64 protein-coding genes, 2 tRNA genes and 2 pseudogenes (1 of these 68 running past the window's edge) are annotated in these 56000 nt (G+C 40.5%); 52 read left to right on the top strand and 16 right to left on the bottom strand.

What is annotated here, in order from left to right:
- The 9 genes from dxs to RMB13_RS15020 form a co-directional block, all read left to right on the top strand.
- Window positions 1-1780 carry the 3' portion of a 1-deoxy-D-xylulose-5-phosphate synthase gene (dxs, locus tag RMB13_RS15060; protein ID WP_311085646.1) on the top strand. Its footprint begins 125 nt before the window's first position, so 1780 of the gene's 1905 nt are visible here — the last part of the coding sequence; the start codon falls outside the window, past its left edge; it ends in the stop codon at window positions 1778-1780.
- 118 nt (window positions 1781-1898) lie between these two features.
- A complete protein-coding gene (locus RMB13_RS15055) occupies window positions 1899-2729 on the top strand; it encodes an inositol monophosphatase family protein (RefSeq protein WP_005038449.1) in 831 nt (276 codons plus the stop codon).
- Window positions 2730-3134: 405 nt separating this feature from the next.
- A complete protein-coding gene (locus RMB13_RS15050) occupies window positions 3135-4961 on the top strand; it encodes a DEAD/DEAH box helicase (protein ID WP_080027839.1) in 1827 nt (608 codons plus the stop codon).
- 106 nt (window positions 4962-5067) lie between these two features.
- The gene (locus RMB13_RS15045; protein WP_026055540.1) at window positions 5068-5277 is read left to right on the top strand and encodes a hypothetical protein; all 210 of its coding nucleotides are present in this window, start codon (window positions 5068-5070) and stop codon (window positions 5275-5277) included.
- A 90-nt stretch (window positions 5278-5367) separates the two neighbouring features.
- Window positions 5368-6186, top strand: coding sequence for an ABC transporter ATP-binding protein (locus RMB13_RS15040; RefSeq protein ID WP_005043907.1), 819 nt, complete (start codon window positions 5368-5370; stop codon window positions 6184-6186).
- Window positions 6183-6962, top strand: a complete 780-nt coding sequence (gene mlaE, locus RMB13_RS15035) for a lipid asymmetry maintenance ABC transporter permease subunit MlaE (protein WP_017388296.1) — start codon at window positions 6183-6185, stop codon at window positions 6960-6962. Before RMB13_RS15040 ends, mlaE begins: the two co-directional genes overlap by 4 nt.
- A complete protein-coding gene (locus RMB13_RS15030; RefSeq protein ID WP_311085645.1) occupies window positions 6962-7645 on the top strand; it encodes an outer membrane lipid asymmetry maintenance protein MlaD in 684 nt (227 codons plus the stop codon). The genes mlaE and RMB13_RS15030 overlap by 1 nt, the downstream gene beginning before the upstream one ends.
- Before the next feature lie 26 nt (window positions 7646-7671).
- Window positions 7672-8313, top strand: coding sequence for a phospholipid-binding protein MlaC (locus RMB13_RS15025; protein WP_005038459.1), 642 nt, complete (start codon window positions 7672-7674; stop codon window positions 8311-8313).
- An 11-nt stretch (window positions 8314-8324) separates the two neighbouring features.
- On the top strand, window positions 8325-8612 hold the full coding sequence (locus RMB13_RS15020) for a lipid asymmetry maintenance protein MlaB (RefSeq protein WP_003653685.1): 288 nt from the start codon (window positions 8325-8327) through the stop codon (window positions 8610-8612).
- Between the two features lie 72 nt (window positions 8613-8684).
- Here the strand turns inward: RMB13_RS15020 and RMB13_RS15015 are convergent, their stop codons facing one another.
- Entirely contained in the window at window positions 8685-9698 is a 1014-nt protein-coding gene (locus tag RMB13_RS15015) for a magnesium and cobalt transport protein CorA (protein ID WP_004639553.1), read from the bottom strand.
- A gap of 158 nt (window positions 9699-9856) precedes the next feature.
- On the opposite strand from RMB13_RS15015, the gene RMB13_RS15010 reads away from it, so the two are divergent.
- Both RMB13_RS15010 and RMB13_RS15005 read left to right on the top strand, forming a co-directional pair.
- The gene (locus RMB13_RS15010) at window positions 9857-10438 is read left to right on the top strand and encodes a TIGR00730 family Rossman fold protein (protein WP_005043895.1); all 582 of its coding nucleotides are present in this window, start codon (window positions 9857-9859) and stop codon (window positions 10436-10438) included.
- 13 nt (window positions 10439-10451) lie between these two features.
- A complete protein-coding gene (locus tag RMB13_RS15005) occupies window positions 10452-10850 on the top strand; it encodes an NUDIX domain-containing protein (RefSeq protein WP_005038468.1) in 399 nt (132 codons plus the stop codon).
- Window positions 10851-10855: 5 nt separating this feature from the next.
- On the opposite strand, the gene RMB13_RS15000 is transcribed toward RMB13_RS15005, so the two are convergent.
- Window positions 10856-11485, bottom strand: coding sequence for a phosphoribosyltransferase family protein (locus RMB13_RS15000; RefSeq protein ID WP_311085726.1), 630 nt, complete (start codon window positions 11483-11485; stop codon window positions 10856-10858).
- Window positions 11478-13523, bottom strand: coding sequence for an ATP-dependent DNA helicase RecG (gene recG / locus RMB13_RS14995; protein WP_311085644.1), 2046 nt, complete (start codon window positions 13521-13523; stop codon window positions 11478-11480). The genes RMB13_RS15000 and recG overlap by 8 nt, the downstream gene beginning before the upstream one ends.
- A 20-nt stretch (window positions 13524-13543) precedes the next feature.
- Here recG and RMB13_RS14990 point away from each other — a divergent pair, with 20 nt between their 5' ends.
- Entirely contained in the window at window positions 13544-14359 is an 816-nt protein-coding gene (locus tag RMB13_RS14990; RefSeq protein ID WP_311085643.1) for an SDR family NAD(P)-dependent oxidoreductase, read from the top strand.
- A gap of 79 nt (window positions 14360-14438) precedes the next feature.
- Window positions 14439-15422: a putative solute-binding protein gene (locus RMB13_RS14985; RefSeq protein ID WP_311085642.1), complete on the top strand. Its 984-nt coding sequence runs from the start codon at window positions 14439-14441 to the stop codon at window positions 15420-15422.
- A 46-nt stretch (window positions 15423-15468) separates the two neighbouring features.
- Here RMB13_RS14985 and plsB read toward each other — a convergent pair whose 3' ends face one another.
- Window positions 15469-18033, bottom strand: coding sequence for a glycerol-3-phosphate 1-O-acyltransferase PlsB (gene plsB / locus RMB13_RS14980; protein ID WP_005043879.1), 2565 nt, complete (start codon window positions 18031-18033; stop codon window positions 15469-15471).
- 276 nt (window positions 18034-18309) lie between these two features.
- On the opposite strand from plsB, the gene RMB13_RS14975 reads away from it, so the two are divergent.
- Together RMB13_RS14975 and RMB13_RS14970 are read left to right on the top strand one after the other, a co-directional pair.
- On the top strand, window positions 18310-19182 hold the full coding sequence (locus tag RMB13_RS14975; RefSeq protein WP_281836184.1) for an acyl-CoA thioesterase II: 873 nt from the start codon (window positions 18310-18312) through the stop codon (window positions 19180-19182).
- Between the two features lie 109 nt (window positions 19183-19291).
- Window positions 19292-20557, top strand: coding sequence for a dicarboxylate/amino acid:cation symporter (locus tag RMB13_RS14970; protein WP_035359955.1), 1266 nt, complete (start codon window positions 19292-19294; stop codon window positions 20555-20557).
- A 49-nt stretch (window positions 20558-20606) separates the two neighbouring features.
- Here RMB13_RS14970 and RMB13_RS14965 read toward each other — a convergent pair whose 3' ends face one another.
- The 7 genes and pseudogenes from RMB13_RS14965 to RMB13_RS14940 form a co-directional block, all read right to left on the bottom strand.
- Entirely contained in the window at window positions 20607-21557 is a 951-nt protein-coding gene (locus RMB13_RS14965; RefSeq protein ID WP_080758463.1) for a metal-dependent hydrolase, read from the bottom strand.
- Between the two features lie 123 nt (window positions 21558-21680).
- On the bottom strand, window positions 21681-22457 hold the full coding sequence (gene yihA / locus RMB13_RS14960) for a ribosome biogenesis GTP-binding protein YihA/YsxC (RefSeq protein ID WP_311085641.1): 777 nt from the start codon (window positions 22455-22457) through the stop codon (window positions 21681-21683).
- A gap of 100 nt (window positions 22458-22557) precedes the next feature.
- Window positions 22558-22995, bottom strand: a complete 438-nt coding sequence (locus RMB13_RS14955) for an Rrf2 family transcriptional regulator (RefSeq protein ID WP_311085640.1) — start codon at window positions 22993-22995, stop codon at window positions 22558-22560.
- Between the two features lie 87 nt (window positions 22996-23082).
- The gene (locus RMB13_RS14950; protein ID WP_311085639.1) at window positions 23083-23847 is read right to left on the bottom strand and encodes a globin domain-containing protein; all 765 of its coding nucleotides are present in this window, start codon (window positions 23845-23847) and stop codon (window positions 23083-23085) included.
- Window positions 23848-23849: 2 nt separating this feature from the next.
- A pseudogene (locus RMB13_RS21865) lies at window positions 23850-24001 on the bottom strand (hypothetical protein).
- Window positions 23991-25538, bottom strand: a complete 1548-nt coding sequence (locus RMB13_RS14945) for a helicase HerA-like domain-containing protein (RefSeq protein WP_056482623.1) — start codon at window positions 25536-25538, stop codon at window positions 23991-23993. The pseudogene RMB13_RS21865 and the gene RMB13_RS14945 overlap by 11 nt, the downstream one beginning before the upstream one ends.
- A 43-nt stretch (window positions 25539-25581) precedes the next feature.
- On the bottom strand, window positions 25582-26772 hold the full coding sequence (locus tag RMB13_RS14940; protein WP_311085638.1) for a PLP-dependent transferase: 1191 nt from the start codon (window positions 26770-26772) through the stop codon (window positions 25582-25584).
- A 168-nt stretch (window positions 26773-26940) separates the two neighbouring features.
- Here RMB13_RS14940 and RMB13_RS14935 point away from each other — a divergent pair, with 168 nt between their 5' ends.
- The 30 genes and pseudogenes from RMB13_RS14935 to RMB13_RS14790 all read left to right on the top strand — a co-directional run bounded on the left by RMB13_RS14935 (window position 26941) and on the right by RMB13_RS14790 (window position 43152).
- On the top strand, window positions 26941-27669 hold the full coding sequence (locus RMB13_RS14935; RefSeq protein ID WP_005038489.1) for a type 1 glutamine amidotransferase: 729 nt from the start codon (window positions 26941-26943) through the stop codon (window positions 27667-27669).
- Window positions 27670-27921: 252 nt separating this feature from the next.
- A complete protein-coding gene (gene rpsJ, locus RMB13_RS14930; RefSeq protein ID WP_000070912.1) occupies window positions 27922-28233 on the top strand; it encodes a 30S ribosomal protein S10 in 312 nt (103 codons plus the stop codon).
- A 58-nt stretch (window positions 28234-28291) separates the two neighbouring features.
- On the top strand, window positions 28292-28930 hold the full coding sequence (rplC, locus tag RMB13_RS14925) for a 50S ribosomal protein L3 (protein WP_004639526.1): 639 nt from the start codon (window positions 28292-28294) through the stop codon (window positions 28928-28930).
- A gap of 11 nt (window positions 28931-28941) precedes the next feature.
- Window positions 28942-29544, top strand: a complete 603-nt coding sequence (gene rplD, locus RMB13_RS14920; RefSeq protein WP_003653663.1) for a 50S ribosomal protein L4 — start codon at window positions 28942-28944, stop codon at window positions 29542-29544.
- On the top strand, window positions 29541-29861 hold the full coding sequence (rplW, locus tag RMB13_RS14915) for a 50S ribosomal protein L23 (RefSeq protein ID WP_003653662.1): 321 nt from the start codon (window positions 29541-29543) through the stop codon (window positions 29859-29861). The genes rplD and rplW overlap by 4 nt, the downstream gene beginning before the upstream one ends.
- A gap of 11 nt (window positions 29862-29872) precedes the next feature.
- Window positions 29873-30697 carry a 50S ribosomal protein L2 gene (gene rplB, locus RMB13_RS14910; protein ID WP_004789629.1) on the top strand — a complete coding sequence of 275 codons (825 nt, stop codon included), beginning with the start codon at window positions 29873-29875 and terminating at the stop codon, window positions 30695-30697.
- Window positions 30698-30710: 13 nt separating this feature from the next.
- Window positions 30711-30986 carry a 30S ribosomal protein S19 gene (rpsS, locus tag RMB13_RS14905; RefSeq protein ID WP_001138119.1) on the top strand — a complete coding sequence of 92 codons (276 nt, stop codon included), beginning with the start codon at window positions 30711-30713 and terminating at the stop codon, window positions 30984-30986.
- Window positions 30987-30997: 11 nt separating this feature from the next.
- Entirely contained in the window at window positions 30998-31327 is a 330-nt protein-coding gene (gene rplV, locus RMB13_RS14900; protein WP_004639524.1) for a 50S ribosomal protein L22, read from the top strand.
- A gap of 1 nt (window position 31328) precedes the next feature.
- Window positions 31329-32145: pseudogene (gene rpsC / locus RMB13_RS14895) on the top strand (30S ribosomal protein S3).
- Window positions 32085-32498: a 50S ribosomal protein L16 gene (gene rplP, locus RMB13_RS14890; protein WP_002049688.1), complete on the top strand. Its 414-nt coding sequence runs from the start codon at window positions 32085-32087 to the stop codon at window positions 32496-32498. Before rpsC ends, rplP begins: the two are co-directional and overlap by 61 nt.
- The gene (rpmC, locus tag RMB13_RS14885; RefSeq protein WP_000849928.1) at window positions 32498-32695 is read left to right on the top strand and encodes a 50S ribosomal protein L29; all 198 of its coding nucleotides are present in this window, start codon (window positions 32498-32500) and stop codon (window positions 32693-32695) included. The genes rplP and rpmC overlap by 1 nt, the downstream gene beginning before the upstream one ends.
- Complete coding sequence (rpsQ, locus tag RMB13_RS14880; protein ID WP_001291845.1) at window positions 32692-32949, top strand: 30S ribosomal protein S17; 258 nt, start codon at window positions 32692-32694, stop codon at window positions 32947-32949. The genes rpmC and rpsQ overlap by 4 nt, the downstream gene beginning before the upstream one ends.
- A gap of 92 nt (window positions 32950-33041) precedes the next feature.
- Window positions 33042-33410 (top strand): 50S ribosomal protein L14, encoded by a 369-nt coding sequence (gene rplN, locus RMB13_RS14875; RefSeq protein WP_001982634.1) that lies wholly within the window; start codon window positions 33042-33044, stop codon window positions 33408-33410.
- A 9-nt stretch (window positions 33411-33419) separates the two neighbouring features.
- On the top strand, window positions 33420-33737 hold the full coding sequence (rplX, locus tag RMB13_RS14870; RefSeq protein ID WP_002116820.1) for a 50S ribosomal protein L24: 318 nt from the start codon (window positions 33420-33422) through the stop codon (window positions 33735-33737).
- 15 nt (window positions 33738-33752) lie between these two features.
- On the top strand, window positions 33753-34289 hold the full coding sequence (gene rplE / locus RMB13_RS14865) for a 50S ribosomal protein L5 (RefSeq protein ID WP_003653658.1): 537 nt from the start codon (window positions 33753-33755) through the stop codon (window positions 34287-34289).
- Window positions 34290-34298: 9 nt separating this feature from the next.
- Window positions 34299-34604: a 30S ribosomal protein S14 gene (gene rpsN / locus RMB13_RS14860; RefSeq protein WP_003653657.1), complete on the top strand. Its 306-nt coding sequence runs from the start codon at window positions 34299-34301 to the stop codon at window positions 34602-34604.
- A gap of 11 nt (window positions 34605-34615) precedes the next feature.
- Entirely contained in the window at window positions 34616-35011 is a 396-nt protein-coding gene (gene rpsH, locus RMB13_RS14855; RefSeq protein WP_003653656.1) for a 30S ribosomal protein S8, read from the top strand.
- 13 nt (window positions 35012-35024) lie between these two features.
- Window positions 35025-35558, top strand: coding sequence for a 50S ribosomal protein L6 (gene rplF, locus RMB13_RS14850; protein ID WP_003653655.1), 534 nt, complete (start codon window positions 35025-35027; stop codon window positions 35556-35558).
- 14 nt (window positions 35559-35572) lie between these two features.
- On the top strand, window positions 35573-35923 hold the full coding sequence (gene rplR, locus RMB13_RS14845) for a 50S ribosomal protein L18 (protein ID WP_003653654.1): 351 nt from the start codon (window positions 35573-35575) through the stop codon (window positions 35921-35923).
- Between the two features lie 2 nt (window positions 35924-35925).
- Window positions 35926-36423: a 30S ribosomal protein S5 gene (gene rpsE / locus RMB13_RS14840; RefSeq protein WP_003653653.1), complete on the top strand. Its 498-nt coding sequence runs from the start codon at window positions 35926-35928 to the stop codon at window positions 36421-36423.
- Window positions 36424-36429: 6 nt separating this feature from the next.
- Complete coding sequence (rpmD, locus tag RMB13_RS14835; RefSeq protein WP_003653652.1) at window positions 36430-36606, top strand: 50S ribosomal protein L30; 177 nt, start codon at window positions 36430-36432, stop codon at window positions 36604-36606.
- A gap of 3 nt (window positions 36607-36609) precedes the next feature.
- Window positions 36610-37050, top strand: a complete 441-nt coding sequence (rplO, locus tag RMB13_RS14830; protein ID WP_003653650.1) for a 50S ribosomal protein L15 — start codon at window positions 36610-36612, stop codon at window positions 37048-37050.
- Between the two features lie 45 nt (window positions 37051-37095).
- The gene (gene secY, locus RMB13_RS14825; RefSeq protein WP_171056784.1) at window positions 37096-38415 is read left to right on the top strand and encodes a preprotein translocase subunit SecY; all 1320 of its coding nucleotides are present in this window, start codon (window positions 37096-37098) and stop codon (window positions 38413-38415) included.
- Between the two features lie 20 nt (window positions 38416-38435).
- Complete coding sequence (rpmJ, locus tag RMB13_RS14820; protein ID WP_000867907.1) at window positions 38436-38552, top strand: 50S ribosomal protein L36; 117 nt, start codon at window positions 38436-38438, stop codon at window positions 38550-38552.
- A gap of 105 nt (window positions 38553-38657) precedes the next feature.
- Entirely contained in the window at window positions 38658-39014 is a 357-nt protein-coding gene (gene rpsM, locus RMB13_RS14815; protein ID WP_004789609.1) for a 30S ribosomal protein S13, read from the top strand.
- Window positions 39015-39033: 19 nt separating this feature from the next.
- Window positions 39034-39420 carry a 30S ribosomal protein S11 gene (gene rpsK, locus RMB13_RS14810; RefSeq protein WP_001040166.1) on the top strand — a complete coding sequence of 129 codons (387 nt, stop codon included), beginning with the start codon at window positions 39034-39036 and terminating at the stop codon, window positions 39418-39420.
- A 12-nt stretch (window positions 39421-39432) separates the two neighbouring features.
- Entirely contained in the window at window positions 39433-40059 is a 627-nt protein-coding gene (gene rpsD / locus RMB13_RS14805) for a 30S ribosomal protein S4 (RefSeq protein ID WP_017390206.1), read from the top strand.
- Window positions 40060-40076: 17 nt separating this feature from the next.
- Window positions 40077-41084, top strand: coding sequence for a DNA-directed RNA polymerase subunit alpha (locus RMB13_RS14800; protein ID WP_003653641.1), 1008 nt, complete (start codon window positions 40077-40079; stop codon window positions 41082-41084).
- A gap of 18 nt (window positions 41085-41102) precedes the next feature.
- Window positions 41103-41480 carry a 50S ribosomal protein L17 gene (gene rplQ / locus RMB13_RS14795; protein WP_002049717.1) on the top strand — a complete coding sequence of 126 codons (378 nt, stop codon included), beginning with the start codon at window positions 41103-41105 and terminating at the stop codon, window positions 41478-41480.
- 181 nt (window positions 41481-41661) lie between these two features.
- Entirely contained in the window at window positions 41662-43152 is a 1491-nt protein-coding gene (locus tag RMB13_RS14790) for an NAD(P)/FAD-dependent oxidoreductase (protein WP_311085637.1), read from the top strand.
- Between the two features lie 50 nt (window positions 43153-43202).
- Here RMB13_RS14790 and RMB13_RS14785 read toward each other — a convergent pair whose 3' ends face one another.
- Window positions 43203-44375 carry an acyl-CoA dehydrogenase family protein gene (locus tag RMB13_RS14785; RefSeq protein ID WP_311085636.1) on the bottom strand — a complete coding sequence of 391 codons (1173 nt, stop codon included), beginning with the start codon at window positions 44373-44375 and terminating at the stop codon, window positions 43203-43205.
- 189 nt (window positions 44376-44564) lie between these two features.
- Between RMB13_RS14785 and RMB13_RS14780 the strand changes: the two genes are divergently transcribed.
- The 5 genes from RMB13_RS14780 (at window position 44565) to RMB13_RS14760 (ending at window position 50109) form a co-directional block, all read left to right on the top strand.
- On the top strand, window positions 44565-44822 hold the full coding sequence (locus RMB13_RS14780) for a succinate dehydrogenase assembly factor 2 (protein WP_017388310.1): 258 nt from the start codon (window positions 44565-44567) through the stop codon (window positions 44820-44822).
- A gap of 6 nt (window positions 44823-44828) precedes the next feature.
- A complete protein-coding gene (locus RMB13_RS14775) occupies window positions 44829-45218 on the top strand; it encodes a hypothetical protein (protein ID WP_311085635.1) in 390 nt (129 codons plus the stop codon).
- 770 nt (window positions 45219-45988) lie between these two features.
- Window positions 45989-47077 (top strand): hypothetical protein, encoded by a 1089-nt coding sequence (locus RMB13_RS14770; protein ID WP_311085634.1) that lies wholly within the window; start codon window positions 45989-45991, stop codon window positions 47075-47077.
- Window positions 47078-47160: 83 nt separating this feature from the next.
- Window positions 47161-47736, top strand: a complete 576-nt coding sequence (gene rrtA, locus RMB13_RS14765) for a rhombosortase (protein ID WP_205468497.1) — start codon at window positions 47161-47163, stop codon at window positions 47734-47736.
- 177 nt (window positions 47737-47913) lie between these two features.
- On the top strand, window positions 47914-50109 hold the full coding sequence (locus RMB13_RS14760; protein WP_080027826.1) for a TRAP transporter large permease subunit: 2196 nt from the start codon (window positions 47914-47916) through the stop codon (window positions 50107-50109).
- Between the two features lie 162 nt (window positions 50110-50271).
- Here RMB13_RS14760 and RMB13_RS14755 read toward each other — a convergent pair whose 3' ends face one another.
- The 4 genes from RMB13_RS14755 to rnr all read right to left on the bottom strand — a co-directional run bounded on the left by RMB13_RS14755 (window position 50272) and on the right by rnr (window position 55562).
- Window positions 50272-50697, bottom strand: coding sequence for a hypothetical protein (locus RMB13_RS14755; RefSeq protein WP_311085633.1), 426 nt, complete (start codon window positions 50695-50697; stop codon window positions 50272-50274).
- An 11-nt stretch (window positions 50698-50708) separates the two neighbouring features.
- Entirely contained in the window at window positions 50709-50918 is a 210-nt protein-coding gene (locus RMB13_RS14750) for a YheV family putative zinc ribbon protein (RefSeq protein ID WP_004639498.1), read from the bottom strand.
- Window positions 50919-50958: 40 nt separating this feature from the next.
- A complete protein-coding gene (locus RMB13_RS14745) occupies window positions 50959-53013 on the bottom strand; it encodes a M3 family metallopeptidase (RefSeq protein WP_311085632.1) in 2055 nt (684 codons plus the stop codon).
- A 134-nt stretch (window positions 53014-53147) separates the two neighbouring features.
- Window positions 53148-55562: a ribonuclease R gene (gene rnr, locus RMB13_RS14740; RefSeq protein ID WP_311085631.1), complete on the bottom strand. Its 2415-nt coding sequence runs from the start codon at window positions 55560-55562 to the stop codon at window positions 53148-53150.
- 261 nt (window positions 55563-55823) lie between these two features.
- On the opposite strand from rnr, the gene RMB13_RS14735 reads away from it, so the two are divergent.
- Together RMB13_RS14735 and RMB13_RS14730 are read left to right on the top strand one after the other, a co-directional pair.
- Window positions 55824-55914, top strand: a tRNA-Ser gene (locus tag RMB13_RS14735).
- A 9-nt stretch (window positions 55915-55923) separates the two neighbouring features.
- A tRNA-Arg gene (locus RMB13_RS14730) sits at window positions 55924-56000 on the top strand.

Genomic DNA, 56000 nt, shown 5'->3' with positions numbered 1-56000 from the left:
ATATATTTTATATGCAGCAGGCCAGAGTGGTGGCCATTTCGGTGCTAATCTCGGCGTGGTTGAGCTGACGGTTGCGCTGCATTATTGCTTTAATACACCAAATGACCGATTAGTTTGGGATGTAGGACATCAGGCCTATCCGCACAAAGTCCTGACAGGTCGTCGTGAACAAATGACGACGATTCGTTCTAAAAATGGTTTAGCGGCATTTCCAGCTAGAGAAGAATCAGTTTTTGATACATTCGGCGTAGGGCATTCATCAACAGCAATTTCAGCTGGTTTAGGAATGTCGTTAGCACGCCGTTATCAAAACGACCCATGTGAAGTGGTTTGTATTGTAGGTGATGGTGCAATGACAGCGGGTATGGCATTTGAAGCCATGAATGATGCTGTTGCACATAATGCCGATTTAATTGTTGTGCTCAATGACAATGACATGTCAATTTCTTGTAGTACAGGTGGCTTTGCTAAACATTTGGCTGCAATTTGGGAAAAAGGTCATTTAGTTAACGTTAATGAAGACGGCGAAGCGTATATACAGCCACATCCAAAATGGACTTATAACTCTCGTTTGCATCAATCAGCAACAGATGCGGCCGATAATTTATTTAAAGCAATTGGTTTTGATTACTTTGGTCCATTTGATGGCCATGACGTAAATCAACTGGCCCAAGTATTTAATGCTCTGAAGAAGCGTAAAGGTCCACGTTTAGTACACGTCTATACTAAAAAAGGTAAAGGCTTTACTCCTGCAGAAGCGGATCCGATTACCTATCATGCAATTGGCAAAATTAATGCAACCTCAGCAGGTAAAACACCACCTAAATATTCTGATGTATTTGGTCAGTGGTTATGTGATGAGGCGGCGCAAGATGAACGTCTACTCGCGATTACACCTGCGATGTGTGAAGGCTCAGGCATGGTTCAGTTTGCTAAAGAATTTCCACAGAGATTCTTTGATGTTGCGATTGCTGAACAGCATGCTGTAACACTTGCAGCAGGAATGGCTTGTGAAGGCTTAAAGCCTGTTGTTGCAATCTATTCGACGTTCTTGCAGCGTGGTTACGATCAGTTTATTCATGATGTTGCATTACAAAACCTTGATGTGACATTCGGGATTGACCGTGCTGGTTTGGTTGGTGAAGATGGTCCAACTCATGCAGGTGCCTATGACTATGCATACATGCGTACAGTTCCAAACATAGTTATCATGGCGCCAAAAGATGAAAATGAATGTCGTCAGATGCTTCATACAGCCTATGTCTATAATGGACCAGCTGCGGTACGTTACCCACGTGGTGCTGGTGTAGGAGTTGAAATTCAGCAAGAGTTGACTGCTATTGAATTAGGAAAAGCTGAAATCGTTGCTGAAATAAAGACTAGCTGTGAAGAGCAGATTACAATTTTGGCATTTGGCAGCAGAGTGATGGTTGCTATAGAGGCTGCTGAACAATTTGCACAAAAACATGATGTGGGCGTGCGTGTTGTAAATATGAGGTTTGTGAAGCCGCTTGATGAAAAAATGATTCGTGATTTAGCTGAAAATACTCATTTATTTGTCACAGTTGAAGAGCATGCCGTTATGGGTGGTGCCGGTAGTGCTGTCAATGAGTTTATGGCGCAAGAACAAATTGTGAAACCTATCATTAATTTAGGATTGCCAGATTTGTTCCTACAACAGGCTTCACACGGACAAATGTTACAAGACTGCGGGTTGGATGCTAAAGGTATTTTGAGCTCAATTGAGCGAGTTTGGCTTAAGCTCAATCAGGTGGTTTAGGCCTCCAATAAAATTTTTGAAACATTTTCCCCCTAAAAGCGCATATATTTGCTAAAATATCTGCGCTTTTATGCATTATTCTTTGTCAAAATCTTCAAATTTGTCTAGTGGGTGTTCAATGGAACCTATGGTGGTTATGGCTGCGCGTGCGGCTCAAACAGTTGGTCAAGAGCTTTTAAAAGCGCATCAAAATCGTCATAAACTCGATTTACAAGTTGAAGAGAAAGGCATTGATGGCCCGGTAACACGTGTAGATCGTTATTTAGAGCAATTAGCGATTGATACGTTACGTAAAAGTTATAAAAACCATAGCTTCTTAGGTGAAGAGTTTGGTTTACAAGAAGGCAAAGGCCATGATGCAGAGTGGTGCTGGGTAATTGACCCGCTTGATGGCACACAAAACTTTATTAATGGTTTCCCTCATTTCTGTATTTCTATTGCAGTTCAACATAAAGGTGTTACTCAACACGGCGTAATCTACGATCCAGTACGTGATGAGTTGTTCTCTGCTAGCCGTGGTCGCGGTGCAGTTATGAATCAACGCCGTATTCGTGTAAATGTAAAAGATAGTTTAGAAAATACATTCTTGGCAGTAGGCCATCCTTACCGTGCTAAACGTGCTGGCGAAATCGTATCTTACGCAGAGCAGCATTTCGCATCATTATTAGCTGTTACTGAAGCAGGTGCACAAATCCGTCGTGGCGGTTCAGCTGCTCTAGATTTAGCGTATGTAGCTGCCGGTCGTTTTGATGGTTTCTTTGAGCTTGGTTTAAAGCCATGGGATATTGCTGCTGGTGAGCTTATTCTTAAAGAAGCAGGCGGTGTGGTTGTTGACGCGCGTGGCGGTAATAACTCATTTGAAAATGGTCAAGTACTCGCATGTTCGCTTAAGTTGTTAAAACCTTTAATGCAAACTGTTGTTCCAGCTTGGGACAAAGCTGCAAAATAATTTAGCTTATTATAAATAAAACCCTCTTTAATCAGAGGGTTTTGTGTTTTAAGTAAAGAGTAAATTAAATTAATTCAAGAAATATAGATAAAGTTGATTAAAACACATGACTTTTAATTTATTTCTGCTATAATCCGCCAACGCACTTAAATTTCCGTTCATTACCTGAACATTCTGTTCTATTCATTGTAAGCGCACGCTGTCCATAGAGAGGACCATTTCTTGCGCCCCGATCGCTCAGCGATTCTTCAGGTTCGGCCGTAATCAAGCGTGCGTTTAGTCCACATCGTCGTTACTCGGATTGCTGCTGAATAAAAGTTTTCAGCTAATTTTGCTTTGCCGCTTTTTGCCGATGTCTATTTTGTATTTATTAAAAATGGAGCACCCACAAGGGTGAAACTCTCTATGAGCAAATCTTTTGCCGAATTTTCTTTGCATGAAACCTTACAACAAGCGCTTGAAGGTTTAGGTTTTACTACCCCGACTGCTGTGCAAGAACAAGCAATTCCTGCTGCTTTAGAAGGTAAAGACCTTCTCGTATCAAGCCAAACTGGTTCTGGTAAAACTGCAGCATTCTTACTCCCAACATTAAATGCTTTAGCTGGTCAAGAGTCTGTTGTACCGTTCAAAGACCGTATGAAAGCAGTGACTCAACCGAATATTTTGGTAATTTCACCAACTCGTGAATTGGCACAGCAAGTAAGTCAAGATGCAATTGCACTTGTACGTCACATGAAAGGTGTTCGTATTGCTGCCATTATGGGCGGTATGCCATTTGCAAAACAAATTCAACAATTAAAAGGCGCGCAAGTTGTTGTTGCAACACCTGGTCGTTTACTTGACTTGGTGAATCGTCGTCAAATTAAATTAGATCAAGTAGATGCTTTAATCGTTGATGAAGCGGACCGTATGCTTGACCTAGGTTTCTCTGAAGACTTAGAAGCAATTAGCGAATTAGCAGCTAACCGTAAACAAACATTAATGTTCTCTGCAACATTTGCTGATCGTATCATTCGTCTTGCATCATGCATGATGAAAGATCCTATGCGCATCGCAATTGAAACAGGTCATTCAACCAATACAGATATTACGCAAACATTGCATTGGACTGATGGCTTCGAACATAAGAAAAAATTACTTACACATTGGTTAAGTGATGAAAACTTAGATCAAGCTGTTGTTTTTGCTAGTACGCAAGAAGATACAGATATGTTGGCAGAAGAACTTGCTGAAGCAGGTCATTCTGTTGTTGCACTTCATGGTGCAATGCCACAAACAGTTCGTAACCGTCGTTTACGTAGTATTCGTGAAGGTCGTGCAAAAATCCTAGTTGCAACTGACGTTGCTGCTCGTGGTCTTGACGTTCCGACTATTTCTCACGTAATTAACTTCGGTCTTCCGATGAAGCATGAAGATTATGTACACCGTATTGGTCGTACTGGTCGTGCTGGTCGTACTGGTCAAGCAATTACTTTAGCGACTTATCGTGAACGCGGTAAGATTCGTGCACTTGAAGAATATTTAGAAGCACGTTTGAGCGTTTCTGAAATTGAAGGCTTAGAGCCATCTCCACCTCCTGCTCGTTCAGGTCGTGATGGCGGTGGTCGTGGCCGTAGTGGTAATGGCGGCGGTGGTCGTGATGGTCGTCGTAGTGGCGGCGGTGGTTTTGGTGGTGGTCGTCGTTTTGAAGGCGAAAGCAACTTTAAACGCCGTGAAGGTGGTCGTGATGACCGTCCACGTCGTAGCTTCGATGATAAACCACGTGGTGAACGTCCAGCGTTCGGTGGTGAAGATCGTCCGCGTCGCGAATTCAATTCAGACCGTCCACGTCGTGAAGGTGGTTTTGAAGATCGTCCACGTCGTGAGTTCACTTCAGATCGTCCACGTCGCGAAGGTGGTTTCAATGATAAACCGCGTTTTGAATCGAATGATGACAACCGTGGTAATCGCGTAGATTATAAACCACGTCGTGAAGGTGGTTTTGGTGACCGTCCAAAACGTAGCTTTGGTGGTGAAGATCGCCCACGTCGTAGTTTTGATGATAAACCACGTGGTGAGCGTCCAGCGTTTGGCGGTGAAGATCGTCCGCGTCGTAGTTTTGATGACAAACCACGTGGTGAACGTCCAGCGTTCGGCGGTGGTGATGATCGTCCAAAACGTAGCTTTGGTGGTGAAGATCGTCCGCGTCGTAGCTTCGATGATAAACCACCGCGTCGTAAATTCGACCGCTAATCAATATTTAGTTTGAAAAAAAGGCCAGTAAAATACTGGCCTTTTTTATTTTTCAGTTTTGTTATAAACTAACAAAATGTGAATTGGTTCAATTTTTTATTAAATAATGCGTAAAAGTAAGCGAAAAGAAACAATAATGGCACAATTGAAGAACCTTTTGGTTCAGCATGGTTTGCCTTATCTCTTTATTGCACTCGTTTTGTGTAATGGTGTTTACTTCGCCTACGCTTTTATAAATGGAAGTTCTGTTGAGCAATTCCAAGCTTCTGAATTGACCTCTTTTTACGAACATACCTCTTCTATTTCTATAAAATAAGTTAGATTTGCTTTTGTTAAAATTACAACAAGTTTGCTAATTTTCAGTGTTATAGTATGCGTGCATAAAAGTGCAGGAACGATTGCCATTATGAATAATAAAACTCCTCTCTCGACTCAACCACTTATTGAAGTGAAAAACTTGAGTTTTAATCGAGGGGAACGCGTCATTTATGACAATATTAGTTTAAATATACGTCGAGGCCAGATTACGGCCATTATGGGACCTTCTGGTACAGGTAAAACAACTTTATTACGTCTGATTGGTGGGCAGCTTGTTCCAGATCAGGGGGAAGTTTTACTCGACACAAAAGATATTGCCAAAATGTCTCGTCAGGAACTTTTTTCCGCCCGTGCACGTATGGGAATGTTATTTCAGAGCGGAGCTTTATTTACGGATATGTCCGTTTATGAAAATGTGGCGTTTCCAATTCGAGCGCATACTAAGCTTCCTGAAAATCTCATTGCTGAACTGGTTGCGTTAAAACTTGAATCAGTGGGTCTACGTGGTTCTGAACAATTAATGCCGACAGAACTTTCAGGTGGTATGAATCGTCGTGTAGCGTTGGCTCGCGCGATTGCACTTGATCCAGATTTAATCATGTACGATGAACCTTTTGCTGGTCAAGATCCGATTGTAAAAGGTGTTTTAACACGTTTAATCCGTTCGTTAAGAGAAGCTTTGGATTTAACAACAATTATTGTTTCGCATGATGTCGCAGAAACATTATCGATTGCTGACTACATTTATGTGGTAGCAGAAGGAAAAATCCAGGGTGAGGGTACACCTGAAGATTTGCAAAAATATGCTTCTCCATTTGTACACCAATTCTTAACAGGTTCGGCAGAAGGACCGGTTGAATATCAATTTAGTCCTCAAGCCTATTTAAATAACGAGGTTCGTCCATGAATACGATTGCCTGGTTAGGTAGACTCGTTATTGAGCGGATTCGAGGCATTGGTGCTGCGGCACTAATGCTCTTGCAGATTATTTTTTCATTTCCTACCAAGGGTGGTTTTGGTCGTTTTGGTTACCAAATGCACCGCGTAGGTGTGATGTCCTTACTTATTATTACCGTTTCTGGTTTGTTTATTGGTGCGGTTCTTGGCTTGCAGATGTATAGCATTTTGGTTACTTTCGGTGCTGAGTCGATGTTGGGTACAGCGATTTCGTTAACCCTACTCCGTGAGCTTGCTTCTGTGGTTGCTGCATTGCTATTTGCAGGACGGGCCGGTTCTGCATTGACTGCCGAAATTGGTTCAATGAAGCAAAGCGAACAGCTTGCCAGTATGGAAATGATCGGGGTTGACCCTTTAAAGCAAATCGTATCACCACGTCTTTGGGCAGGTATAGTCAGTTTGCCAATGTTAACTGTGATATTTGCTGCGATTGGTATTATTGGTGGCAAGATGGTCGGTGTTGACTTTTTGGGTGCTGATGAAGGCTCCTTCTGGAGTGGTATGCAAAATACAGTGCGTTTCTGGCATGACATTTTCAATGGCACGATTATTAAAAGTATTGTTTTTGCTTTGATTTGTACATGGGTCGCTGTTTATCAAGGCTATGCCTGTGATCCGACACCAGAAGGCATTGCAACGGCAATGACTCGGACGGTTGTGTATTCTTCATTATGTGTTTTAGGTTTTGATTTCGTGTTGACTGCGGTCATGTTCGGAGGGATTTAATGAAATCACGTAGTAGTGAACTGGCCGTTGGTATCTTTGTTATTATCTTCGGTATTGCGTTGTTTTTTTTAGCGATGAAAGTCAGTGGTCTTGTCGGTACGAACTTAAGTGATAGTTATACCATGAAAGCTCAGTTTGATAACGTCAATGGTCTAAAGCCTCGTGCTAAAGTGACAATGAGTGGTGTTACAATTGGTCGTGTTGATTCGATTACGCTTGATCCGGTTACGCGTTTGGCTACCGTAACATTTGGTTTAGATGGAAAGTTGACAAGTTTCAATTCTGAACAATTAAAAGAAGTTCAGAAAAATGCACTGGAAGAGTTACGTTATAGCTCAGATTATACTCAGGCTTCTCCAGAGCAACAAAAAGCAATGGAACAGCAACTGACCAGTAACATGACCTCCATCACAAGTATTGATGAAGATGCTTATATAATGGTAGCAACGAATGGTTTGTTGGGTGAGAAATATTTGAAAGTTGTACCTGGTGGTGGTGTGAACTACCTGAAACGAGGTGACACGATTTCAAACACTCAAGGAACTATGGATCTAGAAGATTTAATTAGTAAATTTATTACTGGTGGTGGGGCTGGTAAAGTTGCTGCCGGTTCAGGCTCAACAGAAACAGATGCTCCTGCAAGCACTAATAAAGATAGTGCACAAGCATCATTTGTTGAGTAAAAGATTATTTGAAGGAGTGGTTCCTGGTGAATACGTTGTTTAAACAAACCCTGACAGCAAGTCTTTTGTCTACCATGATTGCAGGTACAGCTTTTGCTGCGCCTTCAGAAGCACCACCTGATTTTATCAAGCGTGTTGCTGATGGTTTGATTGCTCGTTTAAAAGCTGATCATGCTAAATTGCAAGCAAACCCTGCTTTAGTGAAGGCTATCGTACGTCAGAATTTAGACCCGTATGTTGATTCGCAAGCATTTACACGTATTGTAATGGGTACTTACGCGACCAATCAGTATAGTACAGCTGCACAACGTGCTCAGTTTGAAACAAACTTCCGTAATACGTTAATTGAAAATTACGGTAGTGCATTTGCTAAGTATACGAACCAAAGTTATACAATGCGTCCTTATAAAGCAACTGCGGGCAAAAACCCAGTAGTGACATTGGACTTTAATCACAATGGTGAAAAAATTCCTGTGTCTTTCCAGTTAGCTGATAAAGGTACTCAGTGGAAAATCCGTAATATCAATGTTTCTGGTATTGATTTAGGATTGCAGTTCCGTAACCAGTTTGCTGCAACTGTGAAGCGTAATGGTGGCGATTTAAATAAAGCAATTGCAACCTTCCAACCGGATGCAGATGCTGCTGTTAATCAGAACAAACAGAAATAAGTAGGTGAATAGTGGTTCAGTATCTCAACCAACAATTGGTTGTCTCGGGAAAAATTGATTTTGAAAATGCCGAACAACAGTATAAAGCTGGGTTAGATATCATTAAGAAGCAACAAAGCTTTCCTTTAGTGGTAGATTTAACACAGCTTGAGCATGGTAGTACCTTGGCATTGGCTGTTTTAGTTCAATGGCTACGTGTTACTCCGCAGAATACTGGTTTACATTTTAAAAATGTACCCGAAAAAATGCTGAAGATTATTCAAGCCTGCCATTTGCAGGAAGATCTACATTTGATTTGATCTGTAAAATATAAAAAAGCACCTAAATATAGGTGCTTTTTTATGCTTGGAATTAGCATTTTATTACAAAGCTTAGATCCATTTTTTCCAGCGGAAGTAAATAATAGGACCAATAAAGAAGCCCATAATAATGAGTAAAACAATAAAGAAACTAGTCGTACCATGTGCGAAAGGTAATACATCTGTGTTCATACCATAGATACTGGCAATGAGCATAGGTGGAGCTAACATACTTGGTAAAATCGAGAATCGACGGATCGTGTCATTCTGCTCGGTATTAATGAATCCAGACGTTGTATCAAGCAAGAATCGTACTTTTTGGAATAAGAAGGCATCATGTTCTACGAGTGAGCGAACATCTTCACTGAGTTCTCGAATATCTGCATCGTAAATATGACTTCCTAATGCACGTGGACGTGATAAAAAAGTAAGTACACGTCGTAAATCAATTAAACAGAGCTGCGCTTTTCCTAGCATATCTTCTTGTTGAGCTAGGCGGGTAATCATGTCATCAAGATCTAGAATTTGTTCACGCTGGTGGTTATTTAGAACTTCAGTGGAGTATTTTTCTAAATCTTTGTGAATATCTTCTAAGATATCCGCAAGCTCATCGAGTTTTGCCTCAAGAAGGCCTAATAAAATCCATGTGGGATCTTTATAGTCCATGTCATAGTCATTTCGACGAGCGCGTGCACGGAAGGCACGAAAGGCAACTAATTTTTCTCCCCGCATCGTAAAGAGACGGTCTTTATGTAAGATAAATGCAACCGTTTGCACCATCGCTAAAATGTGCGATGAGTCTTCTGCATCACCATCAACTTGATAATTTTTATTTTTCGTTAAAAAATAGGTGCTGATATGCAAAATACCGTCATCATCACGGTAAAATCGTGCTGAGGATGAAATATCTTCAAGCGACTTTAGTGTGGGTAAGTTTTGATCATAGGCATCTAAGACCCATTGTTGCTCTTCTTGTGAGGGGGCAATAAGATCAAGCCAGACTAATTCGGGATGTAGATCAAATCCACCATTGATGGTGGCATCTTCCAGACTTCCGCGTTCTGTGGCATAAAAGGCTTCAAGCATGTGTCTTTTTTCCTCACGCAGTCTGATGGAAATGGATGGGTGTATTTTAGACAAGGATTTGCCGAAAAACACTTGCTAATACGCTATTTTGCAAAAAAAAACTTTATCAATAGTTTAGTTTGTCAGCATGACAGTTCAATAAAACGGTTTTTTACACTATGAATTCAATTTGTATTTTCTGTGGTTCATCTCTTGGTTCAAACCCAATTTTCCAACAAGTTGCCCAAACTACAGGCGAGGCTATTGCAAAACAAGGTAAGACCTTGGTTTATGGTGGTGGTCGCTCAGGTTTGATGGGCGTTGTCGCTGATAGTGCCTTACGGGCAGGTGGACAAGTCATTGGAGTAATACCTCGTGCTTTGGTCGATCGTGAGTTAGCTCATCCGGGCTTAACCAAATTATATGTTGTCGAAAATATGCATGAGCGTAAGACCAAAATGGCAGATCTTTCCGATGGCTTTATTGCTTTACCAGGCGGTGCGGGTACATTGGAAGAAATCTTTGAACAATGGACGTGGGCGCAATTAGGTATTCATCAAAAGCCATGTGCTTTCTTAAATGTAGCTGGCTTTTATGAAGATTTACTTAAAATGATTCAAGGAACGGTAGATAATGGATTTAGCCAAGCACGGTTCGTTGATAAATTGATCGCATCAGACAAAATCGAAGAGATTTTTCAACAATTTGAACAATATCAGGCTCCTGCTCCAAAATGGGCAAATGCTGATGTACAGCCATAAAGAGGTTAAATAGGTGAAAACAATTACGGTCGCTGCTGCAGTGATCTTGAACGAGCAAAATCAGTTATTGCTCGTAAGAAAGCGTAATACCCATGCTTTTATGCAAGTGGGTGGTAAGCTGGAACCTAATGAGGCGCCAGAGATCACCATGCAGCGAGAAATTTTAGAAGAAGTTGGAAGTTCTTGTGTAATTGAGCAATTTCTTGGTCGTTTTGAAACAGCAGCTGCGAATGAACCAGATCATATTCTGGTCAGTCATTTATATCTGGTTCAACTCGATCAGGCTCCTAAAATTGCTGCTGAAATTGCAGAAATGAAATGGGTTGATTTGAATGATTCAGAAACTCACCTCGCACCATTAACCCGTGAAATTGTTATTCCTTGGTGTGAGCAGCATTTATCTACAGTTTAATCATCTTAGCTCGTTAAAGTTGCCGCTAAACAGGCGGCATGAATGGTTGTACATCCTAATTGCTTTAATACCTGACTAAGGGCGTAAATTGAACTTCCGGTGGTAACGACATCATCAATAATCAGAACACGGCGATAACGCCGTTTTTCTTGAGTAAATGCAATGAATTGTTGTTCGATGTTCTCAAAGCGTTCCAGTCGAGAAAGCCCTTTTTGTGAATGCTCATCAAGGCGTTGCACTGGCTGCCAAACAGGTATTTTTAATTGCTTGCTTAAGATATTTGCGAGCAATAGTGACTGATTAAAACCACGTTCAATTAAGCGTTGATTCGAAATCGGCATAGGTACAATAGCTTGTACCTTAGGAAATTTGAGTTGTTGTAAAATTTCACCTAATAAGATTTGATAATGTAATTTTTGTTCATATTTAAACTGCTGAATGATCCGATTGATTGGATATGCATAATCACAGGCCACAAGAACGGATTGATCATTACGTTGAATTATTTGTTTAAGCCAAGGTAACTGTTCCCAACAGTCCTTACAGAGCGAATGTTTTTCTCGCACACCTGACTCACACAACAAGCAAGGTGAGAGTGAGTGGATAAGATGCTGCGGATTTAAGAAACTAAACATATGCATAACGAGGCGCTTCTGGAAGCCAACGTTTTAATAGCGCATCTGCTTGTTCTGGATAATCTTTTAACACTTGCTGAGCTACATAATGAGCTTGACTGAGTAAGTGGTCATCTCGCTCTAAACGAGCCACTCTAAATCCCATATCTCCAGTTTGTTTAGTACCTAGTAATTCACCCGGCCCGCGTAACTCAAGATCTTTTTCTGCAATCACAAAGCCATCATTACTTTCTCTTAAAATAGAAAGTCTCTCTTGGCCATTTTGTGAAAGAGGTGTTTTATATAAAAGTACACAAAAGCTGGCTTGAGCCCCTCGACCGACACGACCACGTAATTGGTGTAACTGAGAAAGCCCTAAACGCTCGGCATTTTCAATCACCATAATGGAGGAGTTGGGAACATCTACTCCAACTTCAATGACTGTCGTTGCAATAAGAAGCTGTAATTCATTATTCTTAAATGCTTGCATGACCGCTTGCTTTTCGTCGGCTTTCATTTTGCCATGCACTAAGCCAATATTGAGCTCAGGAAAGCGCTCTTTCATTTCTTGATAAGTTGCTTCTGCTGCTTGAGCATCTAAAGTTTCAGACTGTTCAACCAGTGTACAAACCCAATAAGCCTGTTTTCCATCTCTGCAATTTGAAGCAATTCGTTGGAGTACTTCCTCACGACGATCAAGAGGAATGGTAACGGTTTGAATTGGGGTACGACCCGGTGGTAACTCATCAATAATTGATGTGTCTAAATCACCATACGCACTCATTGCCAGTGTTCGTGGAATAGGGGTGGCTGTCATGACGAGTTGGTGTGGAGTAAACTGCTCAGCACCTTTATTACGCAGAGCTAGGCGCTGATCTACGCCAAAACGATGTTGTTCATCAATAATCACTAGACCTAATTTGGCGAAGCCAACATTATCTTGAAATAACGCATGTGTTCCAATAATAAGTTCGGCATGACCTTCTTTAATTTGCTGCTCTGCTTGAGCACGCGCTTTACCTTTTTGTTTTCCAGACAACCATGCCACAGTAATGCCTAAGGGTTCAAACCAACGCTTAAAATTTAAGTAGTGCTGTTCTGCAAGAATTTCAGTAGGAGCCATTAATGCAACTTGCCAATCAGCTTCTAAAGCATGGCAAGCGGCTACAGCGGCAACCAAGGTCTTTCCAGCGCCTACATCGCCTTGCACTAATCGAAGCATTGGTTGGTGCTGTTTTAAATCATTCAAAATTTCTTTAGATACACGTTTTTGTGCATTGGTCATTTGAAAAGGTAAAGCTTCTAATAGTTTTTTGGCTAATATTTTGCTGCTTGAAAAAGCTGGAGAAGCAATTTGGCGAATATAAGCACGTCGATTAAGTAAACTAATCTGGTGTGCAACCAACTCTTCAAAAATAAGCCTTTGCTGTGCGGGGTGTGAACCTTGAGCCAATTGAACCATATTGGCATCAACTGGAGGCTCATGAATGTAATACAAAGCCTCTTTAAGCGCATAGCCATTGGTATATTGTTTTGGGAGCAGCTCTGGTAAGGCATCACTATGATGCTTTAAAGCTTGTTTTACATATTCGCGTAATTTTGGTTGAGTCAGCCCATCCGTACTTGGGTAAATTGCTGTAAGTTGAGTCTTGGGTAGGGGCGTATGATCATTAATGAGCTGAATTTCAGGATGATACATCTCAAGGCCGCGAGCACCTACGCGAACTTCACCAAAAATACGTAAGCGATGACCTGGTTTTATTTTGTCAGTCAGGTTTTTATAAATATGATAAAAGCGTAAGGTGACTTTACCGAATTCATCTTGAACCAAAGCTGCCATAGATTTTCGTTTTCCCGGAGGGAAATCAATTGATCTGACCTCACCTTCGAGTAAATAGCTACGCCCAACCACAAGTTGATTCATTGCAATAATCGTACTGCGGTCTTCATAATCACGTGGCAGATGAAACAGTAAATCATCTGTGGTAAAAATATTTAGTTTTTCGAGCAGGGCTGCTGAAGCCGATCCAACGCCTTGTAACTGATGGACTGAAGTCATGTCCCCTCAACGAGTTTTCTATGCATATATTATTTATCGGTTATGGTAAAACATCTCAGCGTGTTGCTAAACAACTATTTGAGAAAGAACATCAAATTACCACAATCAGCCGTAGTGTAAAAACAGATAGTTACGCAACCCATCTTGTTCAAGATATCTTTAAACTCGATTTAAGTAAAATTGAACCTGTAGATGTTGTATATATTTTACTTTCTCCAAACGAGAGTACGGTTGAGGGCTATCAGCATACTTATGTAGATAGTATTGAACCGATTCGAGAAGCATTAAAACCACATCCGTTCAAAAAAATAATCGTAGTCTCTTCTACGCGGGTATATGGTGAAAATGCAGGGGAGATCATTGATGATTTTAGTGAAATTCAACCAAGCGATGCACAAGGCTATATCTTGCGTAATATGGAGTTGCTTTGGCAGAAGCATTATCCAAACCAATGTGTAATTGTTCGCCCTACAGGTATTTATGGAACTTCCGTTGCCCGTTTGAGGAAAATGGCTGAAAATAATCAAAGTTATCCAAATATTCATTATAGTAATCGAATACACATTGAGGATTTAGCAAGCTTTTTGGCTTTTATGGCTGATTATGAAACTCATCAAGCGAGCTATATTGTGACTAATAATCAACCATTGCCCTTGCATGAAATTATATTGTGGTTTCAAAAACAATTGGGATTGCCTGAGTTAACTTTAGAATCGAACCAAACTTCAGGTAAAAGAATTTATGCTAAACATTTGCTTCAAACAGGTTTTCAATTAGAGCACCCAATTTGCTTTAATGACTATTTATTATGTTTAAATGTTCATGGTACAAAATAAAATTTTGATTAAACTTTAAATAAGAATAGAAATACCTGATGAGGCAGCCAAATTGCCGATAAAGATAAAAAGGTTGAAAGTGAAAAAAATTTGCTTAGCTCTTATTTTGAGCTTAACAGCTGTCGCGAGTTGGGCAGAGGATCAGGTGTGGTGTGCATATGATCCGATTGGCTCCCAAGGAGATATCACACGTCGTTTAAATGACATTCGATTATATGCTCAGCAATATCAAGTCAAATTTAAAGTGGTTACCTATCAAAAGGAACAACAGGCCATACAAGCATTTGACGAGGGTAAATGTTCAGGTTTAGCGGCATCTAATTTTAATACTTATCGTTATAACCAGTTTATGGGGAGCACCGCAGGTATCGGGCTTATTCCTAATAATCGTACTGCTAAAAGCTTATTACAGCTTTTGAATCATCCAACAGTCGAGAAAAGGTTAATTTCTAAGGACTATGAAGCTGTAGGGATGATTCCAATTGGCACTGCCTATATGGTCCTAAAAAATAAGAAAATCTCTAGAGTTGCTCAATTAAGAAATCAGCGTATTGGCGTGTTACCCAACAACCCACCACAGCAAGCATTGGTACGAAGTGTGGGTGGTCAGCCAGTTTATGTTGATTTATCTAATGCGATTGTTCAGTTTAAACAAGACAAAATCGATATTGTTCCTGCCCCCATATATGGACTATTGCCATATAACTTACAAAAAGAATTTGGACCAGATGTCCAAGTCATTAACTTTCCTTTGGCATATTTCGGCGTCAATTTAATTATTAAACCACAAGCTTATCCTGCTAATTTTGGCCGAAAAATTCGAGGATGGTTTGTTCAAAACAGCCAATTACTGACTAACCGTGCGACCCAGTGGGAAAACCATTTACCTGCCTATTACTGGGTAGATGTCTCTTTTTATGAAAAGCAGAGCTATGACGTTATGGTTGCAAAAATACGCAATCAGTACGTACTTTCAGGTTATTACGATGCTTATTTTGTTCAACTTATGAAACGTCTGCGTTGTATGGATGATCCACGTTATTTTGAATGTCCAATTCGCTAATAAAATAAAAGGCAACTTTCGTTGCCTTTTATTTTGACTAAAAATTTTAAGATTTTTTACGTTTTAAACGTCTTTTTGCTTGTTGAGAAGCCATAGCTTCAAGCGCATCTTTTAACTCTTCGTCGGTAAAGGTCGTGATGTGTTGCAACATTTGTAAGGTTACTTCATCAAGAACCAATTGTGCACCCGCAGCCATTTGACGGAAATTATCATCAAACTCGATTTGGCCTTGGTCATTGGTTCGAATGTAATTTTGCTGTGTAAGTACTTTTAAGAAGCTTTGGAATAAAGCTTTGTCGAAGAACTCTGGCGAATTAAATTCATATAGAACTGACAGGCGTTGTCCGAGTAAATGACTTAATTCTTCAACTTGTTTAGCAGAAATATTACCTGAACCACGTTGAGTAATTAGCGCAAGCGTCATGTAGTAACGCTCAAGACTTTGCTTAACAGGAGTAGCTAAAACAACAAGTTGATTATGCTCTTCCGTATTTGGTGCAGAGCTAATCAAGTTACCTTCATCGTCTTGTTGAATAAGTTTCGATTGAACCAACGCATCTGCATATTGCTCAATTTGTTCTTTAAGCTCGCTACTCTTCCATTTAAGGAATAACTCTGCCTTCAAAAATGGATACAGGGTATAGATGACATTGGTTAAATCTGAACGGCTGATTTTTCCATTGTGTTCAACAAGTGATGCAACCAATGACGGTAAAACAAAGGCGTGCAAAATGTTATTACGGAAATAGGTCAGAAGAACGGCTTGATTATCTTCAATCGCAATAATATCGCCGAGCGCATGCTGAACTCGTTTAATGAGTTTAAGCTTTAAACCATAAGCAATAATTTCTTTACCAGAAAGTGGCGTTACTTCCATACGTTGGTCATATGGGAAGTTTGATGCCAGATTGCGGTAAGCTTCAAGCTGCTTAATACAGATTTCTTCATCAAGCGTATGCTTTGGAGTTGCAAGCAAAATAATAGAAAGTAAAGAGACGGGGTTAATCACCACAGCTCGGTTAATATTTTCTAAAATGGCATGTGCAGAGCTATTTACTGCATCTGAAACCGCTTGAGGGATTGGGTCGTCATTTTTCTCGATATAAACATTTTCTGCATTATGTTGCTTAAGCAGATCATCAAGGAAAACAGGCTCACCAAAGTTCACATGGACTTTACCGAAAATACGTTCAATTTTTCGTAAGGTTTTTACAATACCAAAAATTGATTCGGCTTCTTTCGGTTTGCCTTGCATTTCGCCCACGTAGGTCGAGCCTTCCATCAGTCGTTCATAACCAATATAAGTTGGTAAGAATACGATAGGTTTAGCACGGCCACGTAAATGGCTGTGAACTGTCATGGCAAGCATGCCAGTTTTAGGCGGTAATAGGCGTCCTGTACGTGAACGACCACCCTCAATAAAGTATTCAAGAGGGGTGTTGCGTGACAAAATACTATATAAATATTCTTTAAATACCGTTGTATAAAGGCCATTTCCACGGAAAGAACGACGAATAAAGAATGCGCCACCTCCACGTAAAAGTTGCCCTACAAATGGTAGATTTAAGTTATCACCCGCAGCAATATACGGAACCATTAAGCCACGTTTATAAATCACGTAGGATAATAATAAATAGTCAATGTGACTGCGGTGGCAAGGTGTATAAACCACTTCATAATCTTTTGCCAGTTCACGAACAGTGCTGAAGTTATGCACTTCTACGCCGTCATAAAGCTGGGTCCATAAGCGCGTTAAAGCAAGATCGGCAAAGCGTACAGCTGAGTGTGAATAATCAGATACGACTTCATTCACATAACCAATCGCACGACGTTCAGCTTCGAGCATACTAACTTTTCCGCGAATACTTTCACGGCGGATCGCTTCTTGCACATCGCGAGATTTTACAACCGACTGCATGACATTACGGCGATCCGATAAATCGGGGCCTAAGACCACTTCACGTTGACGATCTAAGTAATCATTTAACGTACTTACAATATATGTAGCTGGTGAAAGGTTTGGATAATGCTGTTGTGCATATTCAACCAGTTCACGTAACGATTGCGGTTCATGAAATTCTAAATATGATTGGCGGCCATGCAAGCCAATGTTGACCAATTGCTTAACGGTGCTTGGTGTAGCCCATGTATCTGAAAATAAAAGCTTAAACCAAGAATCTTCTTTATCTGGTGTACGGCCCCATAAAACGGTAACCGGAACAAGCTCTATATCAAGTTCAGGATTTTCTTGTAAGACTTCAATTAATTTTAGTAAGCGTGGTGGAAAAGCATGAGGAGGAGGATTCAGTAAATTATTTTCATCATTGTGCTGTAAAAATAAAACCGATGCTTTTTCCTGATGAGTGCCAACGACTAATGGGTCTAACGCAGGTTTTAAATTTAAACGACGCGTTTCTCCATCAACCACCAAAGCATTGCTTCGAGAATGGTTTTGTAAGACATAGCACACCACTTTCTGGCGGTCAGTCTTTGCTTCTGTTTCTGATACTGGTTCAGTAGGAACTTCCCCAAGAACATGTGGTGTTACCACGAGGTCAAGTAGTTTACTCGAAAGCCGACGATACATTTGACCAAACCCACTCTTGGACATAAGAACTCCTACTTCTTAAAGACAAATCCCAGCACCAAATGCGGAGGGTAATTATTTTGAGGCATTTGTTGAAAAAAACAATATGCTAATAGCGTATAAATTATAATGCTTTTGGCATATTTTATCGTTAAAAATCGTATTTTTAGCTGTTATATGAGCAATGTTCGTCATAAGTTGACTGATTGTTCCATGTTCAAATAGTTTTTTATGGCACAATAGATTCTACACACCTGTCCTTTAATACGATTTTTTACCTGAAATATGAAGGTATCTCTCATGAATGCGCTAACCCAAGAACTAGTCGAGCTTCTCACTTTAGAAAAGCTAGAAGAAAATATTTACCGTGGCATGAGCCGTAATCTTGTCGGTAAACGTGTCTTTGGTGGACAGGTTTTGGGTCAGGCTTTACGTGCAGCATCTTATACAACTGATCGCTCAGCGCATTCTTTGCATGCATATTTTTTGTATGGCGGCGATATTAATGCCCCAATTATCTATGAAGTAGACCGTTTACGGGATGGGAAGAGCTTTGTAAGTCGTCAAGTCCGTGCAATTCAGCATGGGCGAGTAATATTTTCAGCGATGGTTTCTTTTGCCAACCCAGAAGAAGGTTTGAACTATCAACATCAAGAACCTGAGTATCCTGCACCAGAAACGCTTAAATCTGAAAATGAACTGAAACAGGGTATTCTAAACTTTGTACCTGAAAATGTTCGTGCTAGTTTCATGCGTGAGCGTCATGTAGAAATTCGTCCAATTGATCCGGTAAATCCATTTCAGCCGCAACCAGAAGCTCCATATAATGCGCACTACATCCGTACACATGATCGTATTCCAAAACAATTAGATGATATTGCTCTGCATCAAGCGATTGTTGCCTTTTATTCAGACTTTACCTTAATGACAACGGCTTTAAGACCGCATGGCTTAAGTTATATTTCTCCAAGTTTGCAATGTGCAAGCATTGATCATGCAATTTATTTCCACCGCCCACTGCGTGCAGATGAGTGGATGTTGTATGACATGGAAGCAACGGTAAGCGCAGCTTCACGCGGTTTAAACTTCGGTCGTATGTGGCAAAATGGTCAGCTTGTATGCAGTACAGTACAAGAGGGTTTAATCCGTTTGCGGGAAATTGAAACGCAATAGATTCCTCGAAAAAGCCATCTAACCAGATGGCTTTTTTCTTTTTAATGGGATCGATGTGACAAAAAATTGCTCGAATGAAAAGCAAGCTCATGTCATATTGTAAAAAGGTATGCCAACTGAAAAAAATAATGCTGATATGAACTTAAATACACAAATTCTGATTGCCGCCATTTTAGGTTTAGCCTTTGGTTTCCTACTCACAATGTATCCAGACACTGCTTTTGTAAAGCATAGTTTATATGGGCTGGGAATATTAAGTAGTGTTTTTATTGGGCTCCTTAAAATGCTTTTAGTGCCTTTAATTTTTAGTTCGATTGTTGTAGGGGTATCAAATCTACAAGCAGGTGGACAGTTAGGACCAGTTTGGAAAATCACATTTTTATGCTGTTTAACCACAACGACTTTAGCCTTAATTTTAGGCATCAGTTGTGCTCATTTATTTGAAGTTGGACGTGGCATAGATATTTCTATTTTCCAGACATCTATGCAAAATTATCAAGCACCAGATAGTTTAAACCCTGCAAGTTTTTTCACTAATTTTATTCAAAATACTTTAATTAACCCATTTAAAGCTTTTAGTGATGGTAACGTTTTAGCTGTCGTAGTCTTTGCTTTATTCGTTGGTGTCGCTTTGGTGCAGGGTGGGGAACGTTTCAAAAGTATTCGTTTATTGAGTCACCAATTCTTTGAAATGATGATGCTGCTGGTTGGCTGGGTGATGAAATTAGCGCCGTTGGGTATTTTTGCTTTGTTAGCAAAGTTAATGGCAACAGAAGATATTTCAGTATTAAGTCGTTTGGCTGAGTTTGCAGTCGTTGTAACAGGCACAACTATTTTTCATGGCGCCGTTGTGTTGCCACTACTGCTTTGGATTTTTGGCCGTATGAGCCCGTGGACCTTTTTTAAAGGGACGCGTACAGCACTGATTACCGCATTTGCAACCAGTTCCAGCTCTGCCACTATGCCGCTTAGTATGAAGTGTGCGCAAGAAAACTTAGGCGTGCGCCCGCAAACAGCAGGATTTGTTATTCCATTAGGCACACAGTTAAACATGGATGGTACTGCTTTATATGAAGCGGCTGCTGCATTGTTTGTGGCAAATTTGGTGGGTCTAGATTTAAACCTGACACAACAAATTATAGTGTGCTTAACAGCAATGATTGCATCACTTGGTGCGCCAGGAATACCTAGCGCGGGTATGGTCACTATGATTATGGTTTTACAGTCTGTGGGTTTGCCTGCTGAGGCAATTGCAATTTTACTTCCGATTGACCGTTTGTTAGATACGGTAAGAACGGTGGTAAATGTGCAGGGTGATATGATGATTAGTGTAGTTGTAGACCGTTATACGAAAGATAAAGATATCAGTGTCTAACTATCTATAGATCAAAAAAAGCAGGATTTTAAATCCTGCTTTTTTTATTTTAAGCAGCTTGAAGTTCTGCTCTTTTTGCTGCTGGAGATTGCGATAAATAGCTAACCGCATCTTCAGTGCTGCCTTCTTTGACTGGATCATACCAAGGCATGAGGTAATCAATTTGCTGGGCAATAAGCCAGAGTGGGTTTGGTAAAACCTGATTATCTTTTCGGCTAATTTTGTACCACTCTAAAGTAACCCACACTGGAAAAAATCTAGATTTAGCCGCATCTGCAAAACGTGGATCTTGTTTCATAATATGTGCAGCGCCATCTACCCATAATCCAAGTACAAGTGTGATAACAGCAAGACTCATATAGTAACGTGGAATATAACCGCCACCAAGATGACGATATAAATCAAAGGCAACCGTGCGGTGTTCAATTTCTTCTGAACCGTGCCATTTAACCAGATCCACCATTTCTGGATCTGCGCCTAGTTCTTCCCATCGCTCGTTATATAACGCATATTTACCCAACACGCAGGTCATATGCTCAACAGTTGCAATAACTCCTAAACGGAATAAATCCCACTGTTTTTCTAAAATTTTTGGAACTTCTCTATCAAAAGGTTTATCTGCCAAAGCGATAGTAAATAGATAATTCATAATGTCCAGATTTCTCTGGATATCAATATTGCGTGCGCTTAAATATTCTTTGTTTGCAGAAGTGTGAGCATTGGCATGCATAGCTTCCTGACGGATAAATGCCTGGACATCCTGCTTAAGTTTTTCATCTGTAATTTGCGGTAAAACCTTGTTATACAAACGGCAAAACCAGAACTCACCAGCAGGCAAAATATTATTAATTTCATTAATAAAATAACTTGCGAAAGGCTGATTAGGAATCCAGTCGACAGGGGTATCTTTCCAGTCAAATTTCACTTTACGTGGAAGAATTTTATAATCAATAGAAGAACCTAAAGCCTTGTTCTTCAAAAAAGATAACAATTTCATCATTTAGTCCTGATTTTTAACTCGATGAAGTTATAACGAGTATAAAAAAAGCCCCTACATTTGTGTTTAGCAATAGGGGACAATTGAGTATAAATTTAATGAAAAAATTGTATCTGTTATGACAATTTAGCTTTCAGCATCTTCATCTGTCGCTTCAGGGATTGAATCGACATCAAATTCTGGCTGTTGATCTAGCGTAAAATGCAGACGTCCACCCATGACACTTGCAAGCTCTTCCAAACCTAATTTGTTAAGTGAAGAGAAAAGCTGAATGGAAAAATCAAGCTTCATTTTTTTAAGTTGTTGTTTAACTTCAAGCAATACTTTATTTGCAGGACCACGATTAAGTTTGTCTGCTTTCGTTAAGAGTATATGAACAAATAGATGACGCGAATAAGCCCACTCTAGCATCATCATGTCAAAATGCTGTAGAGGATGGCGAATATCCATAAGTAAGACTAAGCCTTGTAAGCTTTTACGGTGAATTAGATAGTTTTCTAATTCCTTTTGCCACACCCGTTTCATATCTTCGGGAACCGCTGCATAACCGTAACCTGGAAGATCGACTAAACGCTGATCAGGATTACCTAGACTAAAGAAGTTAATCATCTGGGTACGACCAGGCTTTTTAGAAGCCCGGGCAAGTTGTTTCTGATTAGTTAATGCATTAATAGCACTAGACTTACCAGCATTTGAGCGTCCTGCAAAAGCAATTTCGTAGCCACTATCTTCAACACAAAGTGCCAATTTAGGTGCACTCATTAGAAACTCAGCTTGGCGTAACCAGTTTAGAGATTGCACAGCATAGGCTGTGATCGCCGGATCTGGTGCTTTTTCATAGCTGATCTTTTGCTTGGGTGCGAGTCTGGCTTTGGTGTCTTTCGATTTTTCACTACGACGCATAAAAAATAACTTTTTAGATGAGAGGGCTCGTGCCTAGTATAAAGGAGCTTGGTTATTCTTGCTAATTTTCAATAAATCTACTTATGAAAATCAATAGAAGTCAGATTTGTAAAAAGGCAATAGGAGATTCAGGTGGGGCAGACTTTGACTGTTGCAAAACCTCTCCAAGCGTGTATTGGTCTAGACTTTGGTAAAAGCTTTCTAAAGCTTGGTCAAGAATACCTTTTAAACCACAGTGACTGCGTAATACACAAGGTGGTGTATTGCATTCAATGATTTGATTGTCACCCTGTAATATTCGAACAATTGACCCTAAATTTGAGTTAAGTGCATCTGGATTTAAGCGAATTCCACCGCCTTTTCCACGAATGGTAATAATCCATTCCTGCTTACCCATGAAGTGAACAACTTTAACCAGATGGTTTTGTGAAACATGCAAATCTTTCGCGATTTCTGCAATCGTGTAGGGTGCATCACTTGGGCGTGCAACATACATTAATAGTCGTAATGCATAATCGGTAAATTTATTAAGCTGCATGATCACCAAAAATGGAAGAGATTAAAAGGATGATCATCTTAGCCTGAAAGTCTAAATAAGAAAACTTTCAGGCAAGAGGTTTTTATATTAGAGCGTTAAAGGCGCTGAAACTTGAACTTGATCGCCAACTCTATAATGTTCAAGCAAGATGTTCGCTACTGAGAACTCTGTGTGGTTTTCTTCAGGCTGAACTTCAAAATGATATGAGTTGTTTTCCTGAGCTTCTGTAAATTTAAAAGCTTTCGGTTGTTCAAGCTGCTCATCTGGAACTTGTACTTTAACCGAAATAAAAGCATTTGCAGGTCCGCTAAGTATGTTTTCATGGTCAGTTGCTTTTAAGGTGAAACGTTTGCCAGATTCAAGAGGATCAATTTGAGTAATTTCAAATGAACGCCAGCCAGCCCATCCACCATTTAAGTTTTTAAGTTGTTCATATTTTTGTTTTTCAACGCCAATTAGAATATCTGCCAATTGTAAATAAGCCTGTTTCCACGCCTCAATCAGTTCTGATTCAAATGGCACGTTGAGTACTTCACTAATTGAATGAAGTAAGTTGTCGCCAACAATTGCATATTGGTCTGGTTGAATATCTAAGCTCACATGTTTAGTCGTAATACGCTCAACTGCTTTCGCTAAAACAGTAGGGTTCTCAATATTTTCTGCATATGCAAGAACGGCAGCTGCAAGAGCGCGAGGTTGACGTAAGCTAGTTTGGTCATCCAAATTGAAAACATTTTTTAATTCAGGATTGTTATTAAGCATACGCTTATAAAAGTATGTGGTCAGCGTAACGCCGTGTTCACGTAAAACAGGTACTGTAGATTTAACGAGTTCGATTTGTTGTGGAGTCATGGCTAGACCTTATTTATCTGGCTATATAAGATGTATTTAAAATACATCTTCAAAAAAACAATCGCAATAGATTTTTTATAAAAACCATAAAAAAATTAGGGAATATAAAATTCCCTAATTTAAAAGTGATATATCGAAGAAAGTTATTTACCAAATAGTGAACCCAGCAGGCCTCTTACTAATTTTTGACCTGTACTTCCCCCTAGACTGCGCGCGGCACTTTTTGCAAAAGTACCCACAATATCTTGCGTAAGCTTGGCTCGTTCACGTGCTGCTCGTTCTTCTTCTTTTTGCTGTTCACGTGCTAATCGCTCTTGTTCCTTTGCTTGCTGCTTTGCTAAAGTTTCTTGCTCTTTTTCTTGTTGTTTAGCAAGTTCGGTATTTTGTTGTTGTTGCTCACGTTCAGCGACTTTATTTTGTAGCATTTCATAAGCGCTATCACGATCTACAGCTTGTTCATAAATACCAGCAATAATACTTTTTGAGATTAGAGTTTGACGCTCTTCTGGAGTGATTGGTGTAAAAGCAGAGTAAGGAGGCATAACCCAGCCACGTTCTACAATTTGTGGCGTACCTTGCTCATCAAGACAACTAATTAGCGCCTCACCAACAGCCAGTTCGGTAATGGCTTCATCAACTTTAAAGTTTGGATTGGCACGGAAAGTATCTGCTGCGGTTTTTACTGCTTTTTGATCTTTAGGGGTAAATGCACGTAGCGCATGTTGAATGCGATTGCCAAGCTGACCGAGAACACTTTCTGGTAAATCGAGTGGATTCTGAGTAATAAAATAGATGCCAATACCTTTAGAGCGAATTAAGCGTACAACTTGCTCAATCTTTTCTTGTAATGCTTGACTGGCATTGTCAAATAATAAGTGAGCCTCATCAAAGAAAAACACAAGTTTGGGTTTGTCCATATCGCCAACTTCTGGAAGTTGTTCAAATAACTCCGAAAGCATCCATAACAAAAAAGTGGCATATAGCTTAGGTGTATTCATGAGCTTGTCAGCAGCAAGAATATTGATATAACCATGTCCATTTGCATCGGTTTGTATAAAGTCCAGAATGTTTAAAGCCGGCTCACCAAAAAATTGTTCTCCACCTTGGTCGGCAAGAGCAAGCAAGTTACGCTGAATAGCACCTAAGCTAGCCGGAGATAAATTGCCATATTCTGCTTTAAACTCTGCTGCATGTTCACTAACGAAGGTGATCATGGCTTTTAGGTCTTTAAAGTCTACTAACAGTAGGCCCTGATCATCCGCAATTCGAAAAACTGCAGCTAATACACCTTCTTGGGTATCATTTAGATTGAGCATACGAGCCAATAAAATTGGCCCTATTTCAGAAATTGTAGTGCGAATAGGGTGGCCTTGTTGGCCGAATAGATCCCAGAAAACGACAGGGTTGGCAGCAAAAGGAACGCTATCAATCTGTAATAATTTTAGACGTTCATTAAACTTATCTGAAGCCTCACCTGATTTTGCGAGACTCGAAACATCGCCTTTAGCATCGGCAAGAAATACAGGAACGCCGATTCGAGAGAAACTTTCTGCTAGAACTTTTAAAGTAACTGTTTTGCCTGTACCTGTTGCACCTGCAATCAGGCCATGGCGGTTAGCAAATTGAGAAAGCAAAACAATTTCTTTTGATGTGTCATTCAGATTTTTAGCAATAACAATCGGTGTACCCATATATTTTTATCCTTTGGTTCGAGCCACTATAATGTTGTCGTTTTTACAGTTGTTTCAGTGCATTTTCGATATCTTGAATTAAATCTTGCGGATCTTCCAGTCCTATACAGAAGCGAACTAATAAACCTTGTTGTAAATGTGTATTCTCAAGTTTTCTCATCATTTTTAAATCATAAAGCATGATCAGACTAATTGGTCCTCCCCAGCTAAAACCGAGCTTAAATAACTCTAATGCATCACAGAAGCGACGTACTGCGGTAATATCATAATCTGGTTTGAAAATAACACTGACTAAGCCAGCACTTTGACCATTTGTGCAGATTTCTTGCCAATATTGATTGCCTGGGGCGGTCTCATCACTTGGATGTAGAACTTGTGCAAAGTGAGGTTGGTCTTTTAGCCATTTAAGTAAAGTTTGAGCATTGGCTGATTGTTGTTCATAGCGTAAAGACATATGAGCAAGACTGCGTTGGATTTGAGCCGCATCGTCTCCTGAAACTGCAATACCTAAAATGGCATGCGTACGGAACAGACGATGATGGAGTTTATCATCACGAGTTACAATGCTACCCATTAAGATGTCACCACCACCACTTGGATATTTGGTTAGAGCATGGACGGTTAAGTCGACTGATAGATGTTCATCTGAAAAATTAAAAGCATTAAACGCGAGCCCAGCTCCCCAAGTGTTATCTAGGGCTGTTAATACACCATGTTTTTTAGCTTTTTTAACTAGATTTTTAAGATCAGGGAATTCTAAAGTAACTGAACCCGCAGCCTCTAACCATAATAGTTTACTTTTTTCAGTCGGTTGAAAACTTGAAGCGTCAATAGGGTTATATACTTTAACAATAACGCCATATTGATTTTGTAGATGATTTAAATGTTCTAGATTAGGTCCATAAATGTTGTCTGGGACCCATACTTCATCATTAGTGCTTAAAAATGCTGAGTTCACAACATTAATTGCTGATAGACCACTTGGTGCAAGCAAACAATGCAGTCCACCTTCAATTTGTGCAATATTGTCGCCTAAGGTGAAGGTGGTGGGGGTACCATGCGTCCCATAGCTATAGTCGTAATCATCAGTCCAATGGCGATCAAAAAGGTGCGAAGTTGATTTAAAAATAATAGTGGATGCACGAAATAAGGGTGGTTGCACTGTTTCGATAAATTGCGGAGCCTTTCTTGGTGCGTGAATGAGGCGAGTCTGGAAGTCGTTATGCTTTTTCATAGTGCGTTGCATTTTAGATAATAAAGTTAGATTAAGAGAAATTTAAATTCTTCGCTAGATTTACGAAGTTTTATAAGACGTTTCGTTACAGTAGACCCATAAAATAAAAACTTGGCTTTATTTTTGCAAAGACCACTACAACATTCTAACAACAATAGGTTTAAGCGCATGAAGTCGCATTTACGAGTTCACTATTTTCAACACATTGCAGGTGAGGGATTTGGAAGTTGTTACTCATTTTTAAAAGCCCACCACGCGACCATTAGCTCTACGGAGTTCTTTGCACTTCCGGTTGATCGATCACTTGAAATAGAGGCTTTACCAAGAATCGAAGAAGTTGATTTGTTACTGGTCATGGGTGGAACGATGAGTGTAAATGATGAGGCGAATTTTCCATGGCTAAAGATAGAGAAAAGATGGCTGCGCCGTTATTTGGCAGCAGGAAAGCCTGCTATTGGTCTTTGTTTAGGGGGGCAACTGATTGCTAATGCATTGGGCGCGGCGGTGAGCCGTAATCGCTATCAGGAGCTTGGCTGGTCAACGGTCCAGAGAGTTGCAAATTTACCTCAAGAAAGCTTTCCGTTACCTGAAAAGATAAATGTTATGCAGTGGCATAGTGAGACATTTGAAATACCTAAAGGCGCTATACACTTGGCGGAGAACAGGGCTTGTCGCAATCAGATGTATCAGATTGGAAAAAATGTGCTTGGCTTTCAGTTTCATCCAGAGATGACACCAGCAGCTTTAGCGCTCTTACTTGAAGATGAAGAGGAGTTGTCTATTTTTGACGGAGAATATGTTCAATCTACGCGTGAACTACAGTATTCAGAAGCACAAAAATTTGAGCAAGGTAATCAACTCCTAAATAAAGCTATTGAGTTTGTAATAAATGCCTAGATGAACTCTGAATGCTCGATCAAAGCAGGTTTTGTGGAGAAAATAGAAAAAGAGAATTGCATAAGACTTAAACAATCGTTATAATGAGCGACCCTCAATAGGAGGGGCATTTACTGCGAAGAAAGTGGTAAATGTGCATTACAGTCGTGGCATCGATCATGACCTTAGTGATTTTCACTGCCTTTGACACTTACCAATGGGTGAGATGCGTCAAGGGTGATTCTTTATATGTTTGGCTTGGAGTTTACTGGTATGTCTAACCAGAGAATTCGTATCCGTTTGAAGTCTTTTGATCATCGTCTGATTGATCAATCTGCTCAAGAGATCGTAGAAACCGCTAAGCGTACTGGCGCACAAGTTTGTGGTCCAATTCCGATGCCTACTCGCATCGAACGCTTCAACGTTCTTACTTCACCGCACGTTAACAAAGATGCGCGTGACCAGTACGAAATCCGCACCTACAAACGTTTGATCGATATCGTTCAACCTACAGATAAAACTGTTGATGCATTGATGAAATTAGATCTTGCGGCTGGTGTTGATGTTCAGATCGCTTTGGGTTAAGGCTTTCGGTTGATTAACTTTTAAGTTAATTAGGCCGCTTTTTTAGAGGTTTATGCACATGGCTATTGGTTTAGTCGGTCGCAAATGTGGTATGACTCGCATCTTTACAGATGCAGGTGTTTCTGTACCTGTTACAGTCATCGAAGTCGATCCAAACCGCATTACGCAAATCAAAACACTTGAAACTGATGGTTATCAAGCTGTTCAAGTAACTACTGGTGAACGTCGCGAATCTCGCGTAACTAACGCTCAGAAAGGTCACTTTGCGAAAGCTGGTGTTGCTGCTGGTCGTTTGGTTAAAGAGTTCCGTGTTACTGAAGCTGAGCTTGAAGGTCGTGAAGTTGGCGGTACTATTGGTGTTGATTTGTTCACAGTTGGTCAAGTTGTTGACGTAACTGGTCAATCAAAAGGTAAAGGTTTCCAAGGTGGTGTTAAGCGTTGGAACTTCCGTACCCAAGACGCTACTCACGGTAACTCAGTTTCTCACCGTGTATTAGGTTCTACAGGTCAAAACCAAACTCCTGGTCGCGTGTTCAAAGGCAAAAAAATGGCTGGTCACTTAGGTGATGAACGCGTAACAGTACAAGGTCTTGAAATCGTATCTATTGACGCTGAACGTTCTGTTTTAGTTGTTAAAGGTGCAATTCCTGGTTCAACTGGCGGTGACGTTATTGTACGTCCTACCATCAAGGCCTGAGGGGAAATACCGTGAATTTGAAAACTGTTTCCGGCTCTGCTGTTGAATTGTCTGAAGTTGCTTTCGGACGTGAATTTAACGAAGCTCTTGTACACCAAGTTGTTACTGCTTATTTAGCAGGTGGTCGTCAAGGTACTCGTGCTCAGAAGTCACGTGCAGACGTTTCTGGCGGTGGTAAAAAACCATTCCGTCAAAAAGGTACTGGTCGTGCTCGTGCGGGTTCTACTCGTAGCCCTATCTGGGTTGGTGGTGGTAAAACTTTTGCTGCTCGTCCACAAGATTGGTCTCAAAAAGTAAACCGCAAAATGTACCGCGGTGCAATGCAATGTATCTTAGCTGAACTTGTTCGCCAGGATCGTCTTGTATTAGTTGAAGAGTTTGCTATTGCAGCTCCAAAAACTAAAGAATTGCTTGCTAAGCTTGGCGATTTAAATGCCGCTCGTGCATTGATCGTTACTGAAGCTGTAGATGAGAACTTATATCTTGCAGCACGCAACCTTCCGCATGTAGATGTGGTGGATGCAACTGCAATCGATCCTGTAAGCTTGATCGCGTTTGATAAAGTTGTTATGTCTGTAGCTGCTGCTAAGAAAATTGAGGTAGAACTCGGATGAACAACGAACGTATCTATCAAGTCCTTAAAGGACCAGTCTTCTCAGAAAAGGCACAAGTTTTAGGTGATACTGTTGGCGTTCAAGTATTTAAAGTAGATATTAATGCTACTAAACTTGAAGTTAAAAAAGCAGTTGAAAAACTTTTTGGCGTAGAAGTTGTTAAAGTTAACACTACTATTACTAAAGGTAAAACTAAGCGCTTTGGTAAAACATTGGGACGTCGTTCTGATGTTAAAAAAGCATACGTCACCCTGAAAGCCGGCCAAGATGTTGAAATGGCTGACTTGGGCGATACCGCTGAAAGCGCAGCGGAATAAGGACGAAAATTATGCCGATTCAAAAATGTAAGCCAACGTCTCCAGGACGTCGCTTTGTAGAGAAAGTGGTTCATGATCACCTTCACAAAGGCGCGCCTTACTCACCGTTGGTTGAAGCAAAAAAACGTACTGGTGGTCGTAATAATAACGGTCACATTACAACTCGTCACGTTGGTGGTGGTCATAAGCAACACTATCGTATCGTTGACTTTAAGCGTAATAAAGACAGCATCCCAGCTGTTGTAGAGCGCATTGAATACGATCCTAACCGTACAGCACATATTGCTTTGTTGAAATATGCTGATGGTGAGCGTCGTTATATCATTGCACCTAAAGGCTTACGTGCTGGCGATAAAGTACAATCTGGTAACGATGCTCCAATTCGTCCAGGTAACTGCTTGCCACTTCGTAACATGCCAATCGGTTCTACACTTCATAACGTTGAACTTAAAATTGGTAAGGGTGCGCAATTAGCGCGTTCTGCTGGTGCTTCTGTTCAGTTGTTGGGTCGTGATGGTTCTTACGCAATTGTTCGTCTTCGTTCAGGCGAAATGCGTAAAATTCATGTTGAATGCCGCGCTGTAATTGGTGAAGTTTCTAACCAAGAAAACAACCTTCGTTCATTGGGTAAAGCTGGTGCTGCGCGCTGGCGTGGTGTTCGTCCTACCGTACGTGGTATGGCGATGAACCCAGTTGATCACCCGCACGGTGGTGGTGAAGGGCGTAATAAAGGTATTCAACCTGTAAGCCCATGGGGTCAAAAAGCTAAAGGGTACAAGACACGTACCAATAAGCGTACGACTAAGATGATTATTCGCGACCGTCGCGTCAAGTAAAGGAATCTGACTAATGCCTCGTTCTCTGAAAAAAGGCCCATTCGTCGATGCGCACTTGTTCGCTAAGGTTGAAGCGGCTGTTGCTAGTAACTCTCGCAAGCCGATTAAAACTTGGTCTCGTCGTTCGATGATCCTTCCAGATTTTGTTGGTTTAACAATTTCTGTTCATAATGGTCGTAATCACGTTCCAGTAATTGTTACTGAGCATATGGTTGGTCATAAACTCGGTGAATTCGCGCCAACTCGTACCTATCGTGGTCACGGTGTTGACAAGAAGTCTAAACGTTAATAGGTGTCATGATGGAAGTAACTGCTAAATTACGCGGTGCCGCTATCTCGGCACAAAAGGCACGTTTGGTTGCAGATCTTATTCGCGGCAAATCTGTTGCGCATGCTTTAAATATTTTAAACTTCAGCAATAAAAAAGCTGCTGTTTTAGTAAAAAAAGCATTGGAATCTGCGATTGCAAACGCTGAACACAATAACAGTTTAGATGTTGATGATCTTAAAGTTTCTACGATTTACGTTGATGAAGGCGTTAGCCTTAAACGTATTATGCCACGTGCTAAAGGCCGTGCAGATCGTATTACTAAGCGTACTTGTCACATCACCGTTAAGGTAGGGGTTTGATATGGGTCAGAAGGTTCATCCAATCGGTATCCGCCTAGGTGTTGTGAAACGTCATAACGCTAACTGGTATGCGAGTCCGAAACAATACGCTGAATACTTGCTTAAAGATCTTCAAGTTCGTGAGTTTTTAAATAAAAAACTTAAGAATGCGATGATCAGCAACATTCTTATCGAACGTCCATCAGGCGCTGCTAAAGTAACAATTAGCACAGCTCGTCCTGGTATCGTAATCGGTAAAAAAGGCGAAGATATTGAGAAATTACAGCGCGAACTTACTAGCATTATGGGTGTTCCTGCGCAAGTAAGTATCAACGAAATTGATCGCCCAGACTTAGATGCGCGTTTAGTTGCTGAAGCAATTGCTTCTCAATTAGAAAAGCGTGTAATGTTCCGTCGTGCTATGAAGCGTGCGGTTCAAAACACTATGCGTGCTGGTGCTAAAGGTATCAAAGTTGAAGTGTCTGGCCGTTTAGGTGGTGCAGAGATTGCTCGTACTGAATGGTATCGTGAAGGTCGTGTACCTTTGCATACATTGCGTGCAGACATTGACTATGCAACTGTGCGTGCAGAAACAACTTACGGTACGATTGGTGTTAAAGTTTGGATTTTCCGTGGCGAGATTTTAGGTGGCATGAAACAAGTCATGAACCCTGCTCCTGCTGAAGATCGTCCAGCTAAACGTGGTCGTGGTCGTGGTGAAGGTCAAGAGCGTCGTGGTCGTCGCGGTGACCGTGCTGCTGACAAGGGAGAATAATCCATGTTGCAACCTAAACGTACCAAATTCCGTAAGGTGCATAAAGGCCGTAATACTGGTCTAGCGCATCGTGGTAGTACAGTATCATTTGGTTCGATTGCAATTAAAGCAACTGAACGTGGTCGTATGACTGCGCGTCAGATTGAAGCTGCACGTCGTACTATTAGCCGCCGTATTAAGCGTGGTGGTAAAATCTTTATTCGCGTATTCCCGGATAAGCCAATTACTCAAAAGCCTCTTGAAGTGCGTATGGGTAAAGGTAAGGGTAGCGTGGAATACTGGGTTTGCCAGATCCAACCAGGCAAGATCCTGTACGAAATTGAAGGTGTGAACGAAGAATTAGCGCGTGAAGCATTTGCTTTAGCTGCTGCTAAACTTCCGTTTAAAACCACTATCGTGACTCGGACGGTAATGTAATGAAAACTAAAGATTTACGTGAAAAGTCGGTAGAAGAGTTGAAAGCTTTGCTTGATGAGCAACAGCTTAACCAATTCCGTCTTCGTATGGCGAAAGCAACTGGTCAGTTGGGTAAATCGCACGAAGTGCAAGTTGCTCGTAAGACAATTGCTCGTATTAAGACACTCCTTACCGAAAAACAGGGGAACGGACAATGAGTGAAAAAACAGTCCGCACGTTAACCGGCAAAGTCGTAAGTGACAAAATGGATAAATCTATTGTTGTTCTTATTGAACGCCGCGTTCAACACCCGTTGTATGGCAAGTCAATTCGCCGTTCAACTAAGTTACACGCTCATGATGAGAATAACGTCGCTAAAATTGGTGATGTTGTGACCATTAAAGAAAGCCGCCCAATTTCTAAAACTAAAGCTTGGACTTTAGTGGAAGTAGTTGAAGCAGCTGCTGAGTAATTCGACGTTCTTGTTGCATCATCGGTCAATTTCGAGTACTCTTTGAGCCTTTCGAAATTGTGACCGGTGATGCTCGGTTTTGGAGTAGGGCAATGATTCAAACCGAAACTATGCTCGACGTAGCAGACAACAGTGGTGCTCGCCGCGTACAATGTATTAAAGTACTTGGTGGTTCACATCGTCGTTATGCTTCTGTTGGCGACATTATTAAAGTTACTGTAAAAGAAGCAATCCCACGCGCACGTGTTAAAAAAGGTGACGTGATGAATGCGGTTGTAGTTCGTACTAAATTCGGCATTCGTCGTCCAGATGGTTCTGTGATCCGTTTTGATGATAATGCTGCAGTTATCCTGAACAACAACAAAGCTCCGATTGCTACTCGTATCTTCGGACCAGTGACTCGTGAACTTCGTACTGAACAGTTCATGAAAATCATTTCATTGGCTCCTGAAGTTCTATAAGAGGCAATCATGGCTAAGATTAAAAAAGGCGATCAAGTTATTGTGATCGCAGGTAAAGAAAAAGGCAAACAGGGTACTGTATTGTCTGTTTCTGAAGACCGCGTTAAGGTTGAAGGCCTTAACTTAGTGAAGAAGCATCAAAAGCCGAATCGTGTAACTGGCGCTGAAGGCGGTATTGTTACTCAAGAAGCTTCGCTTCATATTTCAAACGTGGCAATTTTAAATGCTACAACCCAGAAGGCTGACCGTGTTGGTTACCAAGTGATTGATGGCGTGAAAACTCGCGTTTATAAATCAAATGGTGAATCAGTGGCGGTAGCGAAGTAATAGGTTGAAAAGGCGATGGCCAGACTTAAAGCACGTTACAATGATGAACTTAAAGCCAAGTTAAAAGAAGAACTTAGCGTTAAGAACGTGATGGAAATTCCACGCATCACAAAAATCACCCTAAACATGGGTGTAGGCGCAGCTGCAACTGATAAGAAATTATTAGATGGCGCTGTAGTCGACATGCAATTAATTGCTGGTCAAAAACCAGTAATTACACTTGCTCGTAAATCTATCGCAGGTTTTAAAATCCGTGATGGGTGGCCGATTGGTTGTAAAGTTACTTTACGTGGCGACCAAATGTACGAATTCTTGGATCGTTTGATCTCAATCGCAATCCCTCGTATCCGTGACTTCCGTGGTTTCTCTTCGAAATCATTTGATGGTCGTGGTAACTATTCAATGGGTTTGAAAGAGCAAATCGTTTTCCCTGAAATCGATTTCGATAAGATTGATCGTATTCGTGGTATGGATATTACTATTACTACGACTGCTCGCACCGATGACGAAGGCCGTGCGCTTATGCGTGCATTCGGCTTCCCGTTCAAATAAGAGGTCGATATGGCTAAGAAAGGTATGATTAATCGCGAATTGAAACGCGAAAAAACAGTTGCTAAATACGCTGCAAAACGTGCTGAATTAAAAGCTACAATTGCAAATGTAAACGCAACTGAAGAAGAGCGTTTCGAAGCGACGTTAAAGTTACAAGCATTGCCACGTAATGCATCTCCGGTACGTCTTCGTAACCGTTGTGGTTTAACTGGTCGTCCTCATGGTTACTTCCGTAAGTTCGGTTTAAGCCGTAACAAATTACGTGACACAGTAATGCAGGGTGATGTACCAGGCGTTGTTAAGGCAAGCTGGTAAGGAGCGACTAAATGAGTATGCAAGATACCGTTGCCGACATGCTAACACGTGTTCGTAACGCACAAATGGCTAAGAAACAAACTGTTTCTATGCCTTCTTCTAAGTTGAAAGTTGCAATTGCAAACGTTCTTCAACAAGAAGGTTATGTTTCAAATGTAGAAGTTGCTCAAGAAGAGACAAAATCTACTTTGACAATTACTTTAAAATATTTCGAAGGCAAACCAGTTATCGAAGTGGTTAAGCGCGTAAGCCGTCCAGGTCTTCGCCAATACCGCGGTAAAGATAAACTTCCAAGCGTTAAGCAAGGTTTAGGTATTGCAATTGTTTCTACAAGCAAAGGCATCATGACTGATCGCGCTGCACGTGCTGCGGGCGTTGGTGGTGAAGTTATTGCTTTTGTTTCTTAATAGGTGATTCCTCATGTCTCGTGTGGCTAAAGCCCCAGTAACTGTACCAAATGGTGTAACAGTTACTCAGAACGGCCGGCAGGTCGAAGTGAAAGGCAGCAAAGGTACGTTGTCTTTCAACCTGCATGCGCTGGTCGAGCTAAAACAGGAAGAAGGTAAACTTCAACTTGCTCCAGTTAAAGAATCGAAAGATGCTTGGATGCAAGCTGGTACTGCTCGCGCTGTATTGAATAACCTTGTAAAAGGGGTTAGTGAAGGCTTCGAACGTAAGTTGCAGCTAGTTGGTGTTGGTTATAAAGCTGCGGTTAAGGGTACTGTTGTAAACCTTAACCTTGGTTTTTCACACCCAATTGACTACGCTTTACCTGAAAGTGTAACAGCGGAAACTCCAACTGCAACTGAAATCATTTTGAAATCAGCAAACAAGCAGTTGTTAGGTCAAGTAGCGGCAGAAATCCGTGCGTATCGTTCTCCTGAACCATATAAAGGTAAAGGTGTTCGTTATTCGGATGAAGTCATTCTTCGTAAAGAAGCTAAGAAGAAATAAGGCGCGAGGTTCTTATGAACGAAAAGAAACAAACCCGTTTGCGTCGTGCGAAAAGCACACGCTTGCACATCCGTGCATTGGGTGCGACTCGTTTGTGTGTAAACCGCACTCCGCGTCACATCTATGCTCAAGTTATTTCAGCAGATGGTGGCAAAGTTTTAGCGCAAGCTTCAACTTTGGATGCATCTTTACGTAGCGGTACTACAGGTAATGTAGATGCGGCTACTAAAGTAGGTGCTTTAATCGCAGAGCGCGCGAAAGCAGCTGGTGTAACTAAAGTTGCATTTGACCGTTCTGGTTTTAAATATCATGGTCGTATCAAAGCCTTGGCTGATGCTGCTCGTGAAAACGGCTTGGAGTTCTAATCATGGCTAAAGTTGAACAAAACGAAGGTCTTGTTGAAAAGCTGGTTGCCGTTGATCGTGTAGCCAAAGTTGTTAAGGGCGGTCGTATCTTCTCTTTCACAGCATTAACTGTTGTGGGTGATGGTAATGGTCGTGTTGGTTTTGGTCGTGGTAAAGCGCGTGAAGTTCCAGCTGCTATTTCTAAAGCACTTGAAGCTGCACGTCGCAACATGATTACTGTAGACCTTGCAGGTACTACTTTACAACACCCTGTGAATGCTCGTCATGGTGCAAGCCGTGTATACATGCAACCTGCTTCTGAAGGTACTGGCGTAATCGCTGGTGGCGCAATGCGTGCCGTTCTAGAAGCTGCAGGCGTGCATAACGTACTTGCTAAATGTTATGGTTCTACTAATGCTGCTAACGTAGTAAACGCAACTTTCAAAGGTTTGCGTGATATGACTTCTCCTGAGAAAGTCGCTGCGAAACGTGGTAAATCAGTAGCAGAAATTCAAGGGTAATCAATCATGAAAACGATTAAAGTTACCCAGACTAAATCTTCTTCACATCGCTTGAAAAATCACAAGCTTTGCTTACAAGGTTTAGGTCTGCGTCGTATTGGTCATACTGTAGAAGTGCAAGATACGCCTTCTAACCGCGGTATGGTCAACAAAGTCTACTATATGGTTAGTGTAGAGGAATAAGCCATGACTCTGCGTTTAAATGAGCTTGCGCCTGCAGAAGGTGCAAAACGTGAAAACCGTCGTTTAGGCCGTGGTATCGGTTCTGGCGTTGGTAAGACCGGTGGCCGTGGTGTCAAAGGTCAAAAATCACGTAAAAGTGGTGGCGTTCGTCCAGGCTTTGAAGGTGGTCAAACAGCGATTTATCGTCGTTTACCTAAATTCGGTTTCACTAGCCAAATCGCTTTAAAAACTGCTGAAGTACGTTTATCTGAGTTAAGCAAAGTTGAAGGCGACATCGTTAGCCTAGAAACTTTGAAAGCTGCGAATGTTGTTCGTCGTGACCAAATTCGTGCTCGTATCGTACTTTCTGGTGAAATCACTCGTGCATTCACTGTTCAAGGTGTTGCATTGACTAAAGGCGCTAAAGCTGCGATTGAAGCAGCTGGCGGCAAAGTCGAGGAGTAATCTCGAGTGTCTATGTCTCCTAGTTCTTCAGGTCATGTCAACATGATGAAAGGTCAGCCATTTCACGTGAAATATCGTGAAATTATTCGCCGGATGAGTTTTCTAATCGGTGCATTGCTGGTCTTTCGACTAGGAGCGCATATTCCAGTACCAGGCATTAATAATGCTGCGTTAGAAAATTTATTTCAAGCGAACCAAGGAACTATTCTTGGGCTATTCAATATGTTTTCTGGCGGTGCTTTAGAGCGAATGTCTATTCTTGCTTTAGGGATTATGCCTTACATTTCTGCATCAATTATTGTGCAGTTAATGTCTACGGTAATTCCTTCACTAGAAGCCTTGAAAAAGGAAGGTGAGCAAGGTAAGCGTAAAATTAATCAATATACGCGTCAGGGTACATTATTGCTTGCAGTGGTTCAGGCAGTTGGTATGTGCGCAGGTTTGATTGGTCAGGGTATTACTCTGTCAGTTGGTCTTGAGTTTTATATACCAGCGGTTACGTCACTTGTCGCTGGAACTATGTTCTTAATGTGGCTAGGTGAACAAATCACTGAAAGAGGTATTGGTAACGGTATCTCAATGATTATTTTTGCTGGTATTGTTTCTGGTTTGCCTAACTTAATTATGCAATCAGTTTCATCAGTAGATAATGGTCAGACAAGCTTAATTGGTCTTGTGATCTTTGGTCTTTTGTCTTTAGGTGTGTTGGCTGCCATTGTGTTTATTGAAAAAGCACAACGTCGTATTCCAGTAAACTATGCACAAAAGCAGCAAGGTCGTCGTATATTTACGGCACAGCAGACACATTTGCCATTGAAAATTAATATGGCTGGTGTGATTCCTGCGATTTTTGCAAGTTCTTTACTATTGTTCCCAGCGAGTCTTGGTCAATGGGTAGGAAGTGCAGATGCAAATGCTGGATTAATTAAGCGTAGCTTACAAGATTTAGCTTTAGTATTGTCGCCTGGACAGCCTTTGTATTTGGTGCTCTTTGGTGCGTTAATTATCTTTTTCTGTTACTTTTATACGGCTTTAGTATTTAGCCCTAAGGAAGTATCAGAAAATCTAAAACGCAGCGGAGCTTATGTGCCTGGTATTCGCCCAGGTGAGCAAACTGCTCGTTACTTAGATCATATTCTTAATCGTTTGACGTTTATTGGTGCGATTTATATTACGGTCATTTGTTTAATGCCAATGATTCTACAAAGTTCTTTTGGGATCCCATTCTCTTTGGGTGGTACATCATTACTAATCGTAGTTGTCGTTGTTATGGACTTTATGGCTCAGCTACAAGCGCACTTAACATCTCATCAATATGATAATCAAACATTAATGAGAAAAACGACTGCTCATCCTAAGGGATAAGCGCACTTAGAGGTTTCATCATGAAAGTACAAGCTTCTGTAAAGAAAATTTGTGGTAGCTGTAAAGTTATCCGTCGTAATGGGGTTATTCGCGTAATTTGTAGCGCAGAACCTCGTCATAAGCAGCGTCAAGGTTAATCTAATCAAGACCTGTTGATTTCAGTAGGCGAATTGGGTTAATATCCGCCCCTCAAGATTTTGTGGGGCGGTTGATTATCTCTACTGCCTTTTTGGAGAAAGTGAATGGCTCGTATTGCCGGTGTAAACATTCCGGATAACAAGCATGCTGTTATCTCCCTCACTTACATCTTTGGTGTCGGTCGCCATACTGCTAAGAATATCTTAGCTACAGTTGGTATTACTGAAACTACTAAGATCCGTGAGTTGGACGATGCTCAGCTCGATGCGATTCGTGCAGAAGTTGCTAAGGTTCCTACCGAAGGTGACTTGCGTCGCGAAATTTCCATGAACATTAAACGTTTAATGGATTTGGGTTGCTATCGCGGCCTTCGCCATCGTCGCAGCTTGCCTGTCCGTGGTCAACGCACCAAAACTAACGCACGTACCCGTAAAGGTCCGCGCAAACCGATTAAAAAGTAAGATTTCTGGAAGCTAAAAGATGGCTAAAGATACTCGCACACGCAAGAAGGTCACTCGTACCGTCTCTGAAGGTGTTGCACACATTCACGCGTCTTTTAATAACACCATTGTTACGATTACTGATCGTCAAGGTAATGCATTGGCTTGGGCCACCTCTGGTGGACAAGGCTTCCGTGGTTCACGTAAATCAACTCCGTTTGCTGCTCAGGTAGCTGCTGAAGTTGCTGGTAAAGCAGCTTTAGATTACGGTTTGAAAAATCTGGATGTCCTTGTAAAAGGTCCTGGTCCAGGTCGTGAGTCTGCGGTTCGTGCATTAGGCGCAGTGGGTTATAAAATTAACAGCATTACCGATGTGACGCCAATTCCTCACAACGGTTGCCGTCCACCTAAAAAACGTCGCGTGTAAGGAGAAACATTCATGGCTCGTTATATTGGTCCAAAATGCAAACTCTCTCGCCGCGAAGGGACAGACCTGCAACTTAAATCTGGCGTTAAACCATTTGACGTCAAAACTAAAAAAGCTAACAAAGCACCTGGTCAACATGGTCAGGCACGCGGTGGTAAGCAATCTGAGTATTCACTACAATTACGTGAAAAACAAAAAGTCCGTCGTATTTACGGTGTGTTAGAACGTCAATTTAGTAACTACTATAAAGAAGCAGCTCGTGTTAAAGGCGCAACAGGTGAGAACTTGTTGAAATTGCTTGAAAGCCGTCTTGATAACGTTGTTTATCGCATGGGTTTTGGTTCTACACGTGCAGAAGCTCGTCAGTTAGTAAGTCACCGTAGCATTACTTTGAATGGTCGTCGTGTAAACATCGCATCTATTCAAGTTAAAGCTGGTGATGTAATTGCGGTTCACGAAGGTGCTAAACAACAATTGCGTATTAAAAACGCGATTGAGTTAGCTACACAACGTGGTATTCCAGCTTGGATGGATGTTGATCATTCTAAGCTTGAAGGTACGTTTAAAGCTGCACCAGATCGTGCTGATTTACCTGCTGAAATCAATGAAAGCTTGATTGTAGAATTGTATTCTAAATAATCCTTGAGGTAGCAATAATGACGCGTACTGCAAACGAGTTTCTAACTCCGCAAGCGATCAAGGTCGAAGCGGTTAGCGGGACCTCGGCAAAAGTGATTCTAGAACCTTTAGAGCGTGGTTTTGGCCACACTCTGGGGAATGCTTTACGTCGCATTCTATTGTCTTCTTTACCTGGCGCTGCTGTGGTTGAAGTTGAGATAGAAGGTGTCGAGCACGAGTACAGTACTTTAGAAGGCTTGCAGCAGGACATCGTCGAGCTCTTGCTGAACCTAAAAGGATTGTCTATTAAGCTGTTCGATCAAAATGAAGCATATTTAACATTAGAGAAACAAGGTCCTGGCGAAATTACTGCTGCTGATCTTCGTTTACCTCATAATGTTGAAGTGGTTAATCCAGAACATTTAATAGGTACTTTGAGTGCTTCAGGCTCATTAAAAATGCGCTTGAAGGTTGCTCAAGGTCGTGGTTATGAAACATCTGATTCTCGTTTCCCTGAAGGTGAAACACGTCCTGTTGGTCGTTTGCAATTAGATGCTTCTTATAGCCCGATTAAGCGTGTTTCTTACACCGTTGAAAATGCGCGTGTAGAACAACGTACCGATTTAGATAAACTGGTAATCGACCTCGAGACAAATGGAACGGTTGATCCTGAAGAAGCAATCCGCAAAGCGGCAACAATCTTGCAACAACAAATTGCAATTTTTGTTGATCTTCAGAAAGACCAAACTCCAGTTGCTCAAGAGCCTCGTGAAGAAGTTGACCCAATCTTGCTTCGCCCAGTAGATGATCTAGAGCTTACTGTTCGTTCTGCTAACTGTTTGAAAGCAGAAAATATTTACTACATTGGTGATCTTGTTCAACGTACTGAAGTTGAGTTGTTAAAAACTCCTAACCTTGGTAAAAAATCGTTAACAGAGATCAAAGATGTTTTGGCATCGAAAGGCTTACAACTCGGTATGCGTCTTGAAAACTGGCCACCAGCTAGTCTTCGTATGGACGACCGTTTTGCCTATCGTAGCCGTTAATTAAGTAGGACTATCACCATGCGTCATCGTAATAGTGGTGTGAAATTAGGCCGTACAAGCAGCCATCGTAAAGCGATGTTCCAAAACTTGGCTAATTCTTTATTTGAACACGAGTTGATCAAAACAACTGTGCCTAAAGCTAAAGAATTACGTCGTGTTGCTGAGCCTTTAATCACTCTAGCAAAAAACGATACTGTAGCAAATCGTCGTTTAGCATTTGCTCGTACTCGTAATGCTGCAACTGTAGGTAAATTATTTACCGTACTCGGCCCTCGTTACAAAGAACGTAACGGCGGTTATCTACGTGTTCTTAAAGCGGGCTTCCGTGCTGGTGATGCAGCGCCGATGGCTTACGTTGAGCTTGTAGATCGTGAAGTGAACACTTCAGCTGAATAATTGATTTTATTCAAAAAAGACCGGTTTTATACCGGTCTTTTTTATTTCTGTTAATTGATAAAATTATAAAAATGTCCCCAAGTGACATAAAAAAACGGATAAACGGTCAAACTTGACATTGTGTATTGTCAAAATTGTGCTTTAATAAACTTATATTCTCAACAATGGGTATAAAAATAAAATGGAAAAGCAAGTTGATATTTTAATCATTGGCGCAGGTATCTCAGGAATTGGAATTGCTGCCCATTTATCAAAAAATTCTCCACAACGCCAATTTGAAATTTTAGAGCGTCGTGAATCGTTTGGTGGAACATGGGATCTTTTCCGTTATCCAGGCATTCGCTCAGACTCAGATATGTCCACATTTGGTTTTAATTTTAAACCATGGTGTAAAGCGAATGTATTAGCTGATGGTGCTTCTATTAAAGGGTATTTAGGCGAAGTAATTGATGAATATAAATTAAAAGAAAAAATTCACTTTGGTCATCGTGTGCTTTCTGCTAATTATGATTCTGAATCAAAGAAATGGCAGGTTGTAATTGAAGATAGTAAGAAAAAACAACAGACTTGGATTGCTAATTTTGTTGTAGGGTGTACTGGTTATTATAATTATGATCAAGGATATGCGCCTTCTTTCCCAAATCAAGAAGCATTTAAAGGGCAACTCATTCACCCACAGCATTGGCCTGAAAACTTAGATTACACAGGTAAAAAAGTCGTTATTATTGGTAGTGGCGCAACTGCAATTACTTTAGTACCGGCAATGGCTAAAGGTGGCGCTGGTCATGTCACTATGTTGCAGCGTTCACCAACGTATATTGCTAGTGTACCGTCTATCGATTTCGTTTATGAAAAAACGCGTAAATTTATGTCTGAAGAAACAGCTTATAAATTTACCCGCGCACGTAATATTGGTATGCAGCGCGCTATTTATGCATTATCGCAGAAACATCCAAAGACTGTACGTCGTTTACTCTTAAAAGCAATTGAAGTGCAGTTGAAGGGTAAGGTAGATATGAAGCATTTTACACCTTCATATAACCCTTGGGATCAACGTTTGTGTGTGGTACCTGATGGCGATTTGTTTAAAATTTTGCGTGAAGGTAAAGCAAGCGTAGAAACTGATCAGATTGAGAAATTTACCGAAAAAGGTATTCTACTTAAATCTGGTAAACACCTTGATGCTGATATTGTTGTTTCTGCAACAGGCTTACAAGTTCAGATTATGGGTGGTGTTCAGGCGACTATTGATGGGAAAGCAATTAATTCATCTGAGCATATGCTTTATAACGGTGTGATGTTAAGTGATGTACCAAACATGGCTATGATTATTGGTTATGTAAATGCATCGTGGACCCTTAAAGTTGATATCGCTGCGGAATATATTTGTCGCTTGTTAAATTATATGGATAAAAATCACTATGATGAAGTGATTCCATCTGGTGATAAAACTGAAATGGAAGAAGATACTGTAATGGGTAAATTGTCTTCAGGTTATATTAGTCGTGCGGCACATGAACTTCCAAAACAGGGTAAGCATGCTCCATGGCAAGTGACTAATAACTATTTAGAAGATAGAAAGTCGCTGAAAAATTCAAAATTTGAAGATGGTGTTCTACATTTTCATAAACGTTCAGAAGCTAATGAGCGTAAGCCAAAATTAGTATCTTAATAGATATTAGATAAAGAAAAGGGGCGTAATGCCCCTTTCTTATGTAGGTATTAAAGTGTTCTTGAAATTAACTCTTTCATGATTTCATTGGTACCTGCATAAATTCGATTTGCTCGATGATCAATGTATGCACGTGCAATTGGATATTCAAGCATATAGCCATAACCACCATGCAATTGAAGACACTCATCTACAATTTTTGAGAACATGTCTGAAATTTTATATTTAGCAGCTGCGGCAGCTTCCACACTCAATTTTTCTTCAAGTTGTAATTCCATACAACGATCTAGATAGGTACGGCAGAAATCTATTTCTGTTCTAAGTTCAGCAAGTTTAAAACGCGTATTTTGAAATGCACTAACAGGTTTGCCAAATGCTTTACGGTCTTTTGTATATTGGACAGTATGCGCAAATGCAGCTTCAGCGCCTGCCTGACAAATAATAGCAACTAGCATTCGTTCCCAAGCTAACTCTTTCATGAGCATAATAAAGCCCATGCCTTCCATACCTAAAAGGTTGTCTTTAGGAACACGAACGTTATCAAAAAATAATTCGCAGGTATCTTGGCCTTTCATTCCAATTTTATTCAGAGGCTTACCTTTGTTAAAGCCAGCTCTGTCTGCTTCAACAATAATGAGTGATAAGTTCGCTGAACCTTTGTCGTTATTACCCGTTTTACAAACGACTACGACCATGTCACATAAATAACCATTAGTAATGAAAATTTTAGAACCATTAATGACATAATCATCTCCATCAAGTACAGCTGTGGTTCTTACTGCTTGTAAATCAGAACCAGTACCAGGCTCAGTCATGGCAATAGCCGTGACCACTTCTCCTGTTGCCATTTTTGGTAACCACTTTTGTTTTTGTTCTTCATTACCAAAGTTGTTTACATAATTGGCAACAATATCTGAATGCAAAGAGAAGCCCGTACTAGAGTCCATAGCATAAGCTTGTTCTTCAATTAAGATCATACTGTACAAGCGGTCTACTCCAGACCCACCGTATTGTTCTGGCATTGTGGTACACAATAGGCCTAATTCTCCGGCCTTATTCCAAAGGTCTCGATCAACATGTTGCTGTTTTTCATATTTTTCAATATTGGGAACAACTTCTTTTTCATAGAATTTACGAACTGTTTCGCGGAATGCCTCATGTTCTTCGTTAAATAGTTTTCTCGGTAACATATTTGGAATGGGACGGATAGCACCAGATTGCATTTGTATTTCTTCCTTGGTTCAGGTGTGATGTTATGAACTTAAACATACGGAAGCCTTGCTTATGTAACAATGTGATGAATGCTCAATTATGAGTACAAGATGATAAATTTGGTCAATTTGATATTTTTAGCGATCTTTGGAATGTGATCAGGTAAACTAAGCGCACTATCAACGCAGATGGGGAAATAAATGTCTGACGAAATGACCTTGGAAGAACGTAAAGTAATTTATCGAGCACGCCGCGGCTTAAAAGAAATTGACGTCTATTTTGACCCTTATGTAAAAAACTATTATCTAAAAGCGGATTCGGCAGAGAAGGCCTTATTTGCAGAGTTAGTTGAACAAGAAGATCCTGATTTACTAGATTGGTTCATGGAAGTTTCTGAACCTCCACGTACAGAGTTACGTGAATTTATTTATAAATTAAAACAGTACGTTCATGGCTAAACTGTTTTGATAAAAGAATTGAATTTTGAGCTGAAATATAGTCGTTTCTCGATAATATTTCAGCTTTTTATTGGCTTGAGTTTAGCAATCTTGCTGTATCAATTGTTATCACCCATTTGGTGGTTGATTGCTTTCATCCTTTTATCTATTAGTTTTCTATTTTTTTTAAGACAATCACAAATTTCTCAAATTGCATATTTAGACCAAAAATCGTGGTCAATTGCATATCCCTCGAAAAAGATAATTTCTCGTGTGGAAATTTCTAAAATGATTGATTATCAGTTGTTTATGGTTATTTATCTTGAGGGGGCACCTATGAAAGTAGCCATAATTTGGTTTGATCAACTTCCTTTACAACATTGGAAAAAGCTAAAAGTCTTACAGAAACTTCATTAATTGTTAGACAATTCTACATTTGTATATTTATTTAAAAACTATAAAAAACAATAATTTAATCTTTATTTTTTTTCTTGAGTTTAGGATTGTCTAATTAAAAATTAGAAAAAAGCTAAGGAAATACAATTGTCTGACAATTTGACCTAGGGGTATTTAGTTAATCGGTTAAAGTACAAACACCAACGTAAAGTGTGTCGGAGGTCTCAAAATGGAGATGCCAACATGGTCGTTCTTGGTCATTGCCATCATTTTGGCAGTGGTGATCGGAAGAGCAGGAACTTTACTCAGGGAACATCTTAACAAAGTTAATTTTAACAAAGTTAAGAGACAGAGGATGCAAGGTCGTCGATCAGTCAATTATTAAATTGGTTAGTCGATTAATTTCATCAAGTGTCCAGTTTATAACTGGGTGCGATTGTAGTAAAGGAGGTCTCTCATGGAGATTTCAATGTGGATGTTTCTGTTAATTGCAGTGCTTATGGCTGTGGTAGTAGGAAGAGCAGGAACTTTACTTAAGGATTATATAGAACAAAAATAATATAAGCCGTTAAAAGCTTATCTCAGTTAATAAGTAGCATGTGCTGAACCGTCGCAATGCTACTTTTTTTTGCCTAAAATTTCTGTTTTCTGGAAAAACTGTCAATTTTATCTACTGTGAAGTATGTCAAAGTATAAGCGCTACAATTAGAGTAATTACTCTTTTATTCAAGATATGCATCTGCTAATGTACATCTGAAAAGGAAAAAACAAATTACATAGAGGACAGGAAGATGTCTAAAGTCCAAAAAATAAGCCAAGGTTTGGCGGTAAGTTTGCTTGCAGCTTCAGTTTTATCAGGTTGTTCATACGTCGTGAAAACCGGAGCAAATGTTGCTTTAGGTTTTACGGAAAAGCACGTCGTTCCACCTATTTTAGCAATGCAAGATGCTGAAATGGTTTGTAATACGGGTAGTGCATTAACACCGGCAATTATGTCTACCAAAGGTATGGGTGCAGATCCAACTCGTGTTGCTGTATTAATGTATGCCGCATCAGGTGTATGTGCGGAAAACCAAGCGTTAGAACAGGAATTACGTTATTTACGTGCATCAAAAGCAGGTCAAGTAACCGAAGCTCAAGATGCTCGTATTGCTCAGAAGCGTTGGGCAGCCATTGCTGCTGAGCGTCAATATACGGGCTATAAATTGTTCGCTGATCGTTGGGAATCTAAATATAAATATCATTTAGGTGATTCTTGCCCAACGATGCGCAGTGATACTGATCAAACTGTTTATTTACTTGGAATGATTAGTGGCCTTCAGGCTGTAACCAATGATATTAACTCTGGTGGTGCAGTCAATGTTCCAAAAGATATTGCGGCTATTGTAGAGCGCGGCATGGTTTGTCTAGATAATGAAAAATTCTGGGGCGCACCTAATGCAACACGTGCTGTTATTTGGACCTTACTGCCTGGGGCTGATGAAGGGAAACCTGACCCATATCAAACGTTAAAGCAATCAGTTCAAATTGGTGAACAAAAGGGAGTTCGCCTGTCCCATGCTTTGTATGCGGTAGCTGCCCAAGCAAGTGGTGATGATGCAAAAATCCGTGATGCATTAAGATCATATGCCGCATCTCAAGCTGATGATAAGCCTGTCAATCCGAACTTTAAGTTAATCGATAGTATGGCTGGTCTGATTGTACGTGGTATTTCTGACCGTTACTGGACAGAGCATACTGGTGTGCGTACCGGAGATGATGGTATGTCACATTTCTGGGATGATAAAAATGAAGGTGCAGCAGAGTTAGATGAATTGTTTGATGGAGGGGCCGCATCTGAAGCTCCTGCAGACTTATCTGCTCCACCAGCAGCGCAGTAAAAATATTTGAAAGGTTAACTTCTTGCGAGACTGTTGTTAAGTTTTACAATGGTAGCAAGAAGTTTAATTTCAAGGAGTGTGCCATGAAGGATCATGTACTGAATCATAAAGTGCTTTTGGTCGCAGTGTGCATTTCTGTGTCTGCCTGTCTACAGGTGTTTCCTGATACATTTATTTATTGGCGCGAAAGTTTACTCGGTGAATTCTGGCGTTTATGGACTGCACATTGGGTACATGTTGGGTGGATTCATTTCCTTTTAAACATGATGGCATTCGCCTGTTTACCGTTTATCTTCCCGCACACCAAAGCGTGGCATCTTTTAAGTCTGCTTTTTCTTTTGCCACCGTTCATTAGTTTGGTCTTCTATTTTTATTTACCTTATATCGAAGCATATGCTGGTTTGTCAGGCGTTTTACATGGGCTATATACAGCAGTTGCTTTAGTTTATTTGCAATATCGTAAAGAACGGAATTTTGCTTTTCTGGTTTTAGGATTAATTATTGCAAAACTGATATGGGAAAATACCTTTGGGCAAACAGGAACAGCCCAGTTAATAGGGAGTCCGGTTTTAACTGAAGCTCACTTATATGGAGCAATTGGTGGTGCGATCTTTGGGGGCTTCTATTGGCTTACTCAAAGATTAAAAAAGAAAAATTGACAATACAAACTGTTAAAAAAGTGATTTTAGTCATTCTTTATTCGTAAAGTTTGATGCAAATTTGATCGTTGAATAAAGGGATTGGTAGAAGGGGGATGGAATTAACCCCTGACCAAGAAAATTGCATGACTCAAGCTCCTGTTTTCAGGTTTTTGAGAGAACAAAATTGGAATATTTATGCAAGAATATCAAGAAAAAAGATCTGGATTAGGTCTGCTGGGTTATATCTGGAACGAATGGATCTCAACATTCGTTATCCTCACTCTGCTATTAATGACTTTAATAATTGGTACCGGGGAAATGATCCACGGACAATTATTACGTATCGGGGAGCGTCTTTATGGTGACCCTGCTATAGGCATGCAATATTCATTTTTGCGTGCTGAACCTGAAAAGCCGACTTGTGATCGACATCCAAATATCGATGCCCAAGTAAAAGAACAAATGAAAGCAAATGCATCTGATGATTTTTCGAGTTTCTTTGGTGCAGCATCGGAAAGTGATGTCCGTGCATCGCTACTCGCTGCGCAGCAACAATGTGACGAGAAATATCAGGCATATGACAAGACAATTAAATATATCGAAGCTAACCCAGGGGTGCGTACTTACCGTGCTGTCGAAACAGGTTTCTTTGGTATTTTTAAATTTGGTACAGAGAATCGTGCCATTTTACTCATCTTTATGGTTCTGATTTCTGCGATTACGGCATCGTTAAAATTTCACCATATTGGTTTACGTAATCCGGCGACAAAAATAGATTACAAAGTCTATTCCATCTTTATGGTGATTGGTAATGCCTTACTCAGTACCTCTGTAATCAGCCAGTATCGTTCAGTTATTAATTCTGGGGTAATACCTACCTATGAAACAGTAACTATTTACTGGATATGGATGATTCTATTTGTTGTTCTGACCTTAATTAGTCTTTATCAATTATTTGTGTCACCTCCACCCAAACGTGAAGGCGGTAATATTGGTTTAGCCCTTTTAAGTGTACCTTTATATGCTTACATGGCTTTGATTACGGGTATCGTATTTACATTCTTTATGGATTATCCAATGGGGCAAGGGATTTACCTTGGTTTATTGGTTGAGTTTTCAGGTATTTTCTTAAACCTTGCCTTGTTTATTTGGGCAGGTATGCTTCTAACTCAAACACGTGTTATGGATTTATTCCTTAATGTGCTTCGTCCATGGAATTTGGCACCAGAAACCCTAACATGGTTAATTCTAATTGCTGCTGCTGTACCAACGGCTTATACCGGCGCATCAGGTATCTTCGTTATTGCAGCCGGTGCAATTATTTATAAAGAAGTTTGGAATGCAGGTGCTCGCCGTCAATATGCTTTGGCTGTGTCTGCAATGTCAGGTTCTTTAGGGGTAGTTGTACGTCCATGTCTATTGGTCGTTTTAATTGCCATGCTTGATAGCCGTCATGTAACGTCCGATGAATTGTTTGGCCATGGTATTTATGTATTTTGGCTAACAGCATTTATTTTCTTGGGTGTCTCATTACTATTGGCTGAAGAAAAATTCCGCGTGAATTCACCAAAAGTAGCGATTCCGGGTATGTTACGTGCCTTTGTACCGGTGATCCCATACATTCTGATTACTGTTGTTGTTCTTGCGATCTATAAATATGCACTAGACACAGGAATGAATGAATTTACTGCACCAGTAATTTTGCCATTAGTCCTGATCGCAATGATCTTGTATGACAAATTGGTGTCTACAAAAGAAGCTCCTGCAATCAATATTCATGAAGCAATTGTTCGTGAACATGAACAAAAATCCCCATTCTTGCAGTCACATGATCCGCATAGTTCTCAATACCGTCTTGGTTTTGGTGGAGCACTTCGTTTTGCGACCTCAGAAACTGTCGGCCATATTGGTGCACTAATTATCTTGATGGCATTGTCTGCAAGTGTAGGTGGTTTAATTGAACGCTCTGAAGTGGTTGAATTGTTACCGACTCATTTAGGCAGTATTTATATATCACTGGCATGTATTGCACTATTGCTTGCCATTATTGGTATGTGTACAGATCCATTTGGTGCTGTAATTTTAGTTGCTGCAACTATTGCACCTGTGGCATACGAAAATGGTATTCATCCAATTCACTTCTGGATGATTGTATTAGTTGCATTCGAGTTTGGTTATGTAACGCCGCCAGTTGCCTTGAACCATCTCTTAACGCGGTTGTCCGTCGGAGATGATGAAGTGAACGCGGCGGATGCGGAAGCGAAAGAGAAATATACAAGCTTCTACTACCGTTATGAGCGTTGGTTATTACCAATTATTGTCTTGTTCTCATCATTGGTATTGGTTACTTATGTACCGTATGTGTTCAAGTTATTCGATTGGTATAAATAACTTAAATTAAAATATCTGTTATACAAAAAAGGCCCTCTTAAATGGAGGGCTTTTTTAGTAGTGGAATTCAGTAAATTTAGAAAAAGATGACTAGAATTATTTTAATTAAACTTAAAAAGCTAAAGATGAATAACTTTAGCTTTTTAAGTTCCCATTGAAAAACTATTGCTGTTTGAGCTGAGCTTCAAGCAATTTAACTTGTTCTTCTTTGAGTTTCGTTAATTGATCTGCATCTGCATGCTGAGCTTTTAATGAACTTTCTTGATCTTGCAACTGACGGTGGATGTCATCGAGTTTAGACACTTCTTCTTTTGCTAAAGACTCTTGAGCAGGTACAGGCTGTTTAAGCACATCTTCATTCACAAGTTGTGGTGAACTTGCAGCCTCTGCTGTCGGTTCAGAAGCTGATGATGGATCAGTGGTTTTAACAGGCGCAGGTGTCGAAACAGGATGAGGATCAACCATTGGTGCGGATGACTCGGTTTTTTTGAAAAACCATTGTGCAGCGAAAAAAAGCACTACGAGAATGCTTAAGCCCCCAATTAAAATCCACAATAGTTTTGAGTTTTGTTTTCTTTGTAGTGGCATCTCTAAGACCTTTAGTCAGGACGACGAGGCTTGAACTGTATTACTCCAACTTCATCAGGTACAGCAGGTGCTTCAGGCTCATCAATATGAGTCGGACGATTTTCGCTATAACCGCATTCGATACATTCAATCCATTCGTCTTCAGCGGTGGTTAGCATGACAATCCGATCTGTTGCTTCACATTTTGGACATTTAGCCCCAGCAATGAAACGTTTTTTCATCTTTATCACCCTAACCACACGATCAATTTAGGCCCATAGTTTAAGCGGTTTTGCTGTCATTCGTCCAACCTTGATGACGTAACAATGCATCAATTTTAGGTTCACGGCCACGGAAATTAACAAATGCTTCAAGAGCAGTGTCTTTTCCACCTACAGCTAAAATCGCCTGACGGAATTCTTTACCCGTTTGAGTATTGAAAATGCCTTCATGTTCAAAACGGTCAAATGCATCGCTAGCTAAGACTTCTGCCCATTTGTAAGAGTAATAACCTGCCGCATAACCCCCTGCAAAAATATGACTAAAACTATGCTGGAAACGGTTGTATCCGACCGTAGGAACGACAGCATATTGGCTACGTATTTCATTTAAAGTCTGCTGAATTTGCTCACTGTTCAGCGCAGGTGTTTTGGTGTGAATTGTTAAATCAAACAAGGCAAATTCAAGTTGACGTAAAGTCTGCATGCCAGATTGGAAGAAGCGAGCATTCAATAAAGCATCGAGCAATTCTTGTGGTAAGGTTTGTTTACTCTCAATGTGCTCACTTAATACATCTAGACTTTCTTTATCCCATGACCAGAACTCCATGAACTGACTTGGAAGTTCTACCGCATCCCAAGCAACACCATGAGTACCTGCAACCGAAATGTTATCTACTTCGGTCAGCATATGATGTAGACCATGTCCAAACTCATGGAATAAGGTGATGACTTCATCATGAGTCAGTAAAGCAGGCTGATCACCTACTGGAGGTGTAAAGTTACATACCATGTAGCAAATTGGTTTTTGCAGACCGTGAAGAGTCTGCATGCGTGAGCGGAAACCATTCATCCATGCACCACCACGTTTGCCCGTACGTGCATAGATGTCAAAGAAGAATCCACCAATTACTTGGCCTTGGTCTTCTAACTCAAAATAACGTGCATCTGGGTGCCAGACAGGTGCTTGTCGCTCAATGATGTTAATACCATATAAGCGCTGTACGATCTGGAATAATCCTTGAATGACTTTAGGCGCAGGGAAGTAAGGTTTTAACGCTTCTTGAGATAAGTTGAACTGTTGTTGTTTAAGCTTTTCAGAATAATAAGTGGTATCCCAAGGTTGAAGTTCATCGACACCATCTTGTTTAGCAATATCTCGAAGTTCAGCAACTTCTTGGAGAGCAGGGGCACGAGCATGTTCGGCTAGATCAACCAAAAACTCATGTACTGTTTTTACATCTGGTGCCATCTTGCTTGCAAGAGAATATTCAGCATAGTTATTGAAACCGAGTAGCTTCGCCATTTCTTGACGAAGACTCAAAATTTCTTCCATAATTTTACTGTTATCAAATTCAGCTTGCTCAGATTGATCAGAAGCACGAGTCACATAAGCTCTGTAAAGCTCTTCACGTAATGCTCGATCATCTGCATATGTCATGATTGCAAAATAAGCGGGAAAGTCGAGTGTCGCTACTGCTTGATCTAATTCACGTTGTTTACCGTACTGTTTTAATAATTCAATATTACTTTCTGGAAGGCCTTTTAGCTCAGCTTCTGTAAGTGGTTTAAAGTAAGCTTGTGTTGCATCAAGTACATGGTTAGAAAAATCAGAAGAAATTTGTGACAAACGTGCAGAAATCTCTGCATAACGTTTTTTCTCTTCGCCCTCTAAAGCCACACCTGAAAGTTTAAAATCACGTAAAGCAAGGCGAATAGCACTTTGTTGGGCTGGACTAAGAGACGTATAGCCCTGACCATCATGGATATGTTGATAAGTTTGATAGAGCGCCGTGTGTTGACCAAGCTGAGTATAGTATTCACTCAACGCTGGTAATAAAGATTGATAGACTTCTCTGGTTTCAGCATTGTTCATCACAGCATTTAAATGTGATAAAACACCCCATGATTCACTGAGGTTGTTTTCAAGTGTATCGACTTGTTCAAGTACGGCAAGTTGTTGAGCGGTATCGCTAGGTACAACTGTAAGCGTATTTAAAAATTCTTGACCTGCTTGAATCGCTTGTTGGATGTCTTCTTTTAAATTTTCTAATTCAATTTGATCAAAACGCGGAGTTGGTAAGGTCGCTTGCTGTAAAGTCATTGCTGTTAGCCACATTATTTTTTAAACATGTTATTAGATGTAGGTCCTCTCAAGCCAGAAATCAAGTTTAATGTGCAAAATAAGCTTTTTAAAAAGAAATAAGCTCCAAATCGGAGCTTATTTCTAAATTGGCAACATCTATTGTTTAATTATTCAGCCTTTGATTTTGCATTCGCTTTTTTCTTTTTAGGCTTAGACTTTTTCTTTACTTTTTCTGGTTTACTTTCGGCTTTCGCAGAAGTTTTTTTACCAGGTTTTTTAGTATAAGAACTAGGCTTGGCTTTTTCTTTCTTTTTGTGAACAGGCTTTTCGCCATCACTACTTGTTGGTTTGCTAAAAACTTCTTCAGTTGCCTGTGAAGATGTTTTGGTTGTGCGTGGAGCTCGGCTACGAACTACTCGTCCTGCATGGGTTACTTGCTGAATGAGCTGGAAGTCAATTTTACGTTCTTCAAGATTTACACCAGCAACCTGAATTTTAACTTCATCGCCTAAACCAAAAACTTGACCTCTATTTTGGCCTACAAGATTTTGACTCGCTTGGTCATAAATAAAGAAGTCATCACCGAGTTGGCTAATATGAATCATGCCATCGACATATAAGTCTTTCAGTGTCACGAACAAACCAAATTCAGTTACGGCACTTACGATACCAATGAATTCCTCGCCTAAATGCTGTTGCATATAGTGACATTTCAACCAAGTCGTTACACTACGAGATGCTTCATCTGCACGGCGTTCAGTTTTAGAGAAATGTTCACCAGCGTCATCTAGTGCAGCGCCAGAAAGTGGAGAAGGTTTTTGTTTTAGATGAGCTTTAATGGCACGGTGTAACAATAGATCTGGGTAACGACGGATTGGCGAAGTGAAATGCGTATAGGCTTCATAAGCCAAACCATAGTGCCCCGCATTTTTTGCGCCATAATAAGCTTGCATCATTGAGCGTAATAGCACGGCATGAATGCTTGGTGCATCAATACGATCTTTGGTTGCTTCGATGACTCGTTGATAATCTGCTTGAGTTGGTTGGTCAGGGAAGGGTAGACCAAGTAATTTAACAAAGTCTTTTACTTTCTGAATACGTGAAAACTCAGGAGCTTCATGTACGCGGTACAACATTGGAATATCATTTTCTAATGCATATTCAGCCGCAGCTACGTTAGCAAGCAACATACATTCTTCAATGAGTTTATGTGCTTCATTACGTGTACGTGGCAAAATTTCTTTAATCCCGCCTAGCTCATCAAAAGTCATGTACGTTTCAATGGTTTCAAATTCCATTGCATGACGATCGGCACGTAAGTTTTTCAAAATTTGATAAAGCTGGAAAAGCGTATTTAAGGATTTATGAACATCGCGATCTTTTGGAATCGCATCTGTTGCGCCTTCAAAATATTGTGCTACTTGGGTATAGGTCAAACGTGCTTTTGAGTGCATGACCGATGGATAAAACTCAAAGCCAGTTACACGGCCTGTACGAGAGAGTTTAAGGTCACAGACCATACATAAACGGTCTACATGCGGATTCAGAGAGCACAGACCATTTGACAATGCCTCTGGCAGCATTGGTAATACAAAGTGAGGGAAGTATACAGAAGTTCCTCGTTCCTCAGCTTCTTCATTGAGTGCTGAGTCTAAGCGTACATAATGACTTACGTCGGCAATTGCCACTACAACACGGTAACCACCACCCGGACGTTTTTCTGCATAAACTGCATCGTCAAAATCGCGGGCATCTTCACCATCAATTGTAACGAGTGCCAAGTTTCTTAAATCAATGCGGCCTTCACGGTCTTGAGCTGATGGCTCTTTAAAGCTTTCAGCTTCTTTTAATACCTGATCTGGAAATTCATATGGCAAACCAAATTCAAGAATAGTTTGTGGAATGATAATTTCTGTATCAGCTTTATCGGCCATAGACTGAATAATATGCGCCGTTGAAAACTCTTCGCGGGTCGGATAGCTATCAATTGCAACACGTAGCATATCGCCAACATTCGCTTCAGCGTGTTTTACGAGTTCTTTTTCTAAAGGAATAGGTTGATGCTGATTAGGACTGTTGGGTTGAATAAAATATTCGCCTTCATGAACTGACAATTTACCGATCAACTGTTTGACGCGATGTTGTAAAACTTCTGTAATAAAACCCCAAGGTTTACCTTTACGGTCTACCGAAGTCTGGCGCACTCTAACTCGGTCGCCATTAAATACTAAACGTAATTCACGTTCAGGAAGTAAGAGGTCAGTTTGACCATCAATATGTGCTGTACCTAAACCTTTACTATTAATATAAACAGTTGCTTCATATGTTGGTTGATCTGCCACCAACTGAAATTTAAAACCGTCTTTCATGATTTGACCATCACGAACCATAGCACTTAAACGATGACTTAACGCTTCGATACTTTTTTGGTCATGAATATTAAAATGATCGACAAGCTCTGCATGAGATTGTGGTGTTTGCACCTGTTCCAATGTATCTAAAATAAGAGTACGGCTTGGAATAGGATTGTCATAACGTTCAGCTTCAGCTTTCGCTTCAGGGTCAGCCCAGTTTTTTGTCATGTCGTTTGGTTTCACGCTTGGCAGATAAGTTTAGCATAAGCCATGCAGACCCGAACTGCACGTTTAGGTTTGCAATAATGTGTTATGCACTACAGTATTTTGATGAAGAAATAATATCTATCTTAACAAGCGTTTGATCGAAAAAGACGAAAATAATGAGTAAATTGCTTAAAAAGTAATTCATTGAACTAAAAAACAAGAAAATTTCAGTATGATGACTTGATCAATGTGGTTTTAGTTTGTATTATGGCGGCTCGTTCCGGTGAGGTGGATGAGTGGCTGAAATCACTTCCCTGCTAAGGAAGCATACCTATTACTGGTATCGAGGGTTCGAATCCCTCTCTCACCGCCATTACTTAATGCGCTCATAGCTCAGCTGGATAGAGCACTTGGCTACGAACTAAGGGGTCGGGAGTTCGAATCTCTCTGAGCGCACCA

The sequence above is a fragment of the Acinetobacter sp. V102_4 genome, assembly GCF_031799005.1.
Taxonomy (GTDB): domain Bacteria; phylum Pseudomonadota; class Gammaproteobacteria; order Pseudomonadales; family Moraxellaceae; genus Acinetobacter; species Acinetobacter calcoaceticus.
This window is presented reverse-complemented; position numbering and strand designations above follow the sequence as displayed.

Bases quoted from the DNA above. Each gene is read 5' to 3' on its own strand.
- RMB13_RS15055 (WP_005038449.1), top strand. From the start codon at position 1,899: ATGGAACCTATGGTGGTTATGGCTGCGCGTGCGGCTCAAACAGTTGGT.
- RMB13_RS15050 (WP_080027839.1), top strand. From the start codon at position 3,135: ATGAGCAAATCTTTTGCCGAATTTTCTTTGCATGAAACCTTACAACAA.
- RMB13_RS15045 (WP_026055540.1), top strand. From the start codon at position 5,068: ATGCGTAAAAGTAAGCGAAAAGAAACAATAATGGCACAATTGAAGAAC.
- RMB13_RS15040 (WP_005043907.1), top strand. From the start codon at position 5,368: ATGAATAATAAAACTCCTCTCTCGACTCAACCACTTATTGAAGTGAAA.
- mlaE (WP_017388296.1), top strand. From the start codon at position 6,183: ATGAATACGATTGCCTGGTTAGGTAGACTCGTTATTGAGCGGATTCGA.
- RMB13_RS15030 (WP_311085645.1), top strand. From the start codon at position 6,962: ATGAAATCACGTAGTAGTGAACTGGCCGTTGGTATCTTTGTTATTATC.
- RMB13_RS15015 (WP_004639553.1), bottom strand. From the start codon at position 9,698: ATGCTTGAAGCCTTTTATGCCACAGAACGCGGAAGTCTGGAAGATGCC.
- RMB13_RS15010 (WP_005043895.1), top strand. From the start codon at position 9,857: ATGAATTCAATTTGTATTTTCTGTGGTTCATCTCTTGGTTCAAACCCA.
- RMB13_RS15000 (WP_311085726.1), bottom strand. From the start codon at position 11,485: ATGTTTAGTTTCTTAAATCCGCAGCATCTTATCCACTCACTCTCACCT.
- recG (WP_311085644.1), bottom strand. From the start codon at position 13,523: ATGACTTCAGTCCATCAGTTACAAGGCGTTGGATCGGCTTCAGCAGCC.
- RMB13_RS14990 (WP_311085643.1), top strand. From the start codon at position 13,544: ATGCATATATTATTTATCGGTTATGGTAAAACATCTCAGCGTGTTGCT.
- plsB (WP_005043879.1), bottom strand. From the start codon at position 18,033: ATGTCCAAGAGTGGGTTTGGTCAAATGTATCGTCGGCTTTCGAGTAAA.
- RMB13_RS14975 (WP_281836184.1), top strand. From the start codon at position 18,310: ATGAATGCGCTAACCCAAGAACTAGTCGAGCTTCTCACTTTAGAAAAG.
- RMB13_RS14970 (WP_035359955.1), top strand. From the start codon at position 19,292: ATGCCAACTGAAAAAAATAATGCTGATATGAACTTAAATACACAAATT.
- RMB13_RS14965 (WP_080758463.1), bottom strand. From the start codon at position 21,557: ATGATGAAATTGTTATCTTTTTTGAAGAACAAGGCTTTAGGTTCTTCT.
- yihA (WP_311085641.1), bottom strand. From the start codon at position 22,457: ATGCGTCGTAGTGAAAAATCGAAAGACACCAAAGCCAGACTCGCACCC.
- RMB13_RS14955 (WP_311085640.1), bottom strand. From the start codon at position 22,995: ATGCAGCTTAATAAATTTACCGATTATGCATTACGACTATTAATGTAT.
- RMB13_RS14950 (WP_311085639.1), bottom strand. From the start codon at position 23,847: ATGACTCCACAACAAATCGAACTCGTTAAATCTACAGTACCTGTTTTA.
- RMB13_RS14945 (WP_056482623.1), bottom strand. From the start codon at position 25,538: ATGGGTACACCGATTGTTATTGCTAAAAATCTGAATGACACATCAAAA.
- RMB13_RS14940 (WP_311085638.1), bottom strand. From the start codon at position 26,772: ATGAAAAAGCATAACGACTTCCAGACTCGCCTCATTCACGCACCAAGA.
- RMB13_RS14935 (WP_005038489.1), top strand. From the start codon at position 26,941: ATGAAGTCGCATTTACGAGTTCACTATTTTCAACACATTGCAGGTGAG.
- rpsJ (WP_000070912.1), top strand. From the start codon at position 27,922: ATGTCTAACCAGAGAATTCGTATCCGTTTGAAGTCTTTTGATCATCGT.
- rplC (WP_004639526.1), top strand. From the start codon at position 28,292: ATGGCTATTGGTTTAGTCGGTCGCAAATGTGGTATGACTCGCATCTTT.
- rplW (WP_003653662.1), top strand. From the start codon at position 29,541: ATGAACAACGAACGTATCTATCAAGTCCTTAAAGGACCAGTCTTCTCA.
- rplB (WP_004789629.1), top strand. From the start codon at position 29,873: ATGCCGATTCAAAAATGTAAGCCAACGTCTCCAGGACGTCGCTTTGTA.
- rpsS (WP_001138119.1), top strand. From the start codon at position 30,711: ATGCCTCGTTCTCTGAAAAAAGGCCCATTCGTCGATGCGCACTTGTTC.
- rplV (WP_004639524.1), top strand. From the start codon at position 30,998: ATGGAAGTAACTGCTAAATTACGCGGTGCCGCTATCTCGGCACAAAAG.
- rplP (WP_002049688.1), top strand. From the start codon at position 32,085: ATGTTGCAACCTAAACGTACCAAATTCCGTAAGGTGCATAAAGGCCGT.
- rpmC (WP_000849928.1), top strand. From the start codon at position 32,498: ATGAAAACTAAAGATTTACGTGAAAAGTCGGTAGAAGAGTTGAAAGCT.
- rpsQ (WP_001291845.1), top strand. From the start codon at position 32,692: ATGAGTGAAAAAACAGTCCGCACGTTAACCGGCAAAGTCGTAAGTGAC.
- rplN (WP_001982634.1), top strand. From the start codon at position 33,042: ATGATTCAAACCGAAACTATGCTCGACGTAGCAGACAACAGTGGTGCT.
- rplX (WP_002116820.1), top strand. From the start codon at position 33,420: ATGGCTAAGATTAAAAAAGGCGATCAAGTTATTGTGATCGCAGGTAAA.
- rplE (WP_003653658.1), top strand. From the start codon at position 33,753: ATGGCCAGACTTAAAGCACGTTACAATGATGAACTTAAAGCCAAGTTA.
- rpsN (WP_003653657.1), top strand. From the start codon at position 34,299: ATGGCTAAGAAAGGTATGATTAATCGCGAATTGAAACGCGAAAAAACA.
- rpsH (WP_003653656.1), top strand. From the start codon at position 34,616: ATGAGTATGCAAGATACCGTTGCCGACATGCTAACACGTGTTCGTAAC.
- rplF (WP_003653655.1), top strand. From the start codon at position 35,025: ATGTCTCGTGTGGCTAAAGCCCCAGTAACTGTACCAAATGGTGTAACA.
- rplR (WP_003653654.1), top strand. From the start codon at position 35,573: ATGAACGAAAAGAAACAAACCCGTTTGCGTCGTGCGAAAAGCACACGC.
- rpsE (WP_003653653.1), top strand. From the start codon at position 35,926: ATGGCTAAAGTTGAACAAAACGAAGGTCTTGTTGAAAAGCTGGTTGCC.
- rpmD (WP_003653652.1), top strand. From the start codon at position 36,430: ATGAAAACGATTAAAGTTACCCAGACTAAATCTTCTTCACATCGCTTG.
- rplO (WP_003653650.1), top strand. From the start codon at position 36,610: ATGACTCTGCGTTTAAATGAGCTTGCGCCTGCAGAAGGTGCAAAACGT.
- secY (WP_171056784.1), top strand. From the start codon at position 37,096: ATGAAAGGTCAGCCATTTCACGTGAAATATCGTGAAATTATTCGCCGG.
- rpmJ (WP_000867907.1), top strand. From the start codon at position 38,436: ATGAAAGTACAAGCTTCTGTAAAGAAAATTTGTGGTAGCTGTAAAGTT.
- rpsM (WP_004789609.1), top strand. From the start codon at position 38,658: ATGGCTCGTATTGCCGGTGTAAACATTCCGGATAACAAGCATGCTGTT.
- rpsK (WP_001040166.1), top strand. From the start codon at position 39,034: ATGGCTAAAGATACTCGCACACGCAAGAAGGTCACTCGTACCGTCTCT.
- rpsD (WP_017390206.1), top strand. From the start codon at position 39,433: ATGGCTCGTTATATTGGTCCAAAATGCAAACTCTCTCGCCGCGAAGGG.
- RMB13_RS14800 (WP_003653641.1), top strand. From the start codon at position 40,077: ATGACGCGTACTGCAAACGAGTTTCTAACTCCGCAAGCGATCAAGGTC.
- rplQ (WP_002049717.1), top strand. From the start codon at position 41,103: ATGCGTCATCGTAATAGTGGTGTGAAATTAGGCCGTACAAGCAGCCAT.
- RMB13_RS14790 (WP_311085637.1), top strand. From the start codon at position 41,662: ATGGAAAAGCAAGTTGATATTTTAATCATTGGCGCAGGTATCTCAGGA.
- RMB13_RS14785 (WP_311085636.1), bottom strand. From the start codon at position 44,375: ATGCAATCTGGTGCTATCCGTCCCATTCCAAATATGTTACCGAGAAAA.
- RMB13_RS14780 (WP_017388310.1), top strand. From the start codon at position 44,565: ATGTCTGACGAAATGACCTTGGAAGAACGTAAAGTAATTTATCGAGCA.
- RMB13_RS14770 (WP_311085634.1), top strand. From the start codon at position 45,989: ATGTCTAAAGTCCAAAAAATAAGCCAAGGTTTGGCGGTAAGTTTGCTT.
- rrtA (WP_205468497.1), top strand. From the start codon at position 47,161: ATGAAGGATCATGTACTGAATCATAAAGTGCTTTTGGTCGCAGTGTGC.
- RMB13_RS14760 (WP_080027826.1), top strand. From the start codon at position 47,914: ATGCAAGAATATCAAGAAAAAAGATCTGGATTAGGTCTGCTGGGTTAT.
- RMB13_RS14755 (WP_311085633.1), bottom strand. From the start codon at position 50,697: ATGCCACTACAAAGAAAACAAAACTCAAAACTATTGTGGATTTTAATT.
- RMB13_RS14750 (WP_004639498.1), bottom strand. From the start codon at position 50,918: ATGAAAAAACGTTTCATTGCTGGGGCTAAATGTCCAAAATGTGAAGCA.
- RMB13_RS14745 (WP_311085632.1), bottom strand. From the start codon at position 53,013: ATGTGGCTAACAGCAATGACTTTACAGCAAGCGACCTTACCAACTCCG.
- rnr (WP_311085631.1), bottom strand. From the start codon at position 55,562: ATGACAAAAAACTGGGCTGACCCTGAAGCGAAAGCTGAAGCTGAACGT.